General features: G+C 67.4%; 57 protein-coding genes (2 of these 57 cut by a window edge). 18 read left to right on the top strand and 39 right to left on the bottom strand.

The window, feature by feature from the left end; translation table 11 throughout:
* The 4 genes in view from R2601_RS08435 to R2601_RS08450 are tightly spaced (at most 6 nt apart) and all read right to left on the bottom strand, a layout consistent with a single transcriptional unit that may run on beyond the window.
* Window positions 1-236, bottom strand: partial view of an iron ABC transporter ATP-binding protein gene (locus tag R2601_RS08435; protein WP_007796553.1) — the beginning only. Its footprint begins 520 nt before the window's first position; the window shows 236 of its 756 coding nt (coding positions 1-236); its start codon is at window positions 234-236; its stop codon lies off the left edge, out of view.
* Window positions 233-1177, bottom strand: a complete 945-nt coding sequence (locus R2601_RS08440) for an iron chelate uptake ABC transporter family permease subunit (protein WP_007796556.1) — start codon at window positions 1175-1177, stop codon at window positions 233-235. The genes R2601_RS08435 and R2601_RS08440 overlap by 4 nt, the downstream gene beginning before the upstream one ends.
* Window positions 1170-2105, bottom strand: a complete 936-nt coding sequence (locus tag R2601_RS08445) for an iron chelate uptake ABC transporter family permease subunit (protein ID WP_007796559.1) — start codon at window positions 2103-2105, stop codon at window positions 1170-1172. The genes R2601_RS08440 and R2601_RS08445 overlap by 8 nt, the downstream gene beginning before the upstream one ends.
* 6 nt (window positions 2106-2111) lie before the next feature.
* A complete protein-coding gene (locus R2601_RS08450; protein WP_007796562.1) occupies window positions 2112-3020 on the bottom strand; it encodes a siderophore ABC transporter substrate-binding protein in 909 nt (302 codons plus the stop codon).
* 136 nt (window positions 3021-3156) lie between these two features.
* On the opposite strand from R2601_RS08450, the gene R2601_RS08455 reads away from it, so the two are divergent.
* The gene (locus R2601_RS08455) at window positions 3157-3441 is read left to right on the top strand and encodes a DUF2218 domain-containing protein (RefSeq protein ID WP_007796564.1); all 285 of its coding nucleotides are present in this window, start codon (window positions 3157-3159) and stop codon (window positions 3439-3441) included.
* A gap of 79 nt (window positions 3442-3520) precedes the next feature.
* On the opposite strand, the gene R2601_RS08460 is transcribed toward R2601_RS08455, so the two are convergent.
* The 3 genes from R2601_RS08460 to R2601_RS08470 all read right to left on the bottom strand — a co-directional run bounded on the left by R2601_RS08460 (window position 3521) and on the right by R2601_RS08470 (window position 7502).
* Entirely contained in the window at window positions 3521-5446 is a 1926-nt protein-coding gene (locus R2601_RS08460) for a TonB-dependent receptor domain-containing protein (protein WP_007796568.1), read from the bottom strand.
* Between the two features lie 175 nt (window positions 5447-5621).
* Window positions 5622-7064, bottom strand: a complete 1443-nt coding sequence (locus R2601_RS08465; RefSeq protein ID WP_007796571.1) for a cobyric acid synthase — start codon at window positions 7062-7064, stop codon at window positions 5622-5624.
* A gap of 15 nt (window positions 7065-7079) precedes the next feature.
* Window positions 7080-7502, bottom strand: a complete 423-nt coding sequence (locus R2601_RS08470) for a Fur family transcriptional regulator (protein ID WP_007796574.1) — start codon at window positions 7500-7502, stop codon at window positions 7080-7082.
* Between the two features lie 408 nt (window positions 7503-7910).
* On the opposite strand from R2601_RS08470, the gene R2601_RS08475 reads away from it, so the two are divergent.
* The 3 genes from R2601_RS08475 to R2601_RS08485 all read left to right on the top strand — a co-directional run bounded on the left by R2601_RS08475 (window position 7911) and on the right by R2601_RS08485 (window position 11659).
* Window positions 7911-9065, top strand: coding sequence for a phosphoserine transaminase (locus R2601_RS08475; RefSeq protein ID WP_040544512.1), 1155 nt, complete (start codon window positions 7911-7913; stop codon window positions 9063-9065).
* A 114-nt stretch (window positions 9066-9179) separates the two neighbouring features.
* Window positions 9180-10775, top strand: coding sequence for a phosphoglycerate dehydrogenase (gene serA, locus R2601_RS08480; RefSeq protein ID WP_007796584.1), 1596 nt, complete (start codon window positions 9180-9182; stop codon window positions 10773-10775).
* Window positions 10776-10939: 164 nt separating this feature from the next.
* Complete coding sequence (locus R2601_RS08485; RefSeq protein ID WP_007796586.1) at window positions 10940-11659, top strand: metallophosphoesterase family protein; 720 nt, start codon at window positions 10940-10942, stop codon at window positions 11657-11659.
* On the opposite strand, the gene R2601_RS08490 is transcribed toward R2601_RS08485, so the two are convergent.
* The 16 genes from R2601_RS08490 to ffh form a co-directional block, all read right to left on the bottom strand.
* Window positions 11606-13378, bottom strand: a complete 1773-nt coding sequence (locus R2601_RS08490) for a SulP family inorganic anion transporter (RefSeq protein ID WP_007796589.1) — start codon at window positions 13376-13378, stop codon at window positions 11606-11608. The genes R2601_RS08485 and R2601_RS08490 overlap by 54 nt on opposite strands.
* Before the next feature lie 194 nt (window positions 13379-13572).
* Window positions 13573-15246, bottom strand: coding sequence for a bifunctional protein tyrosine phosphatase family protein/NAD(P)/FAD-dependent oxidoreductase (locus tag R2601_RS08495; protein ID WP_007796593.1), 1674 nt, complete (start codon window positions 15244-15246; stop codon window positions 13573-13575).
* Window positions 15247-15448: 202 nt separating this feature from the next.
* Window positions 15449-15670, bottom strand: a complete 222-nt coding sequence (gene rpmE, locus R2601_RS08500) for a 50S ribosomal protein L31 (protein WP_007796595.1) — start codon at window positions 15668-15670, stop codon at window positions 15449-15451.
* A gap of 11 nt (window positions 15671-15681) precedes the next feature.
* A complete protein-coding gene (gene rplS / locus R2601_RS08505; protein WP_007796597.1) occupies window positions 15682-16065 on the bottom strand; it encodes a 50S ribosomal protein L19 in 384 nt (127 codons plus the stop codon).
* 230 nt (window positions 16066-16295) lie between these two features.
* A complete protein-coding gene (gene trmD, locus R2601_RS08510; RefSeq protein ID WP_007796599.1) occupies window positions 16296-17111 on the bottom strand; it encodes a tRNA (guanosine(37)-N1)-methyltransferase TrmD in 816 nt (271 codons plus the stop codon).
* Between the two features lie 31 nt (window positions 17112-17142).
* Window positions 17143-18303 carry a hypothetical protein gene (locus R2601_RS08515; protein WP_007796602.1) on the bottom strand — a complete coding sequence of 387 codons (1161 nt, stop codon included), beginning with the start codon at window positions 18301-18303 and terminating at the stop codon, window positions 17143-17145.
* A 115-nt stretch (window positions 18304-18418) separates the two neighbouring features.
* The gene (locus tag R2601_RS08520; protein WP_007796606.1) at window positions 18419-19216 is read right to left on the bottom strand and encodes a hypothetical protein; all 798 of its coding nucleotides are present in this window, start codon (window positions 19214-19216) and stop codon (window positions 18419-18421) included.
* On the bottom strand, window positions 19213-19734 hold the full coding sequence (rimM, locus tag R2601_RS08525) for a ribosome maturation factor RimM (RefSeq protein WP_007796608.1): 522 nt from the start codon (window positions 19732-19734) through the stop codon (window positions 19213-19215). Before rimM ends, R2601_RS08520 begins: the two co-directional genes overlap by 4 nt.
* Window positions 19735-19794: 60 nt before the next feature.
* Window positions 19795-20637 (bottom strand): MipA/OmpV family protein, encoded by an 843-nt coding sequence (locus R2601_RS08530; RefSeq protein WP_007796610.1) that lies wholly within the window; start codon window positions 20635-20637, stop codon window positions 19795-19797.
* A 129-nt stretch (window positions 20638-20766) separates the two neighbouring features.
* Complete coding sequence (gene rpsP, locus R2601_RS08535) at window positions 20767-21141, bottom strand: 30S ribosomal protein S16 (RefSeq protein WP_007796615.1); 375 nt, start codon at window positions 21139-21141, stop codon at window positions 20767-20769.
* A gap of 50 nt (window positions 21142-21191) precedes the next feature.
* The gene (locus R2601_RS08540) at window positions 21192-21497 is read right to left on the bottom strand and encodes a chorismate mutase (RefSeq protein WP_007796617.1); all 306 of its coding nucleotides are present in this window, start codon (window positions 21495-21497) and stop codon (window positions 21192-21194) included.
* Window positions 21490-22095, bottom strand: coding sequence for a GNAT family N-acetyltransferase (locus R2601_RS08545; RefSeq protein WP_007796620.1), 606 nt, complete (start codon window positions 22093-22095; stop codon window positions 21490-21492). The genes R2601_RS08540 and R2601_RS08545 overlap by 8 nt, the downstream gene beginning before the upstream one ends.
* Window positions 22095-22613, bottom strand: a complete 519-nt coding sequence (locus R2601_RS08550) for a GNAT family N-acetyltransferase (RefSeq protein ID WP_007796623.1) — start codon at window positions 22611-22613, stop codon at window positions 22095-22097. The genes R2601_RS08545 and R2601_RS08550 overlap by 1 nt, the downstream gene beginning before the upstream one ends.
* Window positions 22610-23140 carry a GNAT family N-acetyltransferase gene (locus R2601_RS08555; RefSeq protein WP_007796625.1) on the bottom strand — a complete coding sequence of 177 codons (531 nt, stop codon included), beginning with the start codon at window positions 23138-23140 and terminating at the stop codon, window positions 22610-22612. The genes R2601_RS08550 and R2601_RS08555 overlap by 4 nt, the downstream gene beginning before the upstream one ends.
* Entirely contained in the window at window positions 23137-23670 is a 534-nt protein-coding gene (locus R2601_RS08560; RefSeq protein ID WP_007796628.1) for a GNAT family N-acetyltransferase, read from the bottom strand. The genes R2601_RS08555 and R2601_RS08560 overlap by 4 nt, the downstream gene beginning before the upstream one ends.
* A gap of 4 nt (window positions 23671-23674) precedes the next feature.
* Window positions 23675-25183, bottom strand: coding sequence for a signal recognition particle protein (gene ffh / locus R2601_RS08565; RefSeq protein ID WP_007796631.1), 1509 nt, complete (start codon window positions 25181-25183; stop codon window positions 23675-23677).
* A gap of 464 nt (window positions 25184-25647) precedes the next feature.
* Here ffh and R2601_RS08570 point away from each other — a divergent pair, with 464 nt between their 5' ends.
* The 3 genes from R2601_RS08570 to R2601_RS08580 all read left to right on the top strand — a co-directional run bounded on the left by R2601_RS08570 (window position 25648) and on the right by R2601_RS08580 (window position 27885).
* Window positions 25648-25896, top strand: a complete 249-nt coding sequence (locus R2601_RS08570) for a hypothetical protein (protein ID WP_110740005.1) — start codon at window positions 25648-25650, stop codon at window positions 25894-25896.
* 232 nt (window positions 25897-26128) lie between these two features.
* Complete coding sequence (locus tag R2601_RS08575) at window positions 26129-27010, top strand: LysR family transcriptional regulator (protein WP_007796637.1); 882 nt, start codon at window positions 26129-26131, stop codon at window positions 27008-27010.
* A 26-nt stretch (window positions 27011-27036) separates the two neighbouring features.
* Entirely contained in the window at window positions 27037-27885 is an 849-nt protein-coding gene (locus R2601_RS08580) for a DMT family transporter (protein ID WP_007796640.1), read from the top strand.
* Between the two features lie 3 nt (window positions 27886-27888).
* Here the strand turns inward: R2601_RS08580 and R2601_RS08585 are convergent, their stop codons facing one another.
* Window positions 27889-28242: an ArsR/SmtB family transcription factor gene (locus R2601_RS08585; protein WP_007796643.1), complete on the bottom strand. Its 354-nt coding sequence runs from the start codon at window positions 28240-28242 to the stop codon at window positions 27889-27891.
* A 249-nt stretch (window positions 28243-28491) separates the two neighbouring features.
* Here R2601_RS08585 and R2601_RS08590 point away from each other — a divergent pair, with 249 nt between their 5' ends.
* From R2601_RS08590 to R2601_RS08615, 6 genes are all read left to right on the top strand, one after another.
* Window positions 28492-28839, top strand: coding sequence for an AtpZ/AtpI family protein (locus tag R2601_RS08590; protein ID WP_007796646.1), 348 nt, complete (start codon window positions 28492-28494; stop codon window positions 28837-28839).
* The gene (locus R2601_RS08595) at window positions 28829-29623 is read left to right on the top strand and encodes a F0F1 ATP synthase subunit A (protein WP_195903843.1); all 795 of its coding nucleotides are present in this window, start codon (window positions 28829-28831) and stop codon (window positions 29621-29623) included. Before R2601_RS08590 ends, R2601_RS08595 begins: the two co-directional genes overlap by 11 nt.
* A gap of 79 nt (window positions 29624-29702) precedes the next feature.
* Window positions 29703-29927, top strand: a complete 225-nt coding sequence (locus R2601_RS08600; RefSeq protein ID WP_007796655.1) for a F0F1 ATP synthase subunit C — start codon at window positions 29703-29705, stop codon at window positions 29925-29927.
* An 86-nt stretch (window positions 29928-30013) separates the two neighbouring features.
* Window positions 30014-30565 carry a F0F1 ATP synthase subunit B' gene (locus tag R2601_RS08605; RefSeq protein WP_007796658.1) on the top strand — a complete coding sequence of 184 codons (552 nt, stop codon included), beginning with the start codon at window positions 30014-30016 and terminating at the stop codon, window positions 30563-30565.
* A gap of 4 nt (window positions 30566-30569) precedes the next feature.
* Complete coding sequence (locus R2601_RS08610; protein WP_007796661.1) at window positions 30570-31133, top strand: F0F1 ATP synthase subunit B; 564 nt, start codon at window positions 30570-30572, stop codon at window positions 31131-31133.
* A gap of 207 nt (window positions 31134-31340) precedes the next feature.
* A complete protein-coding gene (locus R2601_RS08615; protein ID WP_007796664.1) occupies window positions 31341-32150 on the top strand; it encodes a division plane positioning ATPase MipZ in 810 nt (269 codons plus the stop codon).
* 7 nt (window positions 32151-32157) lie between these two features.
* On the opposite strand, the gene R2601_RS08620 is transcribed toward R2601_RS08615, so the two are convergent.
* Window positions 32158-32715 carry an HdeD family acid-resistance protein gene (locus R2601_RS08620; protein ID WP_007796666.1) on the bottom strand — a complete coding sequence of 186 codons (558 nt, stop codon included), beginning with the start codon at window positions 32713-32715 and terminating at the stop codon, window positions 32158-32160.
* Between the two features lie 172 nt (window positions 32716-32887).
* Window positions 32888-34099: a TsoY family (seleno)protein gene (locus R2601_RS08625; RefSeq protein ID WP_007796669.1), complete on the bottom strand. Its 1212-nt coding sequence runs from the start codon at window positions 34097-34099 to the stop codon at window positions 32888-32890.
* 150 nt (window positions 34100-34249) lie between these two features.
* On the opposite strand from R2601_RS08625, the gene R2601_RS08630 reads away from it, so the two are divergent.
* Window positions 34250-34648 carry a hypothetical protein gene (locus R2601_RS08630; protein WP_040544517.1) on the top strand — a complete coding sequence of 133 codons (399 nt, stop codon included), beginning with the start codon at window positions 34250-34252 and terminating at the stop codon, window positions 34646-34648.
* Between the two features lie 37 nt (window positions 34649-34685).
* Here R2601_RS08630 and R2601_RS08635 read toward each other — a convergent pair whose 3' ends face one another.
* Window positions 34686-35162, bottom strand: coding sequence for a GNAT family N-acetyltransferase (locus tag R2601_RS08635; RefSeq protein WP_007796673.1), 477 nt, complete (start codon window positions 35160-35162; stop codon window positions 34686-34688).
* A 190-nt stretch (window positions 35163-35352) separates the two neighbouring features.
* On the opposite strand from R2601_RS08635, the gene smc reads away from it, so the two are divergent.
* A complete protein-coding gene (gene smc / locus R2601_RS08640; RefSeq protein WP_007796676.1) occupies window positions 35353-38808 on the top strand; it encodes a chromosome segregation protein SMC in 3456 nt (1151 codons plus the stop codon).
* A gap of 230 nt (window positions 38809-39038) precedes the next feature.
* On the opposite strand, the gene R2601_RS08645 is transcribed toward smc, so the two are convergent.
* From R2601_RS08645 to deoC, 6 genes are all read right to left on the bottom strand, one after another.
* The gene (locus R2601_RS08645; protein ID WP_007796678.1) at window positions 39039-40328 is read right to left on the bottom strand and encodes an amidohydrolase family protein; all 1290 of its coding nucleotides are present in this window, start codon (window positions 40326-40328) and stop codon (window positions 39039-39041) included.
* A 1-nt stretch (window position 40329) separates the two neighbouring features.
* The gene (locus tag R2601_RS08650) at window positions 40330-41277 is read right to left on the bottom strand and encodes an ABC transporter permease (protein ID WP_007796680.1); all 948 of its coding nucleotides are present in this window, start codon (window positions 41275-41277) and stop codon (window positions 40330-40332) included.
* Window positions 41274-42320, bottom strand: coding sequence for an ABC transporter permease (locus tag R2601_RS08655; protein WP_007796683.1), 1047 nt, complete (start codon window positions 42318-42320; stop codon window positions 41274-41276). Before R2601_RS08655 ends, R2601_RS08650 begins: the two co-directional genes overlap by 4 nt.
* A 105-nt stretch (window positions 42321-42425) precedes the next feature.
* Complete coding sequence (locus R2601_RS08660; RefSeq protein WP_007796684.1) at window positions 42426-43967, bottom strand: ABC transporter ATP-binding protein; 1542 nt, start codon at window positions 43965-43967, stop codon at window positions 42426-42428.
* Window positions 43967-44998 carry a BMP family protein gene (locus R2601_RS08665; protein WP_007796687.1) on the bottom strand — a complete coding sequence of 344 codons (1032 nt, stop codon included), beginning with the start codon at window positions 44996-44998 and terminating at the stop codon, window positions 43967-43969. The genes R2601_RS08660 and R2601_RS08665 overlap by 1 nt, the downstream gene beginning before the upstream one ends.
* Window positions 44999-45152: 154 nt before the next feature.
* Window positions 45153-46148 carry a deoxyribose-phosphate aldolase gene (deoC, locus tag R2601_RS08670; RefSeq protein WP_007796690.1) on the bottom strand — a complete coding sequence of 332 codons (996 nt, stop codon included), beginning with the start codon at window positions 46146-46148 and terminating at the stop codon, window positions 45153-45155.
* Between the two features lie 197 nt (window positions 46149-46345).
* Between deoC and R2601_RS08675 the strand changes: the two genes are divergently transcribed.
* Window positions 46346-46690: an antibiotic biosynthesis monooxygenase family protein gene (locus tag R2601_RS08675; protein ID WP_007796693.1), complete on the top strand. Its 345-nt coding sequence runs from the start codon at window positions 46346-46348 to the stop codon at window positions 46688-46690.
* A 126-nt stretch (window positions 46691-46816) separates the two neighbouring features.
* Here the strand turns inward: R2601_RS08675 and R2601_RS08680 are convergent, their stop codons facing one another.
* The 6 genes from R2601_RS08680 to uraH all read right to left on the bottom strand — a co-directional run bounded on the left by R2601_RS08680 (window position 46817) and on the right by uraH (window position 52275).
* Entirely contained in the window at window positions 46817-48001 is a 1185-nt protein-coding gene (locus R2601_RS08680) for an amino acid aminotransferase (RefSeq protein WP_007796694.1), read from the bottom strand.
* On the bottom strand, window positions 48001-48858 hold the full coding sequence (gene sseA, locus R2601_RS08685) for a 3-mercaptopyruvate sulfurtransferase (RefSeq protein WP_007796697.1): 858 nt from the start codon (window positions 48856-48858) through the stop codon (window positions 48001-48003). Before sseA ends, R2601_RS08680 begins: the two co-directional genes overlap by 1 nt.
* 419 nt (window positions 48859-49277) lie before the next feature.
* Window positions 49278-49748 carry an SsrA-binding protein SmpB gene (gene smpB / locus R2601_RS08690; RefSeq protein ID WP_007796699.1) on the bottom strand — a complete coding sequence of 157 codons (471 nt, stop codon included), beginning with the start codon at window positions 49746-49748 and terminating at the stop codon, window positions 49278-49280.
* A 49-nt stretch (window positions 49749-49797) separates the two neighbouring features.
* A complete protein-coding gene (locus R2601_RS08695; protein WP_007796701.1) occupies window positions 49798-51144 on the bottom strand; it encodes an ATP-binding protein in 1347 nt (448 codons plus the stop codon).
* Window positions 51141-51809 carry a response regulator gene (locus tag R2601_RS08700; RefSeq protein ID WP_007796703.1) on the bottom strand — a complete coding sequence of 223 codons (669 nt, stop codon included), beginning with the start codon at window positions 51807-51809 and terminating at the stop codon, window positions 51141-51143. Before R2601_RS08700 ends, R2601_RS08695 begins: the two co-directional genes overlap by 4 nt.
* Window positions 51810-51915: 106 nt before the next feature.
* On the bottom strand, window positions 51916-52275 hold the full coding sequence (gene uraH, locus R2601_RS08705; RefSeq protein ID WP_007796707.1) for a hydroxyisourate hydrolase: 360 nt from the start codon (window positions 52273-52275) through the stop codon (window positions 51916-51918).
* 136 nt (window positions 52276-52411) lie between these two features.
* Between uraH and puuE the strand changes: the two genes are divergently transcribed.
* A complete protein-coding gene (gene puuE / locus R2601_RS08710; protein WP_007796710.1) occupies window positions 52412-53827 on the top strand; it encodes an allantoinase PuuE in 1416 nt (471 codons plus the stop codon).
* Window positions 53824-54191 carry the 5' portion of an ureidoglycolate lyase gene (locus R2601_RS08715; protein WP_007796714.1) on the top strand. Its footprint extends 130 nt past the window's final position, so only the first 368 of its 498 coding nucleotides appear in the window; the start codon lies at window positions 53824-53826; its stop codon lies beyond the right edge, outside the window. The genes puuE and R2601_RS08715 overlap by 4 nt, the downstream gene beginning before the upstream one ends.

Here is a 54191-nt window from a genome sequence, read left to right on the forward strand (position 1 = left end):
AGTGCCACCGTCCGGGCCCGCTGCCGGTGCGGCACGGAGAATGGGTCGATGCCGTTGATGCGCACGCTGCCCGAAGAAGGCTTTTCCAGCCCCGAGATACAGTGCAGCAGCGTCGACTTGCCGGCGCCGTTGGGGCCGATCAGCGCGGTGATGCCGCCGCTCTCGATCCGGGTCGAGACGTCGTGCAGGATCGGGGTCGGGCCGGCATGGTAGCTCAGCGAGGAAATCTCGATCATCGACGTCTCCGTTTCAGCACGAGGAAGAGGAACACCAGCCCGCCGAAGAACTCGACGATCACCGCCAGCGCCGACTGGCTGCCGAGCAGGCGTTCGAACAGGAACTGGCCGGCGACGAGGATCAGCGCACCGAGGATTGCCGCCGCTGGCAGCAGGACGGCGTGACGGTGGCTGCCGGTCACCTGCCGCGCAAGGCTGGCGGTGAGCAGGCCGAGGAAGGTGATCGGCCCGACCAACGCGGTCGAGACCGAGACCATCGCGGCCATCAGCAGCAGCGCCGTCATCACCACGCGGTCGTGGTTGAGCCCGAGCCCGCGCGCGGTGTCGCGCCCGAGCCCGGCGACGTCGAGCGCCGGGGCCATGCGCAGCGCCACCGCCATCGCGGCGAGCAGCACCACGGCGGAGAAGGTCAGCTGCTGCGGATCGACCCGGCCGAAGCTGGCGAACATCGCCTGTTGCACGACGGCGAAATCCGACGGGTCCATCAACCGCTGCACCATGCTCGACAGTCCACGCAGCAGAACGCCGAGGATGATGCCCGTGAGGATCATCCGGGTGATGTCTCGCGCATCGCGGCGCAGCAGCAGGCCGAAGAGCGCCACCGAGGCGACGCCGAGGGCGGCGACCTCCATCAGGAAGCGCGGCCCGGCGGGGATCGCGGCGGCACCGACGCCGCCCAGCAGCAGCACCAGCAACGTCTGCATCAGCACGAAAAGGGCGTCGAAGCCCACGAGCCCCGGGGTCAGCAGCCGGTTGCCGGCGACGGTCTGGAACAGCACTGTCGCGGCTCCGGTGGCGGCGCCGACGCAGACCAGCGCCCCGAGCTTGGCGGCGCGCAGCCCGAGGATGAAGCCCACCGGCTGGCGCAGTTGCCACGCCAGGAAGGCGCCGCAGAGCACCAGCAGCGCGAGACCGAGCCAGAGGACGCGACGCTCAGCCATGACGGCGCGCCGGGGCCGCGTGCAGCAGCCAGAGGAAGACGCCGGCGCCGAACACCGCAACGACGGTGGCGGCGGGGATCTCGAACGGGTAGCGGATGGCGCGGCCGATGATGTCGGCTGTCAGCAGCAGGATGCCGCCGCCCACGGCAATCAGCGGCAGGTTGGCGCGCAGGTTGTCGCCGCGCCAGCGCGCGATCAGGTTCGGCGCCACGAGCCCGACGAAGGGAAACCCGCCCACGGTGACCAGCACCAGCGCGGTGATCACCGACACCACCACCAGTCCCAGCGCCCGGGTCTGCGCATAGTCGAGGCCGAGGCTGCGGGCCTGCGCCTCGCCGAGCCCGAGAATGGTGATGCGGTCGGCGATGACATAGAGCAGCACCGCCAGCGCCGCGATCGCCCAGAGCCATTCGTAGCGCCCGATCATCACGCCCGAGAACTCGCCGAGCTGCCAGGCGCCGAGGAACTGCATCAGGTCGGTGGCCCAGGCGATGTAGACGCAGATCGCGCCGATGATGCCGCCATAGACGATGCCCACGATGGGCAGCAGCATCGGATCCTCGCGGGGCAGCCGTGCCGCCAGCGCGAGGTAGCCCGCCATGCCGGCCAGAGCCGAGGCCGCGGCGATCAGCATCTTGCCGGCCACCGCCAGTCCGGGGGCGATCAGCGTCACGGCAAGCAGACCCAGCATCGAGGCCTCGGGCGCGCCGGTCAGCGACGGCTCGACCAGCCGGTTCTGCACCACCTGCTGGACCACCACCCCCGCCAGCGCGAGGCCGGCGCCGGCAAGCAGCGCCGCGGCGGTGCGCGGGATGCGGCTCACCATCAGCAGCCAGCCGGCGTCATCGCCGAACGAGGCCGCCCCGAGCGACAGGCTGACCACGACGAGCGCGGCCAGCAGGGCGAAGGTGAGGGTCCAGAGGCGCAACTTGGTTCAGCTCTCGCTTGCGCCGCCGAAGGCCGAGATGATCTCGTCGAGCGTGTGCATCATCGAGCTGGCACCGCCGCCCGAGACATACATCGGCGCGGCGTCGAGATAGACGATCTGGCCTTCCTGCGCGGCGGTGCTGCGCGCCACGAGCGGGTTGTCGAGGGTCGAGGCGGCGGCCTCGCCATCGGCGCCGATGGCGGCGGCGCGGTCGATCACCAGCAGCCAGTCCGGGTCGGTCTCGGCGATGAACTCGAACGAGATCGCCTGCCCGTGGGTGTCGTCCGAGAGGCCTGGATGCGCTTCGGGCAGGTCGAGCGCGCCGTGCAGCCAGCCGAAACGGCTGTTGGCGCCATAGGCCGAGATCTTGCCGCCATTGGTCAGGATGATGAGACCGTCGCCCTTGCCCTCGACGGCGGCACGCGCCTCCTCGATCTTGGCGTCGAGGGCCTCGGTCAGCGTTGTGGCCTCGTCCTGCTTGTCGAACAGCGTGCCGAAGGCGGCGATCCGGTCGCGCGCCTGCGCCACCATGTCCTCGCCCCAGATCGTCATGTCGATGGTGGGGGCGATCTGGCTCAGCGGCTCGCGTTGCGCCGAAGAGCGCCCGCCGACCACGATCAGGTCGGGCTGCATCACCGCGAGCGCCTCGAAGTCGGGCTCGAACAGCGTGCCGACCACCTCGGCCGAGGTCTTCACCTTATCGATGCCGTCGAGGTAGAGCGGGCTGGGCAGGCCGGCAATCGGCTGGCCGAGGGATGCGATGGTGTCGATCGCGGCCGGATCGAAGACGACGACGCTTTCGGGCGCATGGGGCACTTCGGTCGCGCCCGCAGCGGTCTCGACGGTCACATCATGGGCGAGGGCGGAGGCGGCAGAGGTGCAGGCAAACAGCCCTGCAAGCAGCAGAGGACGCATGGGGAGGCTCCCGGTCGTTGATGGGCGCGTGGCGTGGCGTCAGCCGGCTTCGCAAGGATGTTGGTCTGATAACGGATTGTTCTTCCGGCCTGCAATGCGTTAACTGACATAAACAATCAACTTTTGGAGTGCAGCCATGGCTCTGCAGCAATCCGGCACGTTCCAGACGCCCAATGCCTCGAAGTACCTTCAGCAGCTCTGCAAACATTTCGAGCACAAGGTCGCGGTCGTTTTCGACGAGTCCGAAGGCCGCGCCGCGCTCCCGCCGGGGCCGGCGCTTCTGAGCGCCAGCGCCGAGGCGCTTCTGGTCGAGATCAGCGCCCGGACCGAGGCCGATCTCGCACGCGCGCGCTTCATCATCGACGACCACCTCAAGCGCTTCGCCTTCCGCGAGGGCTGCGAGGGGATGACCTGGGCCTGACCGCTGACCGGTTCGTGACAGGCAGAAAGGGGCGGGCCTTGCGGTCCGCCCCTTTTGCGTCTGGTCTCGCCTCCGAGGATCAGAAGCGCATCTTGGCGGTCACGAGGAACGTGCGGCCCGGCTCGGTGAGCGGGACAACGGCACCGGTCGCGTCGAGGCCATCCGAGCTGCGGCTTGCATAGGTCGCATCGAACACGTTGCGCACATCGAGGCGCAGTTCGAGCTGGTCGAAGGCAGCGGGCGTGTAGCTGGTGTAGAGGTTGAGCACCTCGTAGCCGGGCAGGTCCGGATCGGTGGCGTCGTTCTCGAACGCCACTTCGGCGGTGCCGCCGACGCGCCAGTTGTCCTGGATGTCGTAGCCGCCTTCGAGCGTCAGGATGCTGCCGACCGGGCGCCCGAGATAGTAGGACGTGGTGCCGACGGTATCGTCATCCAGTTCGACATTGGCATGGGTGTAGTTCAGCTTGGCGAAGGCGCTTTCGCCGGTATAGCTGACCGAGCCGTCGAAGCCGCGCGAGGTCAGGTCCGCCTGCGCGCCACGGTCGCCGCCCGAGGGGAGCACAGCGGTGATGTCGTTGATCTCGGTGTGGAACACCGCGCCACTGACCGCCCAGGGGCCATTTTCGTAGCGCAGGCCGATGCGGGCCGAGTTGGAGCGCGACGGGGTGAAGTCGTCATAGGTCCAGTCGTTGCGGAAGTTGACCAGCGCCGCCTCGCCAAGCGCAAAGCCGCCCCAGGTGGAGGCGATGCCGGCGTTGAGCGAGAGCGTGTCGGTCAGCACGTAGTCGAGCGCGGCATTGCCGCTGAAGCCGCCTTCCTCGAACTTCCGGCCATCGGCGCCTTCGAACCACTGGTAATCGTAGCGCGCGCCGTAGCTCACCGAGAGCCGGTCGGTCAGGTCCTGGCGGGCCTGCGCGAAAATGCCGAAATTGGTGTTGGTCTCTTCGCCGGACGCACCTTCGGTGGCCTCGGCGCTTTCGTCGAAGAAGTCGAACCCCGCGGTCAGCGTGCCGTTGTCCAGCAGGAACTCGTTCTTGGCGGTGCCGGACAGGCTGGTGTTGATGCCCGAGTTGTTGCCCACGTCGACTTCCTGCTCGTTGTAGGTAAGCTGAAGGTCGGGCGCGAGCCAGCCCTGCGGCTGCTCGTCGGTGTAGGACAGCGTGTAGGAGCTGCGGCGGGCATACCCGTCGATGATCTCGGTGGGGCGGGCGGCGCTGGTAAGCCCGGCGAAGTCGGCCCGGATGAAGCCCCCCTGCGAGGCACGCGGACCGGTGTCTTCGGTCTGCGAGGCCGAGAAGGCCAGCCGCTTGCCGGTCTCGGTGGTGTAGGCGAGCTTGAGCATGTAGTCGGACAGCTCCGCCGCGGTGCCGTCGATGGTGTCGCCGTCGCCGTCCTTGTACTCGTCGCCCTCCTGATGCGTGGTGCTCAGCAGCCACTCGAAGCCGCCCTGCGCGCCGAACAGCGTCGCGGTGCCGCGCAGGCCGGAACCGTTGCTGCCGCCGGTCACGGTGGCGAGGCCGCCGAAGTTGTCACCGGGCTCGAGCAGGTCGCGGGCATCCTTGGTGGTGTAGGCGAGCACGCCGCCAAGACCGCCGGGGCCGGCATCCGCCGGGGCGAGGCCTTCGCTGACCTCGACCGACTTGAGCAGCGACGGGTCGAGCAGCACGTTGCCGGTGTGGTGGAACGCGCCCTTGTTCTGGCGCGCGCCGTCGATGGTGACCGAGAGCAGCGACTCCTCGATGCCGTTCACCATGACCTTCTGGGCCATCGCGGCGCCGCCGCTGACGGTGACCGAGGATTCGCCGGCGAAGACGTCTTTCACCGTGGCCGGGTTGCGGCTCTCGATCTCTTCCTCGGTGATCTGGGTGTTGCCGAGCAGGCTCTGCGCCGCGGCGCCTTCGATCCGAAGCGTGCCGAGAAACAGCGAGTCGGCGTCCTGAGCCGAGGCGGTTCCGGCGCAGAATGCCGTGGTCAGGAGCAGCAGCCCCTTGCTTTTGCTAAACATTGTTGGGTCCCTCACGTGACAGGCGCAGCCGTCGCTGGATTGCACGGGCGAGGGACCCCCCGCGCTGTCTGGCTGGCCATATTGCTGAGCGGAAGTAACTGACCGTTTTTGTCGGATCAATCTCCGGGGCGCGCGCACTGCGTGTCGGGCACGACGTTGTGCTCTTTTTGTCTCGCTAGCGCGCCAGCGCGAGCAGGCCCGTCACGTCGAGATGGGCTTCCATGTGATCGGCCAGCCCGTCGAGCACCGCCTCGACCGTGCTGTCGTAGCGGCCGGCGCTCTGCACCCCGAAACTGTTGAGCCACGCGGCGCGGAAGGCATCGTCGCGGAACATGCCGTGCAGGTAGCTGCCCGCGATGCGGCCATTGGGGGTCGCCGCGCCCTCCGGCTCTCCCGCGACATGGGCGAAGGGGCGGGCGCGGTCTGGGCCGTCGCTGCGGCCGATATGGATCTCGTAGCCGAGGAACGCCCGGCCTGTCGCTGCATGGGTGGCGCGGGTCTCGGTAAGGCGCTTGTCGCTGGTCATCACCGTGTCGATCTCGAGCAGGCCGAGGCCCGGCGTGGTGCCGGGCGGCCCCTCGATGCCGTCGGGATCGGCGACGCTGCGGCCCAGCATCTGGTAGCCGCCGCAGATCCCGAGCACATGACCGCCGCGTCGCACATGCGCGGCAAGGTCCACGTCCCAGCCCTGAGCGCGCAGAAAGGCGAGGTCGCCGCGGGTCGACTTGCTGCCGGGCAGGATCACCAGATCCGCGTCGCCGGGGATGGCGCGTCCGGGTCCCAGAATGGTGAGCCGCACGCCGGGCTCCTGCGCCAGCGGGTCGAGATCGTCGAAATTGGCGATCCGTGACAGCGCGAGGCAGACCACGTGCAACCCCTCGGTGCGGCGCGGGGTGTGGATGTCGACCGCGTCTTCGGCGGGCAGTTTCCACGCCTCCGGAAACCATGGCAGGGTGCCGAAACCGGGCCAGCCGGTGCGGGCCTCGATCATTCGGTAGCCATCGTCGAAGAGCCGGAGGTCGCCGCGGAAGCGGTTGATCAGGAAGCCTTTTACCATCGCCGCGTCGCCCGGGTCGAGCACCGCCTGCGTGCCGACGATCTGCGCGATGACGCCGCCCCGATCAATGTCGCCAGCGAGCACCACCGGCACTTGCGCGGCGCAGGCAAAGCCCATGTTGGCGATGTCGCGCGGGCGGAGATTGATCTCGGCCGGGCTGCCCGCGCCCTCGACGATCACCAGATCGTGCCGGGCGCTCAGCCGGGCGAAACTGTCGAGAACCGCGTCGAGAAGGCGGGGCTTCAGCGTGCCATAGTCGCGCGCCTCGCTGGTCGCGACCCGCTTGCCCTGCACCACCACCTGCGCGCCGGTGTCGGTCTGGGGCTTCAGCAAAACCGGATTCATGTCGCTGTGCGGCGCCAGCCCGCAGGCCAGCGCCTGCAGCGCCTGGGCGCGGCCAATCTCGCCGCCATCGGCGGTCACGGCGGCGTTGTTCGACATGTTCTGCGGCTTGAACGGCGCCACGTCGATGCCGCGCTTTCGGGCGGCGCGGCAGAGCCCCGCGACCAGCAGCGACTTGCCCACGTTGGAGCCGGTTCCCTGGATCATCAGCGCGGTCATCGGCGGGGACCCGGCTCAGGCGTCGGGCTTGCGGCGGGCGCGGATCAGCGTGTGCTGGCTGACGATCTCGTAGCCCAGCCGCGCCACCAGCTCGGCGCGCAGGCGGTTGATCTCGTCGCTGGTGATCTCGATCACCTCGCCGGTGTCGATGTCGACGAGGTGGTCATGATCGGCAGAGGGCATGACCTCGAAGCGCGCCGGCTCGTTCTCGAAGCTCAGGCGCTGGATCAGGCCGGCCTCCTCGAGCGCCGAGAGCGTGCGGTAGACAGTGGCGAAGGAGACCGAGCCGTCGATCTCGCGGGCGCGGGTAAAGACCTCGTCGGCATTGGGATGGTCCTGCGCCTGCATCAGGATCGACAGCACGCGCAGACGCTGCTGCGTCACGCGCAGCCCCGCGGCGCGCAGCGCCTCGGCGAAGTCGGTTGTTTCCGCAGTCATGCGACCTGTCCGTTGCCCTGAATGGCCCTCTTGGTATCGCCGCCGCGCGGGGCTTGCAAGAAAAGGCCGGACGCCGTGCGGTGATTCGCAGCCTCAGCCCGTGGCCGGGGCCGCCCCGGACGGGCAGGGCGTGCGGCGTTGGCACAAAATCGCATGTCGCAAAGCTGCGCCGATGCGCCGGTTTCGAGCCCGTATCGCGACCCGCGATTTCCTTCAGGAAACGCCTGTTTCGCATGGGAGGCGGCGGTTTCCCGGGCGGCGCATTCGGCGCTGGAGCCGGGGCCGCCGCCACGAAATCTCACGCAATCGGCAGAAAGATTCGCTTGCTTTGTCGGGTCGGGGGGCGTAGCTCCAGCGGCGGGACACCCCTCCCCAACGAGGGGCATCTATCTGGAAGGTTAGGCAGATATGGCTACCAAGCACCCGTCCACGCGGCCGGCAAACCCGCGTTTTTCTTCTGGCCCCTGTGCCAAGATCCCCCAGTATTCCCTGGATATGCTCGCCGACGCTCCGCTCGGCCGCTCGCACCGTGCCAAGGTCGGCAAGGACAAGCTGAAAGCGGCCATCGAGGGCACCCGCGAGATCCTGGGCATCCCCGCAGACTACAAGATCGGCATCGTGCCGGCCTCCGACACCGGCGCCGTTGAAATGGCGATGTGGTCGATGCTCGGCGCCCGCAAGGCGACCATGGTGGCGTGGGAAAGCTTCGGCTCGGGCTGGGTCACCGACGTGGTCAAGCAACTCAAGATCGACGCCGACGTGAAGACCGCCGAGTATGGCGAGATCGTCGACTTCGCCGAGATCGACTTCGACACCGACGTCGTCTTCACCTGGAACGGCACCACCTCCGGCGTGCGCGTGCCGAACGGCGACGCGATCCCCGCCGACCGCGAGGGCCTGACGATCTGCGACGCCACCTCGGCGGCCTTCGCGCAGGACCTGCCGTGGGACAAGCTCGACGTGACCACCTTCTCCTGGCAGAAGGTGATGGGCGGCGAAGCGGCTCATGGCATGCTGATCCTCAGCCCGCGCGCCGTCGAGCGTCTGGAAAGCTACACCCCCGCCTGGCCGCTGCCGAAGATCTTCCGCCTGACCAAGGGCGGCAAGCTGATCGACGGCATCTTCACCGGCGCGACGATCAACACGCCCTCCATGCTGGCGGTCGAGGATTACCTCGTGGCGCTCGAGTGGGCCCGCAAGGTTGGTGGCCTGCCGGAGCTGATGAAGCGCGCCGACACCAACGCCAAGGTGCTTTGGGATTTCTGCGACCGCAACGACTGGATTGCCAACCTGGCAGTGGATCCGGCGACGCGCTCGAACACCAGCGTGTGCCTCAAGTTCACCGATGACCGCATCCAGGACGGCGCGGCCTTCGCCAAGGCGGTGGCCAAGAAGCTCGAGGATTACAACGCCGCCTATGATGTCGGCGCGTATCGCGATGCGCCTGCCGGCCTGCGCGTGTGGTGCGGTGCCACCGTCGAGGCGTCGGATGTCGAGGCGCTGACCCTCTGGCTCAAGTGGGCTTTCGAGGACGTGCTCGAAGCGCAGACCGCGACCGCGTGATCCGCAAGGGTGGGCGATGCGCCCACCCGACCCCCAAAAGAATACCTGAATGACAGTGCGGAGCGGGCCCGAGCGTCCACCGCTTTCTCTCATCATATCCAAAGGACAAGCCCAATGGCCCCCAAGGTTCTCGTTTCCGACAAGCTTTCCGAAACCGCCGTCCAGATCTTCCGCGACCGCGGCATCGACGTCGATTTCATGCCGGATCTCGGCAAGGACAAGGACAAGCTCGCCGAGGTGATCGGCCAGTATGACGGCCTCGCCATTCGCTCGGCCACCAAGGTGACCCCGACCATCCTCGAGCACGCCACCAACCTCAAGGTCGTCGGCCGCGCCGGCATCGGCACCGACAATGTCGACAAGGAAGCCGCGTCCAAGAAGGGCGTGATCGTGATGAACACGCCGTTCGGCAACATGATCACCACCGCCGAGCACGCCATTGCGATGATGTTCGCCGTGGCCCGCCAGATCCCCGCCGCCGACGCCTCGACCCAGGCCGGCAAGTGGGAGAAATCCAAGTTCATGGGCACCGAGCTTACCGCCAAGACCCTCGGCGTGATCGGCGCCGGCAATATCGGCGGCATCGTCTGCGACCGCGCCCGCGGCCTGAAGATGAAGGTCGTGGCCTACGATCCGTTCCTGTCGGAAGAGAAGGCCGCCCAGATGCAGGTCGAGAAGGTCGAGCTCGATGAGCTGCTGCGCCGCGCCGACTTCATCACCCTGCACGTGCCGCTGACCGATGGCACCCGCAACATCCTCTCGAAGGAGAACCTCGAGAAGACCAAGAAGGGCGTGCGCATCATCAACTGTGCCCGCGGCGGTCTCGTCGACGAAGCCGCTCTGGCCGAGCTGATCAAGTCGGGCCACGTGGCCGGCGCCGCCTTCGACGTGTTCGCCGAGGAACCGGCCAAGGAGAACCCGCTCTTCGGTCTGCCGAACGTGGTCTGCACGCCGCACCTCGGCGCCTCGACCACCGAGGCGCAGGAAAACGTCGCCCTGCAGGTGGCCGAGCAGATGTCGGACTACCTGCTCACCGGCGCCGTCAGCAACGCCCTCAACATGCCGTCGGTGACCGCCGAGGAAGCCAAGGTCATGGGCCCGTGGATCAAGGTGGCCGAGCATCTCGGCGGCTTCATCGGCCAGATGACCGAAGAGGCGGTGAAGGCGATCAACATCACCTATGACGGCGAGGCCGCCACGATGAACCTCGAGGCGCTGAACTGCGCGCTGATCGCGGGCATCATGAAGGCCAGCAGCCCCGAGGTGAACATGGTCTCCGCGCCGGTCATCGCCAAGGAGCGCGGCATTCAGATCGCCACCACCCGTCAGGAACAGTCCGGCGTGTTCGAGGGCTACATCAAGGTCGCCGTGACCACCGAGAAGCGCGAGCGCTCGATTGCCGGCACCGTGTTCTCGGATGGCAAGCCGCGCTTCATCCAGATCAAGGGCATCAACATCGATGCCGAGGTCGGCGAGCACATGCTCTACACCACCAACGAGGACGTGCCGGGCATCATCGGCAAGCTCGGCACCATGCTGGGCGAGCACAAGGTCAACCTCGCCAACTTCACCCTCGGCCGGTCGGCGCAGGGCGGCGAGGCGATCGCCATCGCCTATCTTGACGAGGCCATGGACGCGTCGGTGGTCGATGCGCTCAAGGCGACCGGCCTGTTCCGCCAGGTGAAGCCGCTCGAGTTCGACGTGGTCTGATCCCCGGATTGCCAGGGCAACCATCGCGACGCCGCCCCTCGGGGCGGCGTTTTGCGTGATGGGGCAGAGGGGGAGGGCGCGAACAGCGCTAACATTTTCCGGAGGCCCGGTTGCGCTGCGCTGCGGCAGACGGCATCTAGATGGGGACGAAAAGGACTGACATCATGCAACCCATCTTCGCGATCGGCGACATTCACGGCCAGATCGACGAGCTTATCAAGGCGCTGGAACTGACCCTCAAGGACGAGGCTGCCGGCGCGCCCATCGTGTTTCTCGGAGATTTCGTTGATCGTGGCCCGGACAGCCGGGGCGTGATCGACTTCCTCATGGAGGGGCAGGCCGAGGGCCAGCCCTGGACCTGCATCATGGGCAACCATGACCGTTTCCTGCTGCGCTATCTCGAGAACCCCGTCTATCAGGATCCGCAGGTCAGCCGGCCGCTGCTCTATACCGATCCGCCGATCGGTGGCGACAAGACGCTGGCTTCCTACGGGGTCGACATGGACGAGCGCCGCAAGGCCGAGGAGATACATGCCGACGCGCTCGAGGCGGTTCCGCAGGCGCATCGCGACTGGATCGCCGCGCTGCCGCGGATGCACGAGACCGAGGAGCAGATCTTTGTCCATGCCGGCCTGCGCCCGGGCGTGGCGCTCGACGAGCAGGTCGAGGACGACCTGCTCTGGATCCGCAAGCCGTTCCTCGAGCACACGGGCGATTTCGGTCGGCTCGTGGTGCACGGCCATACCGCGCTCGACCTGCCGCAGCTCTATCCGAACCGGCTCAACATGGATGGCGGTGCGGGCTATGGTCGCCCGCTCTACCCGGCGGCGCTACTGGGCCGCGACGCCTTCCTTCTCGGTCCCTTCGGGCGCGTCCGGCTTTAGGGCGCACCACGCGTCATACTGCGACAGGAACACCCGGCCCGAGAGATCGTGCAGGAAGTGCGAGCGTTGCAGCCGGTCCATCACCGGACCCTTCACCTCGGTGAGGTGCAGGGTGATGTTCTGCTCGGCGAGGCGGCGGTTCAGCTCCTCCAGCGTCTCGAGCGCGCTGTGGTCGACCTCGTTCACGGCGGGGAACATCAGCACCACGTGGTCGAGCTTTTCGCATTCCGCCACCCGCTCGAGCACGTAGTCTTCGAGGAAACGGGCGTTGACGAAGTAGAGGCTCTCGTCCACGCGCAGGGTCAGCACGCCGGGCAGGGTCTCGACCTTGTGGCGCAACACGTTGCGGAAGTGCTGCGTGCCCGGCACCAGCCCGACCTCGGCCACGTGCGGCTTCGAGGTCTTGTAGAGGTGCAGGAAGATCGACAGCAGCACCCCCGCCGAGACGCCGACCTCGACGCCGACCAGCAGGGTCAGCACGATGGTGGCGGTGACGGCGGTGAAGTCGACCTTGGAATAGCCCCAGGTCTTCTTCAGGATCGAGAAGTCGACAAGGCTCAGCACGGCGACGATGATGGTGGCGGCTAGTGTCGCCTTGGGCAGGAAGAACAGCAGCGGCGTGAGCACCAGAGTCGCGATGCCGATGCCGACGGCGGTATAGGCACCCGCGGCGGGGGTCTCGGCGCCGGCGTCGAAATTCACCACCGAGCGCGAGAAGCCTCCGGTGACCGGGAAGCCGCCCGAGATCGCAGAGGCGATATTCGAGGTGCCGAGGCCGATCAGCTCCTGGTCCGGGTCGATGCGCTGGCGCCGCTTGGCGGCCAGCGTCTGGGCGACCGAGACCGACTCGACGAAGCCGATGATCGAGATCAGCACCGCGGGCAGCAGCAGCGTCTGCCACATCGAAAGGTCGAAGGACGGGGCCGAGAGCGGCGGCAAGCCGGTGGGCACCTCGCCCACCAGCCGCACACCGTGATCACCGAGGCCGAAGGCCCAGGCGACAAGCGTGGTCACAACCACCGCCGCGACCGGGCCGGCCTTGGCGAAGATGTCGGCCATGCGCGGTCCGAGGCCCGCCTTGCGCAGCAGCGGCTTCAGGCCCTTGCGGACCCAGAACAGGAACGCGGTGGCCGAGACGCCGATCACCAGCGTGATCAGGTTGGTCTCGCCGATATGCTCGAAGATCGAGATCACCAGCTCGACCAGCGTGTGGCCGCCCGCGTCGATGCCGAAGATATGCTTGAGCTGCGAGGCGGCGATCAGCACGCCCGAGGCGGTGATGAAGCCCGCGATCACCGGGTGCGACAGGAAATTGGCAAGAAAGCCCAGCTTCAGCATGCCGAGCAGTGTCAGGAACACGCCCGAGATGAAGGCGAGCGTGATCGCGGCAAGCGCGATGTCGCCGGGCGTGGACAGCCCGAGCTGTCCGATGGCCGCCGCGGTCATCAGCGAGACCACCGCCACCGGGCCCACCGCCAGCGCCCGCGAGGTGCCGAAGATGGCATAGGCCACCAGCGGCAGGATCGAGGCGTAGAGCCCCATCTCGGCGGGCAGGCCGGCGAGCAGCGCGTAGGCCAGCGATTGCGGGATCAGCATGATCGTCACGATCACCGCCGCGACGAGATCCGAGGTCGCGGTGTCGCGGTTGTAGACCCGCGCCCAGGTCAGGATCGGGAGATAGCGGAAGAGCGTCTCGCGGGTGGGGCGGGGCATGGTCATGAAAGCTGTCCTGCGGATCGGTGGCAGAGAAGGCGCCCGGGGAGAGTCGCCCTGTTGGCGCTAGATATATTCAATAGATAGAATTTGTGAAGAGGGGAAATGGAATAACCGGGTCACGGTTCCTCGATAGGAGGGAAATCGGCCCCGGATCAAGTCCGGAGCCGGAAAGCTGTTCTTTGGGCGTCCGGCGCGGCTCAGCCAGCGGTGACCTTCTCGGGCCGCGCCATCCATTCCTTGCCGCGCAGCATCGCCTTCCAGTAGACCGGCGGCAGGATCTGTTCCTTGAGGAGCCACGCGGCGCGGGTCGGCTTGGTGCCATCGAGCAGCCATTTGGGGAAGCTCGGCAGCAGCGCGCCGCCATAGCCGAACTCGGCGAGCACGATCTTGCCGCGCTCGACGGTGAGCGGGCACGAGCCGTAGCCGTTGTAGACCGCGTGAGGCGACAGCCCGTCGATATCGGCAGCGACGTTCTCGGCCACGATCGGGGCCTGCATCCGCGCGGCGGCGGCGGTCTTGGCGTTGGGTGCGTTCATCACGTCGCCAAGGCTCCAGACATTGTCGTAGCTCTTGTGGCGCAGGGTGTTCTGGTCGACATCGACCCAGCCGGCGGCATCGGCCAGCGGCGAGACGCGGATGAAGTCCGGCGCGGTCTGCGGCGGGCAGACATGCATCATGTCGAACGCGACATCGATGGTGAACGGCTCGCTGTCGGGCGTGTTGACCGCGAATGTGGCTGTCTTCGCGGGGCCATCCACGGCGATCAGGTTGTGGAAGAAGTTCAGCGAAGCGTCGTATCGCTTCACGTAATCCATCAGCGCGGGAACGTAATCCTTCACCCCGAAGAGCACGCCGCCGGCATTCATGAACTGGATGTCGATGCGCGGCAGGATGCCGGTGCGGTACCAGTGATCGCCCGAGAGATACATCGCCTTCTGCGGCGCGCCGGCGCATTTGATCGGCATCGGCGGCTGGGTGAACAGCGCCGTGCCGCCCTTCAGCCCCTTCACCAACTCCCAGGTATAGGGCGCAAGATCGTAGCGGTAGTTGGAGGTGACGCCGTTCTTGCCCAGCGTCTCGACCAGCCCTTCGACCTTGGCCCAGTCGAGCTTGAGGCCCGGGCACACGATCAGGCGCTGGTACTTCACCACCCGGCAGCCATCGAGGATCACCGCGTTGTTTTGCGGCTCGAAGGCGGCGACGGCGGACTTGATCCAGTGCACCCCCTTGGGGATCAGGCTGCCCATGGTGCGGGCGGTGGTCTCGGGCTCGAAGATGCCGCCGCCGACCATGGTCCAGCCGGGTTGGTAGTAGTGCACGTCGGCCGGGTCGAGCAGGGCGATCTCGAGATCGGGCTTGCGCGCCTTGAGGCTGGCCGAGACGGCAATGCCCGCGGCGCCACCGCCGACCACCACCACGTCGAAACTGGCGTCGCCGGTGTCGGTCGGGGTCTTGCCGCCGTTGACGATGCGCCGCACCACGCCAGCCATGTCGTAGCCGGCCTGCTTGGTGGCCATCAGGATGCGTGCCGGCGCCATCTGACCGGCCTGGCTCAGCGACCACAGCGTTGCCGAGCGTGTGCCTGTGCGGCAATAGGCAAAGACCGGGCCGGGCAGCTCGCGCAGGGCACGGCCAAAGGCCTCGGCGTCGGTGTCCTGAACCTTGCCCGAGATCACCGGCAGGTAGCGTGTCTCGAGGCCCGCCGCCTTGGCTGCCGCCTCGATCTCTTCAAAGCCCGGCTGATCGGCACCTTCGCCGTCGGGGCGGTTGCAGATGATCGAGCGGTAGCCGGCCGCCGCGATCTCGGACAGGTCCGACGCCGCGATCTGAGGCGAAACCGTGAGGTCGTCGTTGATTTTGCGGAATTCCAAGGCGCGTCTCCTCCAGCACGGGAATCAGGGCAGTGGGGTCTTTTACATTCATTGTTGTGAATTTGTAATGCGTTGTCACGTCGCATGGCTTCCCGTGCCGGGGAAGGCGCCGTCCAGGCGGCTGAATAGGCGCGCGTGCGGCCCCTGAAACGAAAAACGCCGCCCCGAGGGGCGGCGTTTCGCGATACCGAAAGGCGTGGGCTCAGAAGCCGAGGCCTTCGTATTTCTTCTTGAACTTCGACACGCGGCCGCCGGTGTCCATGAGGCGCGAGGTGCCGCCGTTCCATGCCGGGTGCACGGTCGGGTCGACGTCGAGCGACAGGGTGTCGCCTTCTTTGCCCCAGGTGGTGCGGGTCTGGTAGATGGTGCCGTCGGTCATCTTGACGTCGATGACGTGGTACTCGGGGTGGATGCCCTTTTTCATGACGTCGCTCCTTATGCGCCGGCGCCGGCGAGCGGCTTGTAGTTGGTGTCTTCCGCGATACGGGCGGATTTGCCGCGACGCGAGCGGAGGTAGTAGAGCTTGGCGCGACGGACACGGCCGCGGCGCACGACGGTGATCGACTCGATGTTGGTCGAGTACAGCGGGAACACACGCTCCACGCCTTCACCGAAGGAAATCTTGCGAACGGTGAACGAACCCGCGATGCCCGAGCCGTTCTTGCGGCTGATGCAGACGCCTTCGTAGTTCTGCACACGGGTACGGGTGCCTTCGGTCACCTTGTAGCCGACGCGCACGGTGTCGCCGGGCTTGAAGTCGGGGATATCTTTCCCCAGGGCGGCAATCTGTTCCGCCTCGAGCTGTGCGATCAGATCCATCTGACCTTCTCCTTATTCTTCACGGTTTTCCCGCGGGTGATGTCCTGAGCAGAGCTGTGCAGGCACAGATGCGTCGGCTGTTCTTTGTTTTGTGGCGGCGCTCTGCGGCAGGTCTGCCGACAGCTCGGTCACCAATATCCAACGGCCCCGAGTCGCCCCGAAGCCGTGAATGCGCCCTGTTAAGCCGCCTTGGCCCGCAAATCAAGGGGTTTCAGTGGGGGCGGGCCGGCTCAGCGCTTGCCTTTCGGGGCCTCGGCGAGCGCCCGTTCATGCGCCTCCCAGAGGTCAGGGCGCCGGGCCCGGGTGATCTCTTCCGATTGCTGGCGGCGCCATTTCTCGATCTCGCCGTGATGGCCCGAAAGCAGCACCGGCGGGATCTCGTGGCCCTGCCACTCGGCGGGGCGGGTATACTGCGGATGCTCGAGCAGCCCGTGCGAGAAGCTCTCCTCCTCGATCGAGTCTGCATTGCCGAGTACGCCGGGCAGCAGGCGCACGGTGGCGTCGAGCATCGCCTGCGCGGCCAGCTCCCCGCCGGTGAGCACGTAGTCTCCGAGCGAGACCTCCATGACGCCGTAATGGTCGAGCACCCGCTGGTCGAGCCCCTCGAACCGGCCGCAGATCAGCGTCACGCCCGGCGCCTGCGCCAGCCGGCGCGCCATCGGCTGGTCGAAGCGGCGTCCCCGCGGGGACAGGTAGATGATCGGCGCGGCGCCCGAGATCTTGCGGCGCGCGGTCTCGAGGGCCCGGCCCATCACGTCGGGGCGCAGCACCATGCCGGCACCGCCGCCGGCTGGGGTGTCGTCGACATTGCGGTGCTTGCCCTCGCCGAAATCGCGCAGGTTCACCGGGTCGAGCTGCCAGATCCCGTCCTGCAGCGCCTTGCCGGTCAGCGACAGGCCGAGCACGCCCGGAAAGGCCTCGGGGAAGAGGGTGATGACCTGTGCGGTCCAGGCGCGGGCGAGCGCCGGGCGGTCGGTCATCAGCTCACGCGGCTTGAGGCTCGGGCGGATGGTCTTGCGACCATGGGATTTGGGTGTCTCGCTCATGCGCCCCCTGTAGCCGCACCGGCGGGACGGCTCAAGCGGCCTGCTGTGGCGCAATCTCGATATAGTGCTCGAGGCGCGGCGGTGCGATCATCCGGCCGGCGCGAAGGTCCCAGTTGTCGCGGGGGCGCGGGGCCTCTCCGTGGGACGTGGCGAAGATATCGGTCGGGTCGGGCCAGCGCGGCTGCCCGGTCTGCTCTGCAAGCGTGTCAAGCTGGGACGAGAGCGCCGATGCCGCCCGGCTCGCTTCATCCGCATCCTTCGGCACAAATCCAAGCGCCTGCCCGGTGTAGCGCCCGGCATTCCAGCCCCGGATCACGCTGCACAGCCCGCCGAGCCACTCGGTCTCCCCGTTGCGCAGGGCGATCGGGATGCGGCCCGCCTCGGCGATGCGGCTGAGATAGAGCGCGACGCTGGCGCGCTCGCATCCCGGTTGTCGCGCACACCAGAGCGCGGCGCGGGCCTGCTCGGGGTCGGCGAGGTCATGTTCGGCAATCACCTTGTGCCATAGGTCGGGGTCGGGGGCAGTCAGTGCGCGCAGCGCGTCGACAAGCGTGTCTCCTTTGCCCGGGGCGGTCTGCTTCCAGGCCATCCTCGTGGCGCGGAAGGCGGCCCTCTGACGTTCGAAACGCTGGCGGCGTGCGTCGATCTCGAGCACCCGGTCGCGGATCGCGAGAACCACGTCGGGCTTGCGAAAGCGCTGCGCCAGCTCGCCTGCACGGCAAGGGTCGGCGGCGATCAGCTCGCGCAATTGCCACAGGGCCTGGAGTTGCCTGTCATCCAGCTGTTCGACGGTCTCTGCCCGCCAGGTGTGCAGGATGCGCCCGAACACCCGGCTACGAACCGCCGCGCGGGTTTCGGGCTCATGCAGTGCCGTGGGATCCCGCCGCCCGTCGGCTGCCCGAAGGAGGACGCCGAGCTCCTTGCGCATCGTGGCAGGGGCCGGGAGGTCGCGCGGCAGGTGCCGATACGCCCGGGCCGTCAGAAGGCTGGGCGCTGCCGCCGCTGCCCCGCGCCTATCGAGGCGCGGCAGCTTTGCTGCGGACAGGCCAAGTGCCGTCACCACACCGATGCTAGAGAGGATCGTGACCTGCATCATCACCGGCAGATCGGCCCGCTGATGCAGGATCAGAAATAGCAGCGCCGACGTTGTCGCGACGCCATACCAAAGCACACGTTGAATCGCCGGGACCATGAGCGCCCCCTTTTTGTCAAAATCCAGTCTCAAATTGATTTTGATTATGGCGAATTATTGCTGTTACGGGGAAGTTTTCTTGATCTGTTTACCAATTCGTAACGATTGGGGGCTCTTAACTCTGTTTGTTTGCGATTCGACGCAGATTTTTCTTCGCGTCGCGCAGGTTTTCCTCGCTGAGCGCGCTGCGGTTGAGCGCCAAGAAGACCTCGTCGAGCCCGGAAACCGGCTGGGCATTCACCGGCGGGAGAATCGCCAGAGCGTCTCGAATCTCAGGAACTAGGGCGAAAAGATCGAGCAGAGGCGCAAGCGGCCCCTCCCGTCGGTCTCGGCTGAGATCGAGCGATTCAGACATCACACGTGCCGGAGCCACCGCTTTGGCCACGGCCTCGACGGTCCCGTTCAGATCCGTGGCCACCTCCGGTCGGGTGGCGTAGAGGTCGAGATCATCGGTCAGCCGTGTGCTGCGCAGGTTCTGCCACCATGTCGAGCGCAGCCAAGTATCGCTGTCCCGGGTCGAGAAGAAAAATATGAGATCGAGATTGTCTCCGAAGCGGTGGCGTGCGTTCTCGGCAATCACCGACATGATCCGCGGCGCCGCGTGATAACCGGGACGGCGGCGGCGGCCGGGCAGATGACCCGACAGATCCTCGGAGGACATCAGAATCGGGCGCGGGTCGTCGCGCTCGATCCGGCGAAAGAAACGCATGGCGTAGCGCCCCACGGCGTTCAGCGCGGCGTCGTCTTCCGGGGCGGCGCAAAACGCCCGCGTGGCCTCGGTCAGGGCGTCGAAATCCGCCTTGAGATAGACGCGCAGATGCGGCTCGAGCAGCGCCCGGTTGGCACGGAGTGTGCTTTGGACGCTGGTGGTCCCTGTCTTGTGAAATCCTGCGTGAATGACCACGCGGGTCATTCGAGCAGGCCCTCCGGCGGATCGGCGACGATGCGCCCCGAGGCCAGATCCACCGTGGGCACCGCCTCGCGGGTGAACGGCAGCAGGACGGTCTTGGACTGGCCCGGCGCCGTCAGTTCGAGCAGGTCGGTGGCGCCATGGTTGAGCACCGCCTTGACGCGGCCAAGCTCGGCGCCGCCGGTATCAAAGACCGCAAGCCCGATCAGGTCGGTGTGATAGAACTCGTCATCGGGCAGGGTGGGCAGCCTGTCGCGCGGGGCATAGAGCCCGGTGCCACGCAGGGCGTCGGCCTCTTCCTTGCTGCGCACCCCGGAGAGCCGCGCCGCGAAGCCGCCCTTCACGGAGCGGGTGATCTGCACCTCGAAGCTGCGGCTGCCATCCTCGGTGGTCAGCGGTGCATACTCGGCCAAAGCCTCGGGCTCGGCGGTGAAGCTCTTGAGGCGTACCTCGCCGTTCACCCCGAAGGCGCCCGCAATCGTTCCGACACAGATGGTTTCGCTCACACTGGCCTCGCTCATGCCCGGTTTACCGCGCTACTGGATAGACCAGAGCCACGGCGCTTGGCAATCGACGCCGGCTCAGAAGTTCAGACGGATCACCCGGATGACGCCGAAGCGCACGCTCCACTGGTCTTGGGCGCCATCGTCGACGATCGGGCTGTCGGCGGCATCGTTGAGCAGCGAGCGATAGGTCACGCCCCCCTCGAGGCCCCAGTCGCGGTTGATCTGATAGCGCGCGACGAACTCGGCCCCGGCGCCCAGCAGGCCGCCGTCGGCATCATAAGCCGGGCGGTCCGAGGTGGCCTCAGAGGCGGAGACGCCGAAATAGGTGTCTGCGACCTCGTCATTGCCCCAGTAGAGCCGGGGGCCCATGCTCAGGCGCCAGTCGCTTGTGGGGCGGGTGATGAAATCGAACCCGGCCTCGCCGACCCAGCCTTCGTGGCCACCGAAACCGCGGCGCACATCGGCATAGGTGCGGTAGTTCTCGGCAGTGTAGCCCACGCCGATGCCCAGCTCGACCGCCGCATCGATATCGTCCATTCCGCGCAGGCCGTCATATTCCGAGGAGTCGCGCTCGCCGATGTAATCGAACGAGCCATGCACGTCGAAGCCGCGGAAGTCGTTCCAGGCGTCGCTGTCGCCGAAGTCGAGCCCGTCCGACAGGCGCAGGCTGTGGAAGCGGAAGCCGAGATCGGGCACCACGCTATACTCGTCCGAGCCCAGGTATTCCGGTGCCATGCCGATGCCGCCGCGCAGGCTGAAGACAAAGCCACGCTGCCGCGTGCCCTGGCTCGACAGCGCCGGGGAGGCGGTCGTGTCAGACGCGTTGTCGAGCAGCGATGTCACCTCCTGAGCGCTGACCATGGCGGGCGCGGCAAGCAGGGCAAGCGCAACAGCGGTTGCGGTGCGGAAGGTTGTCATCGGGCGGCTCCTGTCTGGGGCAATGCGATTCGTAGTCTAGCGCCTTTGAATTTGTTTCCTACTGTTGGGGAACAAAAAAAGCGCAGCGGGCCGAACCCGCTGCGCCTGTGTTGCCGAAAGGCAGACGAATTACTCGGCTGCGGCCTCTTCCGATGCCTCTGCGGCTTCGGCGGCCTTGGCGGCGCGAGCTTCGGCACGCTCCTGAGCGGCCTTGCCCGGCTTCGCCTTGTTCGGGTTGTTGCGGGTTTTCTTCTCGGCGACGCCGGCGGACTCGAGGAAGCGCGCGACGCGGTCGGTGGGCTGGGCGCCCTGGCCGAGCCAGTACTGCACGCGCTCGAGGTCCATCACCACGCGGCGCTCGTCATCCTTGGCGAGCAGCGGGTTGTAGGTGCCGAGCTTCTCAACGAAGCGGCCGTCGCGCGGCATGCGCGAGTCGGATGCGACGATGGCGTAGTGGGGGCGCTTCTTGGAACCGCCGCGGGCGAGACGAATCTTGATGGCCATTTCAGTTTCTCCTTATCGAATGGCGTTGGGTCGTGCCGGTTGAGCCGGCCTTACGATTGGTGTTGTTCGTGGTGCTTGATGACTTCCTGAATGACGAAATTCAGGAACTTCTTGGCGAAGTCGGGGTCGAGGTCGGCCTTCTCCGCCAGATCCTGCAGCCGCGCGATCTGCTTTTCCTCTCGCGCGGGGTCGGAAGGGGGCAGGTCGTGATGCGCCTTGAGGACGCCCACGGCCTGGGTGTGCTTGAACCGCTCGGCCAGCGTGAAGACGAGGATCGCATCCAGCCGGTCGATGCTTTCGCGGTGTTCCTTGAGCAGCGCCGCGGCGCGTGCCACCGGATCATGGGTCTCAGTCAATGGCCCAGCCTTTCGGTTTGAACAGGGGATCCTGGAAATTCGCGATTTCCATGTCGATGCCGTGGGCGAGCTGCGTGCCGCGCAGCGCCGCCGGGGCGGGATGGCGATAGACCGCGTCGGAGCCGTCGATCGAAGGGGCCTCGGCGTCCTTCGTTGCGCCGAGCCGTTCCGCGAGGCGGATCGAGTCGAGGTTCTTCGGGTCGATATAGCTGACCGCGGTGTCCCAGCCCTTCTCGTCGTAGAAGTGCCTGCGCACGCGATGGGTGGCCTCGAGCGCAAAGCCCTTGCCGCCCTTGTCGGGCCAGATGATCCAGGCGATCTCGCGCTCGGGCCATTTCGCCGGGCACCAGCCGCCGGCCATGCCGACGGTCTCGCCGGTGTCGCGCAGGTGGACCATCCACATGCCGAAACCGCGGATCTCCCAGTGGCCGATCTCGGCGGCGTAGAGCATCCATGCCTCGTACGCGTTGAGCGGCCCGCCCATGAAGCGCGAGCGATACGAGGCGAAGGTGGCCTTGAAATCCGGGTAGTCCTGCGGTTCGGGCGCGCGCAGCACCAGGCGGGCAGTCTCGAGCATGGGAATGTCGTAATGCGCCATCACACGCCCTCCCGCTGCTCGGGGTGTCGGTAGACGTGGCAAGTCTGACCGAAGAGCGTGTCTTCGCCCTCGTAATGCGCGCCAAGCCGCAGCGCCAGCGCCCGCGACCGGTCGTTGGTCGGGTCGATCATGCTGATCAGCCGGGTCAGGCCGAAATGGCGGGCGGCGGCAGAGCGCGCCGCCTCGACAGCCTCGTGGGCATAGCCCTTGCCCTCGTAGGCGGCGAAGATGCCATACGCCAGTTCCGGCTCGGGCCATTCGATATGGTGCAGCACGCCGGCATGGCCGATCATCTCGCCGCTGTCGCGCACGGTGATGTGCCAAAGGCCATAGCCACGCAGCTGCCATTGCCCGGCGCTGCGCAGGAGCATGCGCCAGACCTCGCCGCGCTCGGACGGGCCCCCGACATATTTCGAGCGCTCGTCGGCGAAGAAGCCGCAGAGCGGGTCGAGATCCTCGAAGCGCGGGGCACGCAGCACGAGGCGGTCGGTTTCGATCACGGGCACCTCGACGCTCATCCCAGAACCTCCTCGGGTCCGGGATGGCGATAGAGCATGTCTTCGCCCATGCTGTAATTCATGTAGGTGCGCTCGTACGTGGCACCCATGCGCTCGGCCAGCGCCACCGAACGGGTGTTGCCCGGCACGATGTTCGAGGTCAGCGTGGTCAGCCCGAGATCCTCGTAGGCGTAGCGACGCACGCGCTCGGCGGCCTCGCGGGCGATGCCGCGGCCCTCGAAACCCTCGAAGACCACCCAGCCGATTTCCGGCTCGGGCCAACCCTCGGGATTCCAGATGCCGGAGATGCCGGCGGGCTGGCCGGTCTCTTTCATCTCGATGGTGAAGTAGCCGTAGCCGCGCAGCTGCCAGTGGCCGATATTGAGCGCGAACCAGCGCCAAGCGTCGCCGCGATGGTCGTAGCCGCCGAAGCCATCGGCGCGTTCGCGGTCGAGCAGGAAGGCGATCATCGGCTCGGCATCGGTTGCTTCCGGGCCGCGCAGGATCAGGCGCTCGGTCTCGAGGCGGGGGGCGTTGGGCACGATCATGCGTAGGCCTCCGGGCTGCCATCCGCATCGGCGCGGTGACGGTAGACCACGGTCTCCGCCGGGGTCTCGCCCGCGGGCAGCGGCGCGTCCTCGTCATGCTTGGCGCCAAGCCGCTCGGCCAGCGCGATGGAACGGTCGTTGCCGGGGGTGATGTAAGAGACCAGCGACTCGAAGCCGTTTTCCCACGCCCAGTGCAACGCCGCCTGCGCCGCCTCGGCGGCATAGCCCTTGCCTTCGGCGCCCTCGAGCAGGGTCCAGCCGATCTCGGCCTCGGGGAAATGCGGCGGCTGCGACAGGCCGACCTGCCCGACGAAGCTGCCGTCCCTGGTTTCGATGCCCCAGTAGCCGAAGCCCCGCAGGTCCCACATGCCCACCTCGGACGCAATCCAGCGCCACGCTTCCTTGCGCGGAAGCGGGCCACCCATGAAGCGCGCGCGGTCGGTCTCGAACAGGTCGCAAAGCGCCTCGAGATCGGCCAGAACGTGGCCTCGCAGGGTCAGCCGGGGGGTATGGAGGACGGGGGCGGGCACGGGCTTACTTCTTCTTCCCCATGCCGCTCAGGCCGGGCGGCAGGCCACCGCCGCCACCCATGCCGGGCAGGCCGCCGGGCATCCGGCCGCCCATCGCCTTGGCCGCCTGTTCCAGCGCCTTGGGGTCCATCTGGTTCGGGTCCATGCCCTCGGGCATGCCGCCTTTGCCGAACATGCCCTTCATGGCCTGTTTCAGCATGCCGCCTTTGCCCATCTTGCCCATCTTCTTCATCATGTCGGACATCTGGCGCTGCATCTTCAGCAGCTTGTTGAGATCCGACACTTCCATGCCAGCACCCTTGGCGATGCGCTTCTTGCGCGACGCCTGCAGGAGCTGCGGGTTGGCGCGCTCCTTCTTGGTCATGGAGTTGATCAGGGCGATCTGCTGCTTGAGGATCTTGTCGTCGATCCCCGCGCCGTCCATCTGCTTGGCCATCTTGGCGGCGCCGGGCAGCATCTGCATCATGCCTTCCATGCCGCCCATCTTGATCATCTGCTCGAGCTGCATCTTCAGGTCGTTCATGTTGAACTGACCCTTGGAGAAGCGCTTCATCATGCGCTCGGCCTGCTCGGCCTCGAGCGTCTGCTGCGCCTTCTCGACCAGCGCGACGATGTCGCCCATGCCGAGGATGCGGCCCGCGACACGGTCCGGCTCGAAGGTCTCGAGCGCGTCCATCTTCTCGCCGAGACCGACGAACTTGATCGGCTTGCCGGTGACCGCGCGCATCGACAGCGCCGCACCGCCGCGGCCGTCGCCGTCCATCCGGGTCAGAACCACGCCGGTGATGCCGATGCGGGTGTCGAAGTTCTCGGCGGTGTGCACCGCGTCCTGGCCGGTAAGGCCGTCGACCACCAGCAGCGTTTCGCGCGGGTTGGCGACGTCGCGCACTGCCTCGACCTGCGCCATCAGCTCTTCGTCGATCGACAGGCGACCGGCGGTGTCGAGCATGTAGACATCGTAGCCGCCGAGGCCCGCCTGGGTCTTGGCGCGCTTGGCGATCGCGACCGGGTCCTCGCCCTTGACGATCGGCAGCGTGTCGACGCCGATCTGGGTGCCGAGGATGGCGAGCTGTTCCATGGCGGCGGGGCGGTTGACGTCAAGCGAGGCCATCAGGACCTTCTTGCCGTCGCGCTCCTTGAGCCGCCGGGCGAGCTTGGCGGTGGTGGTGGTCTTGCCGCCGCCTTGCAGGCCGACCATCAGGATCGGCGCCGGCGGGCTGTCGACGCGCAGCGAGCCGGGCTCGCCTTCGCCGGCGAGCACGGCGATGAGCTCGTCATGGACGATCTTGACGACCTGCTGGCCCGGCGTGACCGACTTGGTGACCGCAGCGCCGGTCGCCTTTTTCTCGACCGCCTTGATGAACTGGCGCGCCACCGGCAGCGAGACGTCGGCCTCGAGCAGGGCGACACGCACCTCGCGCAGCGCGGTGCGGACGTCGTCCTCGGACAGCGCGCCCTGTTTCGTCAGCCGGTCGAAGACGCCGCCAAGGCGCTCTGATAGATTCTCGAACATGGGGCCGCTGGCCTCCCGTCTGTTGTCCTTGTGCCCTCCCGAGATAGGGACGGCGGCGCGATGAGTCATCGGGGCAATGCAGAATGGCCCCCGTGGGCGCAACGCGCTGACGGAGGGCGATCCCGGGCAAACCCCAAGGGACCGGAGGCGCAATAAGGCTTCCGGAGTCGCCCCGCGGATACGGCGCGCGGGCCTGCGAGTCAAGCTTTACGGGCTTTGCAGGTGCAGCAATCGTTGGTCCCACATGTTGCCGCGGCACACGTGATGCGCTAGCTGGACTCCGCAGCGGCATCGGCTGGCGGGAGACTGCTCCGAGGTTGGGCTTTGGCTGCGGCAGACTGCGCAAAAATAGCACAGGTGGTTATTTTGCGCGCGGAATGCTGCCGGTGCGAGAATTCAGGCTGGTCGATTCGGCCTTTTGCCGCTAAGGAAAGTACGAGAAACGCTCATTTTTGAGGTGAAGAATGAAACTGAAGTCTCTTATGACCTCCGCAGCCATCCTCGGCATGGTTGCTTCCTCCGCAGCATACGCAGCTGGCCCGACCGAAGTCGTGGTGGAAGACGATCCCTACGCGCTGGCCGCTCCGGCAAGCTCGTCGTCGGACGCAGGGACCATCGCGGCCATCGTCGGTGGCGCCGCGCTGATCGCTCTGATCGCGTCGTCGTCGGACGGCTCGTCCAGCAGCAGCAGCAGCAGCTCGACCAGCGACTGAGCTCATTGCTGAGCACGTCGGGGTCGTACCGCCCCGTCGCAGAGAATTTGAGATGCGCCCCCGCTTGCGAGGGCGCATTTTTCTTGGGCATCGACGATCTTTCCGGTGTCGCGGCCTTCCGCCCGGCCCGCCGGCATGCTGCCCGGAGAATCTCTTTTCCCGTCGCGTGCTTGCAACGCGGTGATGGTTCGTACCATACCGGGTTGAGTGTGATCCGAAGCGTGGACCTAGAATGACCAACTGGGATGAGATCCGCACCGCCTACCAGGTGGCGCGACTGGGAACCGTCAGCGGCGCGGCCGAGGTTCTCGGAGTTCACCACGCCACGGTGATCCGGCATATCGACGCGCTCGAGGCGCGCATGGGCGTGAAACTCTTCCAGCGCCACGCCCGCGGATATACCCCCACCGAGGCCGGGCAGGATCTGGCCCGGGTGGCGCAGGCCACAGATGACCAGTTCCAGCAACTCGCCGGTCGCATCAAGGGGCAGGGCGAGGGGGTCTCGGGCGAACTTCTCGTCACGTCGCTGATCAATTTCTCGCCGTTGATGGTCGGGGCGCTGGAGTCCTTCCGCGAGGCTCATCCCGAAATCGTGGTGCGCTACCTGACCGGCACGCGTCTTTTCCGGCTTGAATACGGCGAGGCCCACGTGGCGCTCCGGGCGGGCTCTGCCCCGCAGGAGCCGGACAACGTGGTGCAGCCCTTCGCGCGGCAGGCGGTGGCGCTTTTCGGGGCGCGCAGCTACATTGAGCGGCGCGGCAAGCCCGACAGTGTCGAGGCCCTGCAGAGCCATGATTTCGTCGGCTATGACGATCCCGATTCCCGCGCGCCCTACGCTATCTGGATGAAGAAGCACGTCCCGTTCGAGCGCGTGGTGTTCCGCGCCGAGGACGGTCGCGTGCAGCAGGAGGCGGTGCGTGCCGGCGCCGGGCTCGGCTTCATGGCCGAGCAGGAGGGCCGCGCCGACCCCGATCTGGTCCAGATCCTGCCCGCGCAGGAAGACTGGTCCTCGCCGCTGTGGCTGGTGACCCATGTCGACCTGCACCGGACTCCCAAGGTTCAGGCCTTCCTGAAACATCTCAAGGATTACGCGACGGAGCGCGACAAGGCGTGAGCCCGGCAAGTCAGGGCCACCTCGCGATGCTGAGCTTCTCGGCGCTGGTCGCGGGCTCTTTCGCCATGGGATCGCTCGCGGCGCCGCATATCGCGCCGACGGCTTTGAACGCGGTGCGCTTCGTGCTTGCAGGGCTGATCCTGTCGGGCGTGGCGGCTGCCAGCGGGAAGGTGACACGCGCCTCGCTTGAGGCGCCGTGGCGCTACCTCGTGCTTGGCGGGCTGATGATCGCGTATTTCGTGCTGATGTTCGAAGGCCTCAAGACCGCGGCCCCGGTGAGCATGTCGGCGGTCTTCACCCTGACGCCGCTGATGGCGGCGGGTTTCGGCTGGCTGCTGATGCGTCAGCGCATGACCGGGCGGATGGCGCTGGCCCTCGCGGTGGGCGCCGTCGGCGCGCTGTGGGTCATCTTCGACGGCAGCCTTCAGGCGGCGCTGCGGTTCGGCGTCGGGCGCGGCGAGGCGGTCTACTTCGTCGGCTGTGCCGCCCACGCCGTCTATGCGCCGCTCGTGCGCAAGCTGAACCGTGGTGAGCCGGCGCTGGTCTTCACGCTCTGGACCAACCTTGCGGGTACGGCAATGCTGCTGATCTGGGGGTGGCCCGCGCTGATGGCGACGGACTGGACAGCGCTGCCGCCGATCGTCTGGATCACCATCGCCTACACTGCCATCGCCGCCACCGCGGCCACTTTCGTGCTCCTGCAGTTCGCGGCGCTGCGCCTGCCCTCGGCCAAGGTCATGGCTTATACCTACCTCACCCCGTCCTGGGTCATCCTCTGGACGCTGGTGCTGGGGCAGGGGGTGCCGCCGGCGGTGATCCTCGTTGGTGTGGCGCTGACCGTGGTGGCGCTGCTGCTGCTGCTCAAGAACGAGTGACGGTCAGACCCGGTCCTGGTCCTGGATCGCAGGCCCGGTTCCGAGCTCCTCGGCGAGGAAACGCTCGAAGGCGTCGAGATTGACCGGCTCGACAAGCCCGAACCCCACCATCCAGACCGAGGCCTCGCGCAGCGCATCCGGCTCGAGCTTGCACCATTTCACGCGGCCACGCTTTTCCTGGCTGATCAGTCCGGCCGCAGCGAGGATGGCGAGGTGCTTGGAGACCGCCGCAAGCGACATCTCGAAGGGGTCTGCCACGTCGGTCACCGCCATGTCGTCCTCGAGCAGCATCGCGAGGATGCGGCGGCGGGTCGGGTCTGCGAGGGCGGCAAAAACGGCGGAGAGCGTGTCGGTCATGTCGCCATAAGCCGTGCCGCCGATGGCATCGTCAAGCCGGTCTCGGCCATGCTCAACCGCGCAGTTGAATAAGGAATGGCGCCTCCGTTGGCGCTAACCTGGCGCCGGGGGCTTTGATGTGAGAGAGGGTGTGAATTTAAAAACATTAGATATCAGAGCCTTAAGGTGTCTTGATCGTCTGTTCACCGGTTCTTGACTCGGGGCGCTCCGCCGCATAGCAACATCGCGAAACTCCTTTTGGACTGAACAGTGAGCGACCCCGATCCGAAGCAGCAACTCGATGCGCTGGAGGCGAAGATCGCGGCGGCCAAGGCCGCCCGGGAAAGCGACAAGGTCCATCAGGAGGAACATTATTCCCAGGCACAGCTCGCCTGGCGGATGGTCACGGAGATGGTTGCCGGTCTCGGGATCGGTTTTGGCATCGGATACGGGCTTGATGTGCTGTTTGGCACCACCCCGTTCCTCATGGTGCTGTTCACATTGCTGGGGGTCGTGGCGGGTATCCGGGTGATGCTGCGCAGCGCCGCCGAAATCCAGCAGGCGCAACTGGCCAAGCAGGCCGGAGAAGACGAGAAGAGGGATCGCAATGGCGACTGAAGCAACGCACGGTGCTGAGATGGCCGGACACGGCGCAGAGAACGCCGCCGAAACGGGTGGTCTCGTCTTCCACCCGATGGACCAGTTCATCGTCAAGCCGCTGTTCGGCGACGGTGCGGTTGGCATGTTCACCATCACCAACGTCACCCTGTGGATGCTGATCGCGATCCTCGTGATCGTCGCGCTGATGGTGTTCGGCACCTCGCGCCGCGCTGTCGTTCCCTCGCGCAGCCAGTCGGTGGCCGAGCTTGCCTACGGCTTCATTCACAAGATGGTCGAGGACGTGGCCGGCAAGGACGGGCTCGTCTACTTCCCCTACATCATGACGCTGTTCATGTTCATCGTGATCGCCAACTTCCTCGGCCTGATCCCGATGAGCTTCACCACCACCTCGCACTTCGCGGTGACCGTGGTTCTGGCGCTCTGCGTGTTCCTCGGCGTGACCATCCTCGGCTTCGTCAAGAACGGTGCCTCCTTCCTGAGCCTGTTCTGGGTGTCGTCGGCGCCGATGGCGCTGCGCCCGGTCCTGGCGATCATCGAGATCATCTCGTACTTCGTGCGCCCGGTCAGCCACTCCATTCGTCTTGCCGGCAACGTCATGGCGGGCCACGCGGTTCTCAAGGTGTTCGCAGGCTTCGCTGCCGTCGCCGCGATCTCGCCGCTGACCATCGTCGCGATCACCGCGATCTACGGTCTCGAGGTTCTGGTGGCCTTCATTCAGGCCTACGTCTTCACGATCCTCACCTGCGTCTACCTCAAGGACGCACTGCATCCGCACCATTGACGTAGCGGCGGGGCCCGCGCCCCGCTCTACCCCGCAGAACACCCCTATCGATCACTTCCACACGTAAGGAGATACCACCATGGAAGGTCAACTCGCACACATCGGCGCAGGTCTCGCAGGTCTCGGCACCGGTCTCGCCGCACTTGGTGTGGGCAACGTCGCCGCGAACTTCCTCGCCGGCGCGCTGCGCAACCCCTCGGCTGCTGCTTCGCAGACCGCGACCCTGTTCATCGGCATCGCATTCGCCGAAGCACTGGGCATCTTCTCCTTCCTCGTTGCTCTGCTGCTGATGTTCGCCGTCTAATCGACGGAACGAAAATCCTTACGCGCGGGCGGTCCCGTCCCTGACGGGCCGCCCGATGTAGAGACAACGTTCCGACGGAGGACGACATGGCGACAGAACCCATCGCCGGAGAATTCGCGAGCGCCTGCGTGGACAGCCATGGCTCTGCCATCGGCATGCCCCAGCTGTGCGCTGAGTGGATCCCGAACCAGGTCTTCTGGCTTGTCATCACGCTTGTGGTGATTTTCTTCGTGCTGTCGCGCATCGCTCTGCCGCGGATCGCATCCGTCCTGGCCGAGCGCCAGGGCACGATCACGAATGACATCGCCGCCGCAGAGGAGCTGAAGCGCCAATCCGCCGACGCCGAAGCGGCGTACGACAAGGCGCTCGCGGATGCCCGTGCCGAGGCCCAGGCCATCGGTCAGCAGACCCGCGACGAGATCAAGGCGCAACTCGACGAGGCGACCCGCGAAGCGGACGCCCAGATCGCGGAAAAGACCGCCGAGTCGGAAGCGGCCATCGCCGAAATCCGTGCCTCGGCCCTCGCGAATGTCGAGATCGTCGCAAAGGACACCGCGGCAGCCATCGTGGCAGCCCTTGGTGGCAAGGCGGATCAGGCAGCCATCTCTTCGGCTGTCGACAACCGGATGAAAGGGTGAGCCGATGCGTAAGCTGATCATCACCAGCGCCCTTGGCGCAAGCCTTGCCAGCCCCGCGCTGGCGGCGTCCGGCCCGTTCTTCTCGCTGCGCAACACCGACTTCGTGGTGCTGCTCGGTTTCCTGCTCTTCCTTGCTGTCCTGGCCTACTTCAAGGTCCCGGGCATGCTGGGAAAGCTGCTGGACAAGCGCGCCGACGACATCCGCAACGAGCTCGACGAAGCGCGCGCGCTGCGTGAAGAGGCCCAGACGCTTCTTGCCTCCTACGAGCGCCAGCAGCATGAGGTCTCTGCACAGGCGGACCGCATCGTTGCAAACGCCAAGGAAGAGGCCGAGATCGCCGCCGAACAGGCCCGCAAGGACCTCAAGGATGCCATCGCACGCCGTCTCGCTGCCGCCGACGACCACATCGCTTCGGCTCAGGCATCGGCCGTGAAGGAAGTGCGCGACCGTGCCGCAATCGTGGCCGTGGCGGCTGCCCGCGATGTCATCGCGCAGCAGACCAGCGCTGCAGACAAGGACCGGATGATCGACGAGTCGATCGCCGAAGTCGGTGCCAAGCTGCACTGACCCGCAAGGTCCCCGAGAATTCCAAGAAGCCCGGCCACTGGTCGGGCTTTTTTCTGTCCCGCGGTCGGATTTGCGGCACGTGGAACACGGTCGGGGCTTGCCTTGCCGTTGCGCCATCGGCAAGACTTTGCTTGTTGGCTCCCACCAGATACGGTAGCTCGACCAGGTCCACAGCGGTACATGTGGTCATCAGGACAAGAGGGTAGCGTGGCACATATCATCGTCGTCGGGAACGAGAAGGGCGGGGCGGGCAAATCCACCGTCTCGATGCATGTGGCCACCGCGCTTGCCCGGCTGGGCTACAGGGTCGGGGCGCTCGACCTCGACCTGCGTCAGCAGACCACCGGCCGCTACTGCGACAACCGCCGCCGCTTCCTCGAGAGCGAGGGGCTCGAGCTGCCCAGCCCGCATTACATGGAGCTGCCGCAGGTCGATCCCTCCGAGCTGGCGCCCGGCGAGAACGCCTATGATCATCGGCTGAGCAAGGCGGTCTCGATGCTCGAGGCTGACAGCGATTTCATCCTGATCGACTGCCCCGGCTCGCACACCCGCCTGAGCCAGGTGGCGCACACGCTCGCCGACACGCTGATCACCCCGCTCAACGACAGCTTCATCGATTTTGACCTGCTGGCCCGCATCGACGGCGACGGCGAGAAGATCCTCGGCCCGTCGGTCTATTCCGAGATGGTCTGGAATGCCCGGCAGCTGCGCGCACAGGCCGGGCTCAAGCCGATCGACTGGATCGTGCTGCGCAACCGCCTCGGCGCCCAGCAGATGATCAACAAGATGAAGATGGAGAAAGCGCTCGAGCGTCTTTCCAAGCGCATCGGTTTCCGCATCGCGCCGGGGTTCTCCGAGCGGGTGATCTTCCGCGAACTGTTCCCGCGTGGCCTGACGCTGCTCGATCTCAAGGATATCGGCGTCAAGCAGCTGAATATTTCGAACGTGGCGGCGCGTCAGGAACTGCGCGACCTGATGAGCACGCTCGATCTGCCCGAGGTCGAGATCCGCTTCTGAGGCGGCGCTAGCGCAGCCGCCAGGCCAGCGCCGCAACGCCGATGCCGGAGGTCAGCAGCTCGATACCGAGAAAGATCCCGAGGATGCCGCCACCGGCTTCCGGGATGGCGAAGATGATCCAGAGGCCGAGGGCCACGGAGATCGCCCCGGCCAACGCCAGCCAGCCCCAGCCGCGCCGCTCGCGCAGGTGAAAGGCGAGCAGGACGCGCAGCAGCCCGACGGCGATGAAGAACCCGGCGATGATCAGCGTGAGCGAGACGATTCCGGCGAGGGGGTTGGCCAGCAGCGCGACGCCGAAGGCGAGCACAATGAAGCCCAGCAGCCCCGAGACAAGCCGCGCAGAGCCGGGCCCGTCATCCTGAAACGCGATCCACAGCTGAAGGACTCCACCAAGTAAGAGGATGCTGCCCGCGATGGCCACTGCGGTCAGCGATGCGGCAAAGGGGTTCAGGAAGGCGACGATCCCGCCGACGATGAGCAGCGCGCCGAGGACCAGCAGCCAGCGCCAGTCGGGCCCGAGCGGGCGGCGGGGTCGGGTCTCGCGTTGGGGCATGGGATCGGACATGGGGCACTCCTCTGGGCTGCAGGGAGAACCACGCTGGAGCGTCCCCGTTCCATCACCATGCCGCGACACGGGATTTCGCGAAAGGCAGGACTCGGGGTTTCTCGTGTGTCACGACAGGGGGCCGAAGGTGTGCCTTCGGCCCTTCCTGTTGTGGCCTCGGTGACTGGCCAGGTCACTCCGCCGCCACTGCGATCTCCTCGCGGCGCCCGAAGTGCTGGCGGTTGAGCCGCAGCACCAGCCAGACGGCGAGCGCCTGCGCGATCAGCGCCACGGCGGTCAGCGCCCAGAAGGCGAGGCTGAACTTGTCGACCATGCCGGCGGCCACCAGCCCCTTGTTGATGAAGAACTGCAGCATCACTGACAGCGCCACCGCAGGGCAGACCAGCGCGTAGGAGCCGGGCGAGGTCTTGGGACCGAGCACGAAGTCGCGGAAATAGCCCTGGGCTCGCAGCACCGTCATCCCCAGCAGCAGGAACACCACCTGCACCGAGAGCATTCGGGCCAGGAAGACCAGCGTCTCGCCGGCATTGCCATGTGCGTCGAAGGTGGTGTGCAGCCCGTGCGCCTGGCGCAGGAACATGATGCCGAGCACGGTCATGATCGGCACGATGATCAGCAGGGTCGGGCCGGCCTCGCGCGCGGTGCCGTAATGCAGCATCGAGCTCAGAGCGGTGATCGCGGCCATCACGGTGTAGATCATCGCGGTCACGCCGAGGAAGGTCGACAGCACCAGTGCGGTGCCGACGGTCACAGGGTTGCCGCTCATGGCGGCGGGGGCGGCGAAGCCCACGGCGACCATGGCGATGGCAAAGGCGGGCAGCAGCTGGGCAAAGGAGTTATGCGCGGTGACATCGAAGATGCCCCCCTTCGACAGCACCCGGCCGAGAAAGCCGCCAAGCTGTCGGAAGGCCAGCACGCCGATCAGCGCGAAGGCCACCATGGCGAAGGGGAAGAGATACTCGACCACGGACCACAGGCCGGGCACGAAGACCAGCCCGAGGATGAAGCCCACATTCACCGTCATGGCAAGCGCCAGCGGCATCGCGAGCACCGAGCTCTCGGTGTTGGACTGCTTCATCTCTTGCCATGCGGCGGTCTGTTTGAAGGCGCTGAAGCTGCGCAGGTTCCAGATCAGCGACTTGATGTTGAGCACCGCGAAGACGGCGATTCCCAGCATCGCGACCACGATCGCCACCTGTTGCGGCAGCAGCCCCCCGGCCCAGGCGGCGGCGATGTCCTCGAAGATCGGGACGGCCTGCCCGGGGTGGGGCACCCAGAACATCAGGTACATGAAGAACGAGACCGCCGTACCGCCCGCGCCCAGCGACGCGAGGAAATAGGTCGGCGAGTAGGTGTCTGCGGGGCGTGCAAGCGTGCGTGCCATGACGGCCTCCCATAAATTCGCTGTACGGAATGTATTATACATTCATAAATGGGAATGTTAAGGCGGTCAGACCCGCGACAAGTGCGCACACCGATTGCCGGGCTCATCGTGGTTAGGGGCTGGTTAACCAATCCCTGCTTATGCTGCGGGATGAGAAGGGTGCTGCTCACGGTTTTCTTGCTGACCTCCGCCTGCAACACGGGCGGGCCGGGGTTTCGCGGCGTTCCGGCGCAGCGGGTGGAGGTCGAGGGCTCGCGCTTTCTCCTGCGGGTAAACGGAGCAATGGCCGAGGCGACCCGCATCAGCCCGGAATTCCCGGCCCGGTTCGAACCGATTGCCGAGCGCGCGCAGAAGGCCGCCTTCCTTCAGACCGGCTGCGAACCGGACTGGGTCATCGGCGATCCCGCAGTGCTGGTGATGGGCCTGTCCTGCGATGGCGCGCCCGCCCCGAAGAAGCCCCGCCGGGGCCGCATCTCCTGCGCGATCTTCAGCGGCTATGCCAGCGCCGGGCTCGGCGGCAGCGCAGAGCTTGAGTGTCGGGGGTACTGAGGCGCGGTGCAGGGGCGCAGAGGGCGAGAGGGCCGGATCAGCCGCGCGCGGGCTCGGCCACGGACTTCTCGTAGAAAATGCTCGAAGGGCTGTCCTCGTAGGCCCCGAAGGGCGGGCGCCGGGTAAAGCCCGAGTCCTCGTAGAGCGACACCGCGGCGGCCAGCTTGTCGCCGGTTTCGAGCCGCAGCATCGGCAGCCCCTCGGCCAGTGCCGCGTGCTCGATATGGCACAGCAGCCGCCGTGCCACGCCGATCCCGCGCGCCACCGGCGCCACGAACATCGACTTCACCTCGCCATAGCCGTCGCGCCGGGCCAGCGCCGCACAGCCGAGCAATTCCCCGCCCTCTTCCTCTTCGGCGCCATAGAAGGTAATGCCCTCGGCACAAAGCGCGTCGATGTCGAGATAGTGGTTCTCTTCCGGCGGAAACAACGCGTTCATCAGGGCGTGGCTTTCGCTCAGCAGGGCCCGCGCGCGCGGGTCGCGGGGCGAGATCGGTCGAATGGCTAGAGGCATGGGGCAGCTCCTCGCAGGCTCAGCGATGAAAAGCGCTAACACGCGTTTCGTCAAGAACTCGTTTTCACGGTGTGTGCGCAATATCTTGTGGATAATAAGCGGCCTTCCGCGATATGCAGCGCAAAGCGTTTGACTCGCCCCCGAGCGGACAGCGAAAATACTCGACAATCAGGAATCAGGGCAGCCAGACTTGCGATTTTCCCGCCTCAGACTCACGGGCTTCAAGAGCTTCGTCGACCCCACTGATCTCGTCATTTCCGAGGGGCTAACCGGCGTTGTCGGGCCGAATGGCTGTGGCAAGTCCAACCTGCTCGAGGCGCTACGCTGGGTGATGGGCGAAACCCGGGCCAAGGCGATGCGTGGCTCCGGCATGGAAGACGTGATCTTCGCCGGCGCCTCGTCACGCCCGGCGCGGAATTTCGCCGAGGTCTGCCTGACGATGGACAATTCCGACCGTCTGGCGCCCGCCGGTTTCAACGACAGCGACCAGCTCGAAATCGTGCGCCGCATCACCCGCGACGTGGGCTCGGCCTACAAGACCAACGGCAAGGACGTACGTGCCCGCGACGTGCAGATGCTGTTCGCCGACGCCTCCACCGGCGCCCATTCGCCGGCGCTGGTCCGGCAGGGGCAGATCTCGGAGCTGATCAACGCCAAGCCGAAAAACCGCCGCCGCATCCTCGAGGAAGCCGCCGGCATCTCGGGCCTCTACCAGCGTCGCCACGAGGCCGAGCTGAAGCTCAACGGCACGGAGGCCAACCTGCTGCGCGTCGATGACGTGATCGAGCAGCTGGCCGCGCAGCTGTCGCAGCTCGAGCGGCAGGCCAAGCAGGCAGCGCGCTATCGCGCCATCGGCACCGACCTGCGCCGCGCAGAAGGGTTGCTGCTCTACCGCCGCTGGAAGGAAGCCGACGAGGCCCGGCTCAAGGCCGAGGCCGAGCATCGTGAGCGCGTCACCGCCGCGGCGCAGGCCGAGGGCACCGCCCGCGCCGCCGCCAAGCTGCGGGCCGAGCGCGAAGAAGCGCTGCCCTCCCTGCGCGAGGAAGAGGCCATCGCGGTGGCGATCCTGCAGCGCCTTGGCGTGCAGCGCGACGCGCTGGCGGATCAGGAAAAGCAGGCCGCCGAGACCATCGCCGCGCTGACCCGCCGCATCGACCAGATGGCGCGCGACATGGAGCGCGAGGCCGGGCTCAACCGTGACGCGGGCGAGACCATCGAGCGGCTCGAGCGGGAGGCGCAGGAGCTCGAGACCGCCGGTGCCGGCCATGATGCGCGGGTTTCTGAGGCCGCGGAAGCGGCCAGCGAGGCCTCCGCCATGCTGCAGGAGCGCGAGGCCGACCTGACGCAATACACCGAGGATGTCGCCCGGCTTGCCGCCCGCCACCAGTCGGCGCAACGTTTCCTGTCCGATGCCCGTCGCATGCTCGATCGTCACGAGGGCGAGGCCGCCCGCGCCCGCGAGGCCGTGGCCGCCGCCAAGGAGACGCTGGAAGAATCGACCGATCGCGTCAGCGAGGCTCGCGCCCGTGCCGAGGAGGCGCAGGACATGGCCGAGCGCTGCGAGACCCTGCTGGCCGATGCCGACGAGGCGCGCTCTGACGCGCAGTCGCGCGAGGCCGAGGCGCGGGCCGAGCGTTCGGAGGCGGAGGGCGAGTTCAATGCGCTGCGCGCCGAGGTCACCGCGCTGGCCCGTCTGCTGGAGCGCGACACCGCCGAGGGCGGCCAGATCCTTGATCGCCTGCAGGTGCAGCAGGGCTTCGAGAAGGCGCTCGGCGCGGCTCTGGCGGACGACCTGCGGGCGCCCGAGGTCGATGCCGACGGCCCCTCCGGCTGGACCGTGCTGCCGCCCTACGATGGCGACCAGCCGTTGCCGCCCGGCATCACCGCGCTGACCAACCACGTCTCGGTGCCCGAGGTGCTCGAGCGTCGCATGGGCCAGATCGGCCTCGTGGAGGCCGATGACGGGCCGCGCCTGCAACCGCTTCTGAAACCTGGCCAGCGCCTCGTCAGCCCCGAGGGTGATCTTTGGCGCTGGGACGGCTACCGCGCCTGGGCCGAGGATGCGCCCTCGGCGGCTGCGCTGCGGCTCGAGCAGCTCAACCGGCTCGAGGAGCTCAAGCAGGAGATGGCGGCCGCCGAGGCCCGCGTCGAGGGTATGCGCACTGCCCACGAGGCGCTGGTGATGCGGCTGGCCGAGCTGACCCGCGCCGACAAGGCGGCGCGCGAGGCGCGGCGCGAGGCCGACCAGCAGCTCAACGAAAGCACCCGCGCGATGAACCGCGCCGAGGCCGACCGCAACCTCGCCGAGGGCAAGCTCGAGAGCCTCGCGATGACCGTGACCCGTCACGAGGACGAGGCCACCGGCGCGCGCAAGCAGCTGCTCGAGGCCGAACGCGCGCTTGAGGAGCTCGACGATCTCGAAACCGCCCGCGCCGAGGCCGAGGACATCAAGATGACCGTCGAGGCGGCGCGCATGACCATGATGACCAGGCGCTCGGCCCATGACGAATTGCGCCGCGAAGGCGATGCCCGCAAGGCGCGCAGCCAGCAGGTCACCAAGGACCTCTCGGGCTGGCGCCACCGGCTCGAGACCGCGCGCACCCGCTCCGACGAGCTCGAGGAGCGCAAGGCGGCGGCGGAGACGGAACTTGAGCGGGCCTCTGCGGCCCCGGCGGAGCTTGCCACAAAGCGCGAAGAGATGAGCCAGTCGATCACCGAGGCGGAGGAGCGCAAGGCGGTGGCGGGCGACGCGCTGGCCCAGGCCGAAACGCAGCTGCGTGAGGCCATCGGCGCCGAGCGTGACGCCGAGCGCAGCGCCTCCGAGGCGCGCGAGGCCCGTGCCCGGGCCGAGGCCCGGGTCGAGGCGGCGCGCGAGACGGTGGATGCCGCCGCCGAGCGCATCGAGGATGAGCAGGAGACCACGCCGTCGAAGCTGCTCGACCGGCTCGAGGCCAACCCGGACGAGATGCCGCCGTCGGACCAGATCGAGGCCGAGGTCAACCGGCTCAAGCGTCAGCGCGACAGCCTTGGCGCGGTGAACCTGCGCGCCGAGGAAGACGCTCGGGAGGTGCGCGAGGAGCACGACCAGCTGGTCTCCGAGAAGCAGGATCTCGAGGAGGCGATCAAGACGCTGCGCGCCGGTATCGCCTCGCTGAACCGCGAGGGGCGCGAGCGCCTGCTCACCGCCTTCGAGCAGGTGAACAGCAACTTCTCGATGCTGTTCAGACACCTGTTCAACGGTGGCGAGGCCAATCTCGTGATGGTCGAGAGCGACGACCCGCTCGAGGCCGGGCTCGAGATCATGTGCCAGCCGCCGGGCAAGAAGCTCTCGACCCTGTCGCTGCTTTCGGGCGGCGAGCAGACGCTGACCGCGCTGGCGCTGATCTTCGCGGTGTTCCTTGCCAATCCGGCGCCGATCTGCGTGCTCGACGAGGTCGACGCGCCGCTCGACGACGCTAACGTGACCCGTTTCTGCGACCTGCTCGACGAGATGTGCCGCCGCACGGACACGCGCTTCCTGATCATCACCCACCACGCGGTGACGATGGCGCGCATGGACCGGCTGTTCGGCGTCACCATGCAGGAACAGGGCGTCTCTCAGCTGGTCTCGGTCGATCTCAAGAAGGCGGAGCGCATGGTCGCCTGACCGCGCCCTTGCCAATGATCACCGCTGCCCCACGGGACGGCCGGCCTCCGGCGGGAGTATTTTTGACGAAGAGAAGCCAGGGGCGCAGCGCTGCTGGCTTCTTTGGTTCAAAAATACCTCGGGGGTGAATTGGCCGCAGGCCAAGAGGGGGCTGGCCCCCTCTCTTCTTTTGAAGGCGCGCCGCCGGTGAGACAGGGGGCAGCGCCCCCGTCCGCCCCTGTCACCAGGCGCTAGCCGTCGGAGATCTTGTGCCGGCGCCGTACGCTGTCCGGCCGGCCCGGAAGCGCGAGGCGGGCATCGTTGCGGGCCTGGCGCGACACCACCTTGCCCTTCGAGATCACGCAGAGCCGGTCAGGCCTGAGCCGCAGGGCCTCGATGCTGCTGCCTGCGTCGAGCACAACCAGCGAGGCGGTGTCGCCCGGTGCCAGCCCGTAGCCGTCGAGATGCATGATCTTCGCGTTCTCTTCCGTCACCATGGTGAAGCAGCGCGCCATCTCCTGCGGTGAGGTCATCTGCGCCACGTGCAGGCCCATGAAGGCCACGTCGAGCATGTCGGCGGTGCCGAGCGAATACCACGGATCGCGCACGCAATCCTGCCCCCAGCCGACGGTGATGCCTTGTGCCTGCATCTCCTTCACCCGGGTCAGGCCGCGGCGCTTGGGGAAGGTGTCGTGCCGCCCCTGCAGGGTGATGTTGATCAGCGGGTTGGGGATCGCCGCGATCTCGGCCTCGGCGATCAGCGGCAGCAGCTTCGAGACATAGTAGTTGTCCATCGAGTGCATCGAGGTCAGGTGCGAGCCCGCCACCCGCCCCTGCAGCCCGAGCCGCTGGGTCTCATAGGCCAGCGCCTCGATGTGGCGCGACATCGGGTCGTCGGTCTCGTCGCAATGCAGGTCGACCAGAAGCCCGCGCTCGGCGGCGATCTCGCAGAGCTCGCGGACCGAGGCGGCGCCATCGGCCATGGTGCGCTCGAAATGCGGGATGCCGCCCACCACGTCGACCCCCATGTCAAGCGCGCGCAGCGTGTTGGCGCGCGCCGTCGGGTCGCGGTAGAAGCCGTCCTGCGGGAAGGCCACGAGCTGCAGGTCGAGATAGGGCTTGACCACATCGCGCACATGCAGCAGCGCCTCGACCCCCTTGAGGTCGTCGTCGCAGGTGTCGACATGGCTGCGCACTGCCAGGAGCCCCATGCTCACCGCCCAGTCGCAATAGGCCAGCGCCCGCTCGACCATCTCGTCGACGCTGGCGATCTGCTTGAGCTCGCCCCAGAGCGAGATGCCCTCGAGCAGCGTGCCGGAGGCGTTGATCCGCGGCGTGCCGTAGCTCAGCGTCGCATCCATGTGGAAATGCGGGTCGACGAAGGGGGGCGACACCAGATCGCCGGACGCGTCGATCACCTCGCCGGCCTGGGCGCCGGTCAGGTCGCCGATGGCGGCGATGCGGTCGCCGGTGATGCCGATGTCCTTGACGGTGCCGTCGGGCAGGGTGCCGCCGGTCACGAGAATGTCGAAGCTGGCCATTTCAGCGTTCTCCGCGGTTGAAGGGGGTCATCAGGGCGGCGGGCACATGGGCGCGCCGCGACATCAGGATCAGGGCGAGGATCGACAGAAGGTAGGGGATCATCAGGAAGACCTGGTAGGGCACCACCTGCCCCATGCCGGTTTGCTGGAGCCGCACCTGCAGCGCGTCGAACCCGGCAAAGAGCAGCGCGCCCAGCAGCGCCTTGCCGGGCTTCCACGCGCCGAACACCACCAGCGCGATGCAGATCCAGCCGCGCCCGTTGACCATCTCGAAGAAGAAGGACGAGAAGGCCGACATGGTCAGGAAGGCGCCGCCCACCGCCATCAGCCCAGAGCCCACGATCACCGCGCCCATGCGGATCGCACCGACCGACAGGCCCTGCGCCTCGACCGCGTGCGGGTTCTCTCCGGCGGCGCGCAGCGCGAGGCCGAGCGGGGTGCGATAGAGCACCAGCGAGACGACGGCCACGCAGGCGAAGGCGGCCCAGGTGAGCGCGGTCTGGGAGAACAGCGCCTCGCCGAGCCAGGGCAGGTCCGACAGGCCCGGGATGTGCAGGGGCTGGAACGGCTCGATCCGCGGTGGGTTGGTGACCTCGGGCAGGGCAAGCCGGTAGGCGTAGTAGGCCGAGGCTGTGGCCAGGAGCGTGATGCCAAGGCCCACCACGTGTTGCGACAGGCCGAAGGGTACGGTCAGCACCCCGTGCAGGGCGCCGAAGGCCATGCCGGCGAGCATCGCCACGGCGACGCCGGTCCAGAGCCCGAGGCCTGCATAGACCGTCATCCAGCCGGCGAAGGCGCCGATCACCATGATGCCCTCGATGCCGAGGTTGAGCACGCCGGCGCGCTCGCAGATCAGCTCGCCCATGGTGGCGAAGATCAGCGGCGAGGCGATGCGCAGCACTGCCGCCCAGAAGCTGGCAGAGATCAGGATATCGACGATCTCGGTCATCCGCGCACCACCCGGTAGCGTGTGAGAAGGATTGCCAGCACCATGAAAAGCAGCGCCGCGGCGAGCAGGATGTCGGCGATGTAGGTTGGCACATCGGCGGCGCGCGACATGCTGTCGGCGCCGACGAAGATGCCCGCGACGAAGAGCGCCGAGACCACCACGCCAAGCGGGTGCAGCAGCGCCAGCATGGCGACGATGATGCCGGTATAACCGAAATCAGGGCTGAGGTCGGAGGTCAGGTTGCCCTTGAGCCCCGCGACCTCGGAGAAGCCCGCCAGTGCCGCGAGCCCGCCGGAGATCAGCGCGGTCTTGATCAGCACCCGGCCCACCGGGATGCCGGCGAAGCGCGCCGCCTGCTGGTTCTGGCCCACGGCGCGGATCTCGTAGCCCAGAGTGGTGCGGGTCTGCATCACCCAGACGCCGGCGGCGCAGATCAGTGCCAGCGCGAAGCCCCAGTGCAGCCGAAGCCCCTCGACGATGCGCGGCAGGCGGGCATCGCGGGGCAGGGCGGGGGATTTCGGCCAACCCATGCCCATCGGGTCCTTGAGCGGGCCCTCGAGCAGGTAGGAGATGAACAGCGCCATGATGAAATTGAGCAGCAGAGTGGTGACCACCTCGTCGACCCCGAGCCGGGTCTTGAGAAGCACCGGGCCAAGCAGCACCAGCGCGCCCGCGACGATGGCGCCGAGCGCCATCAGCGGGATCGCCAGCGGGCCGGGAAGACCCAGCTGGGTGCCGATCACAACGGTCATCAGCGCGCCGGCATAGAGCTGCGCCTCGGCGCCGATATTCCACAGCCGGGCGCGGAAGGCCACGGCTACGGCAAGCCCGGTGAAGATCAGCGGCGTGGCGCGGTTGAGCGTCTCGAGCGTGGCGAATTTCGAGCCCACGGCGCCTTTGACGATCAGTCCGAAGGTCTCGAGCGGGTTGGCGCCAGCGATCGCGGCGAGTGCTGCCGCGAGCGCGATGGTGGCGAGAATGGCGAGCGCCGGAAGGCCCAGCGCGCGGGCTGGGGACGGGGCGGCGATGGGGTCTAGTCGCATCAGTTTTGCACCTGGCGGAGGGGGCGGAACGGGGGCGCTGCCCCCGGACCCCCGGGATATTTCTGGCCAGAAGAAGACAGGGGCGTCGGTCTGGGATGGGAGAGATCAGGCGGCATGGTCGAAGCCCTGTCCGGCCATCCATTGGCCGAGCTCGGCCGGGGTCTTTTCGCCGCGGGCGAACTCAGGCGACAGGCGGCCGTCTGAGATCACCCGGATCACGTCGGAGAGCGTCAGGATCTCGTCTAGATCCTCGGAGATCAGCAGCACCGCGGCGCCGGCGTCGCGGGCGGCGATGAGCTGTTCCTGCACATAGGTCACGGCGCCGATGTCGAGCCCGCGCACCGGCTGGTTGGCGAGGATGATGCGCGGCGCGGCCTCGAGCACGCGGCCGAGGATCAGCTTTTGCATGTTGCCGCCCGAAAGCAGGCGGATACGCGCCTCGGGGCCGGGGCAGCGCACGTCGTACTTGGCGATGATGGCTTCGGTCTTGCTGCGGGCGGCGGACCAGTCCATCCAGCCGGCGCGGGCGTTGGGCGCGTCGCGGTAGCTTTCCAGAACAGCGTTCTCGGTCAGGGTGAAATCGGCCACCGTGCCAGTGCGGTGGCGGTCCTCGGGGATGCGGCCGATGCCCGAGTGGAGGGCGCTGCGCGGGTTCCAGCCGGAGACCGGGTGACCGGCGATCTCGAGTGTGCCGGAGGCGGGCGCGTCCAGTCCGGAGATCAGGTCGGCGAGCGCGCCCTGGCCGTTGCCGGAGACCCCGGCAAGGCCGAGGATCTGGCCGGCCTTGATATCGAGATCGACCGCGTCGAGCCCGGGGCGGTTGCCCCGCGGCTGCGTGCTCACGCGATCGAGCCGCATCAGCACCGCGCCGGGGCGGGCCTCGGCGGGGGCAGGGGCGGTGATCTCGGCACCGACCATCAGCGTGGCCAGCTGGTGGCGGTCGGTGTCACGTGTCGCCACCTCTCCCACGAGCTTGCCGTGGCGCAGCACCAGTACCCGCGAGGAGATCGCCATGACCTCGTGCAGCTTGTGCGAGATGAAGATCACCGACAGCCCCTGCGCCACCATCTTGCGCAGGGTGAGAAACAGCGCGTCGGCCTCCTGCGGCGTCAGTACCGCCGTGGGCTCGTCGAGGATCAGGATGCGGGCGTCACGGTAAAGCGCCTTGAGGATCTCGACCCGCTGACGCTCGCCCACGGAAAGCTCGGCCACGCGGGCGTCGGGATCGACCACGAGGCCGAAATCCTCGGCCAGTGCCTGCAGCCTGCGCCGCGCGGCGGGCTTGCCGAGCCCGGGGGACCACAGCGATCCAGTGCCGAGCAGCACGTTCTCGAGCACGGTCATGTTGTCGGCGAGGGTGAAATGCTGGTGCACCATGCCGACGCCCGCGGCCAGCGCCGCGCCGGGCTGGCCCGGCGGCAGGGCCTGGCCGAACACCTCGACGCTGCCCTCGTCGGCGGTGTAATGGCCGAAGAGGATGTTCATCAGCGTGGTCTTGCCGGCGCCGTTCTCCCCCAAGAGCGCCACGACCTCGCCCTTCGCCAGCGAAAAGCTGATCGCGTCGTTGGCGGTGAGCGCGCCGAAGCGCTTTGTGATGCCGGAGAGGCGCAGGACGGTCTCGCCCTGCGCCGTGTCTTGTGCTGTCATCAGGAGGAGGTGGGCTCGCTGTCGTCAATCTCGACGGTGAACGTGCCGGCCTTGATGGCAGCCTCCCGTTCGGCCACGAGGTCGAGCGCCGCCTGTGGGACCTTGCCCTCGAAGGTGCCGAGCGGCGCCAGCGAGCAGCCGCCTTCCTTCATGAAGCTGTAGACGCCGTAATTCTCGGCTTCGAAGCTGCCATCTGCGACCCTGGCGAGCGCCGCCTGCAGGGTCGGCTCGAAATGCCAGAGCGCCGAGGCGGCGACGGTGTCGGGATAGTCGGCCTGCGTGTCGATGACGTTGCCGATGGCGAGGATGCCCTGTTCCTGCGCCGCGTCCGAGACCCCGAAGCGCTCGGCGTAGAGCATGTCGGCGCCGTTCTCGATCATCGCGAAGGCGGTTTCCTTGGCCTTGGGCGGATCGAACCACGAGCCGATGAAGCTGACCTGGAACTCGGCCCCGGGGGCGGTCTCGCGGACACCGGCCATGAAGGCGTGCATCAGGCGGTTCACTTCCGGGATCGGGAAGCCGCCGACCATGCCGATATTGCCGGTCTCGGTCAGCGCGCCGGCGATGATGCCCGAGAGATACGAGGCGTCCTGGATATAATTGTCGAACACCGCGAGGTTCGGGTAGGCCGGATCGGGCATGAAGGACGAGCCCATCAGGAAGGCGGTGTCGGGATAGTCGAGCACCACCTCGCGGGCCTCCTGCTCGACGCCGAAGATCTCGCCGACGATGAGCTTGGCGCCGGCCTCGGCATATTCGCGCATGACGCGCGGATAATCGGTATTGGCGGTGTTTTCCGAGAAGCTGTAGCTGATCTGGCCGGCAGCCTTTGCGGCCTCGGCGGCGATGTGGATGCGGCTCACCCATTGCTGCTCCACCGGCACGGTGTAGATCCCCGCGACCGAGATCGGCTCCTGCGCCAGCAGGCGCGAGGGCAGGACACCGGCGCCCGCGGCCGCGGCGAAACCTGCCGTGCCCATGAGCATGCGGCGGCGGCTGAACTGGGTGAGAAGCGTGCGTCTGTCGGTCATAAGGCCCCCTGGCTTTTGTTTAAAATTTGACCGGACGGTAGGCGTTTCGGTGGCGGGTGGCAAAGGGAGAAGCGTTGGATGCCGCTCAAACTGCATGCCGGATAATCATTCGTGTCGGATGGTGCCCGCCAAACGGGCAATCGCCCATGCCGCCTCAGCCGATGGCGTGACGCCAGCTGGCGGAATAGGCACCGGTGACGTGGTGCTCGAGCTGGCGCTCGATATCGCCGAGCAGGCTCGAGGCCCCGAAGCGGAACAGGTCCGGGCGCAACCAGCGGTCGCCGAGCTCTTCCTTGACCAGCGCCAGGTAGGTGATCGCGTCCTTGGCCTTGGAGATGCCGCCGGCGGGCTTGTATCCGACGCGGTAGCCGGTCTCCTCGTGATATTCGCGGATCGCCCGCATCATCACCAGGCTGACGGGCAGGGTGGCGTTGACGCTTTCCTTGCCGGTGGAGGTCTTGATGAAATCGGCGCCGGCCATCATGCACACCATCGAGGCGCGGGCGACGTTCTGCAGCGTGCCAAGCTCGCCTGTGGCGAGGATCGCCTTCACATGCGCCTCGCCGCAGGCCTCGCGGAACTGCCGCATCTCGTCATAGAGCCCCTCCCAGTCGCCGGTCAGCACACGCCGGCGCGAGATCACGATGTCGATCTCGCGGGCGCCGGCCTTGACGCTCTCGCCGATCTCGGCCAGCCGCAGCGGGAAGGGCGAGAGCCCGGCGGGAAAGCCGGTCGAGACCGCCGCCACCGGGATGCCGCTGCCTTGAAGCGCGCGCACCGCGGGGCCGATCATGTCGTGGTAGACGCAGACCGCGCCGGTGGTCAGGCCCTCGAGCCCCAGCGCCTCGAGCAGATCCTCGCGCACCGGCTGTTTCGCCTTGGCGCACAGCCGTGCCACCCGGCCCGGGGTGTCGTCGCCGGCCAGCGTGGTCAGGTCGATGCAGGAGATGGCGCGGGCGAGCCAGGCCGCCTGGAAATCCTTCTTGAGGCTGCGCCGGCCGGGCAGGCTCGAGGCGCGGCGCTCGATGGCCGAGCGGTTGGCACGGCTGCGCATCACCCGTTCCATGTCGAGCGGCATGCCGGGATTGCGCGGCTCGGTTGTCTGCGGCAGGTGGGTCACGGTCATCGGGGCCTCGGTGGTCTCAAGCATGTCTCGGTCCTCCATCGCTGACCGTCGCACGCCCCCATGGCACAGGCAAGAGAGGCCGTGGCGTTACCGCAAGCGCCGCGTCTCCCATGGGCGCAAGGTCCTGTCTTCTCTACGTTCCAAATACTCGACCTCCCACGTCGCCATCCCCTTGGCCCGCCGCATGGATCGCGTCAGACTGGGCCAAACGGAGGACAGCCATGATCGCCATCATCTTCGAAGTCACCCCCGCCGAGGGGCAGCGCGACGCCTATCTCGATATTGCCGCCGCGATGCGGCCGCTGGTCGCGCGGGTCGAGGGATTCATCTCGGTCGAGCGCTTCGAGAGCCTGACCAACCCTGGCAAGCTGCTCTCGATCAGCTTCTTCGAAGACGAGGCGGCGGTGCAGCGCTGGCGGCAGTTGACGGCGCATCGCGGGGCGCAGCGCAAGGGGCGGGAGGAGATCTTCGAGGGCTACCGCCTGCGGGTCTGCCATGTGCTGCGCGATTACGGCATGGAGGACCGGGCCGAGGCACCGCGGGACAGCCTGGCCGAGCATGGCTGACACGCGACCCTCGCAGGGACATGGGTGTCAGGCCAGCCAAGGGGCGCCGAGACGACGGGCAAAGTCCCGGCGGCGAGACGACATGGGCGGGGCCCGCAGGCCCCGCTCCGCTTTGTAAGAGAGGGATCAGATCCCGGACTTGACGATGGCTTCCGCGAGGATCGGCACCGAGGTCTTGTTGAGACCGGCGATGTTGAGCCGCGAGTCGCCCACCATGTAGATGCCGTGATCGCGGCGCAGCGTCTCGACCTGCTCCGGCGTGGCGCCGAGACGCGAGAACATGCCGCGGTGCTGGGCTAGGAAGCCGAACCGGTCCGAGCCCGACAGGCGCTGCAGTTCCGAGGCCAGCTGCTCGCGCAGGCCCAGCATCGAGTTGCGCACCTCTTCCAGTTCCGCCGCCCAGTCGGCGCGCAGCTCTTCGTCGGTCAGCACCATGGTGACCAGGCGCGCGCCGTGATCCGGCGGGAAGGAGAAGTTCTGCCGGTTCAGGTAGTTCAGGCTGTCCTGGTTGAGCTTGCGCTGGCCGGCATCCTTGCTCACCGCCATCAGCAGGCCGGTGCGCTCGCGGTAGATGCCGAAATTCTTCGAGCAGCTCGCGGCGATCAGCACTTCCGGCATCTTCTCCGCCACCATGCGCACGCCTTCGGCATCGGCGTCGAGCCCGTCGCCGAAGCCCTGGTAGGCGATGTCGATCATCGGCACCGCCTCGCGCTCGAGCAGCAGCTCGATCACGGCCTTCCATTGCGGGATGTTGAGGTTGGCGCCGGTCGGGTTGTGGCAGCAGCCGTGCAGCAGCACCACGTCGCCCGGCATCACCTGGTGCAGGTCGGCGATCATGCCGGCGAAATCGACCGAGCGGGTCTCGTTGTCGAAATAGCGGTAGGAGATGAACTCGATGCCCATGTGCTTGAGGATCGAGAGGTGGTTCGGCCATGTCGGGTCCGAGACGAAGACGCGGGCCTTGGGGTTGGCCATGCGGATCAGGTCGAACGCCTGCCGCACCGCGCCGGTGCCGCCCGGGGTCGCGGCGGCCGCGACGGTCTCGCGAGGGACGGCATCGCCCAGCACCAGCTTGACCATGGCGTCGGCGAAGCCCGGATCGCCGGCAAGACCGGTATAGGCCTTGGTGGTCTCGGCTTCCCAGAGCTGTTTTTCGGCGGCCTTGATGGCGCGCATGATCGGGGTGTTGCCGCTGGCATCCTTGTAGACGCCGACGCCGAGGTCGATCTTCTGCTCGCGGTCATCCTCGCGATAGGCCTGCATCAGGGCGAGGATCTTGTCTGCGGGTTGCTCTTTGAGGTTCTCGAACATCAGTGCTCTCCGGTGGCGACGGGCAGGGTGGGGAATTGCCCCCACTCGCTCCACGACCCGTCATAGAGGGAATGGTCGTCCTTGCCGATGACAGTGAGGGCAAGGTTGAGGATGGCGGCGGTGACGCCGGACCCGCAGGAGGTAATCGCGGGCTTGCCGAGATCCACCCCGGCGGCCTCGAACACCGCGCGCAGCTCGTCGGGCGCCTTCATCGTGCCGTCGTCGTTCAGCAGCGTGGTGTAGGGGACGTTCTTCGAGCCCGGGATGTGGCCGGCGCGCAGGCCCGGGCGCGGCTCGGGCGCCTCGCCGCGGAAGCGGATGGCGGCGCGGGCGTCGAGGATCTCGGTGTCCTGCAGCTTGGCGGCGGCCGAGACCTGCGTCACGTCCTTCACCAGCTGGTTCTGGCGCCGCACGGTCATGTGGCGGTCGCGGATCACCGGCGGCATGTCCTCGGTCTCGCGGCCCTCGGCCTGCCATTTCGGCAGACCGCCGTCGAGCACGGCGATGTCGGTCTGGCCCATCAGCTTGAACAGCCACCAGACCCGCGCCGCCGAGAACAGCCCCTGGCTGTCATAGACCACGACCTGGTGGCCGTCGCCCACGCCCATGGCACGCAGCCGCGACATGAACTTCTCCACGGGCGGCACCATGTGCGGCAGCTCGGAGCGATTGTCGCTGACATCGTCGATGTCGAAATAGCGCGCGCCGGGAATGTGGGCGGCGGCATATTCCGCCTTCGGATCGCGGTCGGACCCGGGCAGGAACCAGCTGGCATCGAGGATGCGCAGGTCGGGATCCTTGAGATGGGCCGCCAGCCAGTCGGTCGAGACAAGCGTCTTGGGATCGTCTTGCGTCATGTATTGCTTCCCGGGCAGTCAGGGTCGATGCCGTTCCTAAGCCGCGGGGGCCTGCAATACAAGGGCTTGGGCCGGTGGCGCAGGCCGAGACCGCCGCGTCGCGAAGGGTGGGACGCGGCTCGAGGCTGTTTGGAGCGCCCCGCCGGTTGGGTGATAGGCTTCAATCAGGGGTGTGACATGGATCGACGTTCGAGCGTCGCGCCCGCGCGGACCAAAGGCCGCAGGCCGCAGCGCATCGCGAATACGCCGCGGTGCCAGCCGTCTCGGCTTCTGTCACAGCGTCGCGAACGCGTCGTTCTGAAATGGTCAGCGGCCACGATGGCCGCCTCTGCAGGCGAGACGTCGCATCCTGCTCCGAACACTCCGCTCGTAGCAAACGGCGCGCGCACCGTGCTGGCAAGGCTCCAGCCCGGCGTCGATCAGCCCTGCTTCAGCAGCCGCTGCTTCTGGCGGTTCCAGTCGCGCTTGGCCTCGGTCTCGCGCTTGTCGTGGTTCTTCTTGCCCTTGGCGATGCCGACCTTCATCTTGGCGATGCCCTTGTGGTTGAAGTAGAGCACCAGCGGCACGATGGTCATGCCCTTGCGCTGGGTCTCGTTCCACAGCCGGGCCAGCTCTTTCTTCGAGACCAGCAGCTTGCGACGGCGCCGCTCCTCGTGGCCGAACATGGCGCGCTCGTAGGGGGCGATGTAGCTGTTGACCAGCCACAGTTCGCCATCCTCCACCGCCGCATAGCTCTCGGCGATGTTCGAGGTGTTCTCGCGCAGGGACTTCACCTCGGACCCGGTCAGCACGATGCCGACCTCGAGATCGTCCTCGATCGCGTAGTCGAAACGTGCGCGCCGGTTCTCGGCGATCACCTTGTAGTTCGGATCTGTCTTCGGTTTGGCCATTGCGTGCATGTAGTCCCTGCCGCCCCGCCTGTCCATAAGCGCGATGCGCTCAGCGTGGCAGGATCAGTCGCGCGCACTCGCCGCCGCCCTCGCGCGGAGAGAGGTGGAGCGACCCGCCCATGCGCGCGGCCGCGGTGGCCACGATGGCAAGACCCAGCCCGCTGCCGCTGGTGGTGGCGCCCGCCCCGCGAAAGAACCGCTCGGTCACATGCGGGCGCTCGGCGTCGGAAATGCCGGGACCGCGGTCGCGGATCTCGAACACCGCGCCCGCGCCCTCGAGCGAAAGCGCCGCGGAGACGGTCTCGCCGCGGGGCGAGGCCTGCAGTGCGTTCTCGACGAGATTTCGCAGCGCGGTCTGCAGCAGCGTGGTCTCGGCGGTGGACCAGAGCCCGGGCGGGGCAGAGACCTGCAGGCTCACCCCCAGCCGCCCGGCCAGCGGCGCGAGGTCGTCGGCCACCGCCTGCAGCAGCGCGGCCCCGTCCTGTGGCGCGCCAGAGGCCGCGCCCGGCGGGTGCTCGACCGCGGTCATCGCGAGGAGCTGTTTCACCATCCGGTCGGTGCGCTTCACGCCCTGCTCGATCTGCACCAGGGCGCGGGTGCGGGTGGCGGTGTCGGGCGCCATGCGGGCGATCTCGGCCTGCGTCTGCAGCCCGGCGAGCGGGGTCTTCAGCTCGTGCGCGGCAAAGGCGGTGAAGCTGCGCTCGCGGTCGCGCGCCGCGTCGACCCGGCGCAGCAGGCCGTTGAGGGCCGCGATCATCGGGCGCAGCTCGCGCGGGGCGGGGGCCTCGTCGAGCGGGCCGAGATCGCTGGCGGGCCGGTTCGAGAGCGCCGCACCCAGCCGGTCGAGCGAGCGCAGGCCGCGCCCCACCGTGAGCCAGATCAGCGCCGCCAGCAGCGGCAGCATCAGGGCGGTCGGGGCGAGCTGGCCCAGCGTCACGTTGCGCACCAGCTGGTCGCGCATCGCCTGCGCGTCGCCGACCATGACGCGAAAGTCGAGCTCGGGGTCGGCCAGCGTGAAGACCCGCCAAAGCTCGCCATCGACCTCGTTTTCGCTGAACCCGTTGCCGGCCTCGCTGAGACGGCCCTCTGGTGCGCCGGCGCTTTCGCTGATCAAGGTGCCGTCGAGGCCCCAGATCTGGCAGGACAGCTGGTGCAGGAGGTGAAACCCGTCGGCATCCGCGCGCTCCATGCGGGCCGCCTGCGCCGCCTGATCCACGCTCAGCCCGCCCTCGCGGATCAGCGAGGCGACCATGCGGGCGGATTCCTCGAGCCGCCGGTCGAGCACCTGGATGACCTGCGCGCGGGTCGAAACCTGCGTCCAGAGCGCCGCCGAGAGCCAGATCACCCCGGTCGCCAGCAGCAGGATCGCCAGAAGCCGGCCGCGGATCGAGCTCATGTCGCGGCCTCCGGGGCCAGCCGGTAGCCGGCCCCGCGCACGGTCTGGATGAAGCCGCTGCCGAGCTTGGCGCGCAGGTGATGGACATGCACCTCGACGGTGTTGCTCTCGATATCCTCCTGCCAGCCATAGAGCCGCTCCTCGAGCGTCGCCTTCGACAGGATGCTGCCCGGGCGCTCCATCAGTGCGGCCAGCACGGTGTATTCCCGGCGTGAGAAGGCGATCTCTTCCGGTCCGCGCCTCCCGCTCATCCTTGCGGTGTCGAGCGCGAGGCCGTTCCAGTGCAGCAGGTTCTCGGCGCGGCCCTGTGCGCGGCGGGTCAGCGCCCTCAGGCGGGCCGAAAGCTCGGGCAGCTCGAAGGGCTTGCCGAGATAATCGTCGGCCCCGGCATCAAGCCCGGTGACCCGATCGTCGAGCCCGTCGCGCGCGGTGAGCATCAGCACCGGCATGTCCGAGCCGCTCTGCCGCAACTCGCGCAGCAATTCGAGCCCGGAACCGTCGGGCAGCATCAGGTCGAGCACGACCGCCTCGAATCCCTCCATGGCGATGGCGTGACGGGCGTCGGCGCAGGTCTCCACCAGTTCGGGCGAGAAGCCCGACAGGCGCAGCCCGACGCTCAGCCCGTCGCCGAGCACGGCATCGTCCTCGACAATCAGGATGCGCATCGTGGTGGGTCCTCGGGTCCGGCCTTCAGGGTCGGGAACAGGGGTACGCTCCGGGTGCAGCGCAGGGCAAGCCGCGGCGCTGCACGATCCGGTGAGGCGGGGCGGCTCAGCTGCCGCGATAGGTGGAATAACCGTAGGCAGAGAGCAGCAGCGGCACGTGGTAATGCGCGTCCGGGTCGGCCATGCCGAAGCGCAGCGGGATCTCGTCGAGGAACAGCGGCTCGGCGCCGGACTGGCCGGTGGCCTTGAGATAGGCGCCGGCAAAGAAGACCAGCTCGTAGGTGCCGGTCTTGAACTGGTCTTTCGGCAGGATCGGGCTTTCGGTGCGGCCATCGGCATTGGTCACCGTCTCGGCGATCTTGCGGTGGGAATTGCCCGAAACCTTGTAGAGCGCGATTTTCACGCCTTCGGCGGGAACGCCCCGGGCGGTGTCGAGCACGTGGGTGGTGAGATATCCGTCGGCCATTCCTCTTGCTCCTTTCTTGGGCAGGGCGGATAAGCGGGGCATCGCCGCGCCTGTGTGCCGGTCCTTTGCGGTTCCGTCCCGGTTAGAGCGCGATTACCCGAAGATGACAACACGACCCAAGCCAAGGAGGGGCCAGATGCAGCGTTACCCCCGCAACATGATCGGTTACGGAGCGGACCGCCCCGACGCGAAATGGCCCGGCAATGCCAGGATCGCGGTGCAGTTCGTGCTGAACTTCGAGGAGGGCGGTGAGAACAACGTCCTGCACGGCGATGCCGCCTCCGAGGCCTTCCTGTCGGACATCCCCGGCGCGGCGATGTGGCCGGGCCAGCGGCACTGGAACATGGAGTCGATCTATGAGTACGGCGCGCGGGCCGGGTTCTGGCGGCTGCACCGGCTGTTCACTGGCGCCGGCATCCCGCTGACGATATACGGCGTCGCGACTGCGCTGGCGCGCAACCCCGAGCAGGTCGAGGCGATGAAGGAGGCCGGCTGGGAGATCGCCAGCCATGGCCTCAAGTGGGTCGAGCACAAGGACATGCCCGAGGCGGAGGAGCGCGCCGCCATCGCCGAGGCGATCCGGCTGCACACCGAGGTGGTGGGCGAGCCGCCGCGCGGCTGGTACACCGGGCGCTGCTCGGAGAACACCGTGCGTCTGGCCGCCGAGACCGGCCAGTTCGCCTATATCTCCGACACTTACGACGACGATCTGCCCTACTGGCTCGAGATCGACGGTCGCGACCAACTGATCATCCCCTACACGCTCGAGGCCAACGACATGCGCTTCTCGGTCAGTCCCGGCTGGATCGAGGCGGAGCAGTTCTTCACCTATCTCAAGGACAGCTTCGACACGCTCTATGCCGAGGGCGAGGCGGGCAAGCCGGCGATGTTGTCGATCGGTCTGCACAACCGTCTGATCGGTCGCCCGGGCAAGGTGGCGGGCCTGAAGCGTTTCCTCGACTATATTGCCGGCTTCGACGGGGTTTGGACCCCGCGCCGCATCGAGATCGCCGAGCACTGGGCCGCGACCCACCCGCCGGTGAAGCGTGACCGCCCGAGCCTGATGGATCGCGACACCTTCGTGGCGCGGTTCGGTGGCATCGTCGAGCATTCGGACTGGGTTGGCGAGCGCGCTTTCGAGCTCGAGCTCGGCCCGGCGCATGACACGCCGGCGGGTCTTGCCAACGCGCTGGCGCGGGTGCTGCGCAGCGCCAGCGATGACGAGCGGATGGGCGTGCTGCGCGCGCACCCCGACCTTGCCGGCAAGCTCGCCGCCGCCAAGCGGCTGACCGAGGACAGCAGCTCGGAACAGGCCAGCGCCGGGCTCGATGCGCTGACCGACGCCGAGCGCCGGCGGTTCACCGAGCTCAACACCGCCTACATGGAGAAGCACGGCTTCCCCTTCATCATCGCGGTGCGCGATCACGACAAGGCCGGCATTCTTGCGGCCTTCGAGCGCCGTCTCGAAAACGACACCGGAACCGAATTCAGGGAAGCCTGCCGGCAGGTCGAGCGCATCGCCCGGCTGCGGCTGGAAAGCGTGCTGTCATGAAGACCATCGTTGCACAGCCGCTGACCGCCGGCGCCTTCGCGCCGTTCGGAGACGTGCTCGAGATCTCCGGCGATCCGGACAAGATCATCAATCAAGGCCTTTGCGGCCGCTACCACGACCGTGCCTCGATGGATTTCGGCCCCGAAGGCCGTGCCGGGATCAGCCTGTTCGACGCGGTGCCGCGCGATCTGCCCTACCTGCTCGAGATGGTCGAGCGGCACCCCGAGGGCAGCCAGGCTTTCCTTCCGATGCACCGCAACCCGTGGCTGGTGATCGTTGCCGAAGCCGGGGCGGAGCCGGGAGAGATCTCGGCCTTCCTCGCAGCGCCGGGGCAGGGGATCAACCTCTATCGCGGCACATGGCA

The sequence above is a fragment of the Salipiger bermudensis HTCC2601 genome, assembly GCF_000153725.1.
Classification (GTDB): domain Bacteria; phylum Pseudomonadota; class Alphaproteobacteria; order Rhodobacterales; family Rhodobacteraceae; genus Salipiger; species Salipiger bermudensis.

Excerpts from the sequence above, each read along its gene's own strand:
- R2601_RS08555 (WP_007796625.1), bottom strand. The coding sequence starts at position 23,140 with ATGATCGTGCCCAACGCCCCCCGCCTCGAGACCGAGCGCCTGATCCTG.
- deoC (WP_007796690.1), bottom strand. The coding sequence starts at position 46,148 with ATGCTTGAGACCACCGAGGCCCCGATGACCGTGACCCACCTGCCGCAG.
- R2601_RS08650 (WP_007796680.1), bottom strand. The coding sequence starts at position 41,277 with ATGACCGAGATCGTCGATATCCTGATCTCTGCCAGCTTCTGGGCGGCA.
- R2601_RS08630 (WP_040544517.1), top strand. The coding sequence starts at position 34,250 with ATGAGAAGGGTGCTGCTCACGGTTTTCTTGCTGACCTCCGCCTGCAAC.
- R2601_RS08515 (WP_007796602.1), bottom strand. The coding sequence starts at position 18,303 with ATGGTCCCGGCGATTCAACGTGTGCTTTGGTATGGCGTCGCGACAACG.
- rpmE (WP_007796595.1), bottom strand. The coding sequence starts at position 15,670 with ATGAAAAAGGGCATCCACCCCGAGTACCACGTCATCGACGTCAAGATG.
- serA (WP_007796584.1), top strand. The coding sequence starts at position 9,180 with ATGGCCCCCAAGGTTCTCGTTTCCGACAAGCTTTCCGAAACCGCCGTC.
- R2601_RS08570 (WP_110740005.1), top strand. The coding sequence starts at position 25,648 with ATGAAACTGAAGTCTCTTATGACCTCCGCAGCCATCCTCGGCATGGTT.
- sseA (WP_007796697.1), bottom strand. The coding sequence starts at position 48,858 with ATGACGCAAGACGATCCCAAGACGCTTGTCTCGACCGACTGGCTGGCG.
- R2601_RS08545 (WP_007796620.1), bottom strand. The coding sequence starts at position 22,095 with ATGGCGCATTACGACATTCCCATGCTCGAGACTGCCCGCCTGGTGCTG.
- R2601_RS08490 (WP_007796589.1), bottom strand. The coding sequence starts at position 13,378 with ATGACCATGCCCCGCCCCACCCGCGAGACGCTCTTCCGCTATCTCCCG.
- R2601_RS08450 (WP_007796562.1), bottom strand. The coding sequence starts at position 3,020 with ATGCGTCCTCTGCTGCTTGCAGGGCTGTTTGCCTGCACCTCTGCCGCC.
- R2601_RS08485 (WP_007796586.1), top strand. The coding sequence starts at position 10,940 with ATGCAACCCATCTTCGCGATCGGCGACATTCACGGCCAGATCGACGAG.
- R2601_RS08550 (WP_007796623.1), bottom strand. The coding sequence starts at position 22,613 with ATGAGCGTCGAGGTGCCCGTGATCGAAACCGACCGCCTCGTGCTGCGT.
- smpB (WP_007796699.1), bottom strand. The coding sequence starts at position 49,748 with ATGGCCAAACCGAAGACAGATCCGAACTACAAGGTGATCGCCGAGAAC.
- R2601_RS08625 (WP_007796669.1), bottom strand. The coding sequence starts at position 34,099 with ATGGCACGCACGCTTGCACGCCCCGCAGACACCTACTCGCCGACCTAT.
- R2601_RS08605 (WP_007796658.1), top strand. The coding sequence starts at position 30,014 with ATGGCGACAGAACCCATCGCCGGAGAATTCGCGAGCGCCTGCGTGGAC.
- R2601_RS08695 (WP_007796701.1), bottom strand. The coding sequence starts at position 51,144 with ATGAGCTCGATCCGCGGCCGGCTTCTGGCGATCCTGCTGCTGGCGACC.
- trmD (WP_007796599.1), bottom strand. The coding sequence starts at position 17,111 with ATGAGCGAGACACCCAAATCCCATGGTCGCAAGACCATCCGCCCGAGC.
- R2601_RS08675 (WP_007796693.1), top strand. The coding sequence starts at position 46,346 with ATGATCGCCATCATCTTCGAAGTCACCCCCGCCGAGGGGCAGCGCGAC.
- R2601_RS08600 (WP_007796655.1), top strand. The coding sequence starts at position 29,703 with ATGGAAGGTCAACTCGCACACATCGGCGCAGGTCTCGCAGGTCTCGGC.
- R2601_RS08460 (WP_007796568.1), bottom strand. The coding sequence starts at position 5,446 with ATGTTTAGCAAAAGCAAGGGGCTGCTGCTCCTGACCACGGCATTCTGC.
- rplS (WP_007796597.1), bottom strand. The coding sequence starts at position 16,065 with ATGGATCTGATCGCACAGCTCGAGGCGGAACAGATTGCCGCCCTGGGG.
- R2601_RS08440 (WP_007796556.1), bottom strand. The coding sequence starts at position 1,177 with ATGGCTGAGCGTCGCGTCCTCTGGCTCGGTCTCGCGCTGCTGGTGCTC.
- R2601_RS08475 (WP_040544512.1), top strand. The coding sequence starts at position 7,911 with ATGGCTACCAAGCACCCGTCCACGCGGCCGGCAAACCCGCGTTTTTCT.
- puuE (WP_007796710.1), top strand. The coding sequence starts at position 52,412 with ATGCAGCGTTACCCCCGCAACATGATCGGTTACGGAGCGGACCGCCCC.
- rpsP (WP_007796615.1), bottom strand. The coding sequence starts at position 21,141 with ATGGCCATCAAGATTCGTCTCGCCCGCGGCGGTTCCAAGAAGCGCCCC.
- uraH (WP_007796707.1), bottom strand. The coding sequence starts at position 52,275 with ATGGCCGACGGATATCTCACCACCCACGTGCTCGACACCGCCCGGGGC.
- R2601_RS08530 (WP_007796610.1), bottom strand. The coding sequence starts at position 20,637 with ATGACAACCTTCCGCACCGCAACCGCTGTTGCGCTTGCCCTGCTTGCC.
- R2601_RS08575 (WP_007796637.1), top strand. The coding sequence starts at position 26,129 with ATGACCAACTGGGATGAGATCCGCACCGCCTACCAGGTGGCGCGACTG.
- R2601_RS08610 (WP_007796661.1), top strand. The coding sequence starts at position 30,570 with ATGCGTAAGCTGATCATCACCAGCGCCCTTGGCGCAAGCCTTGCCAGC.
- R2601_RS08470 (WP_007796574.1), bottom strand. The coding sequence starts at position 7,502 with ATGACTGCGGAAACAACCGACTTCGCCGAGGCGCTGCGCGCCGCGGGG.
- R2601_RS08620 (WP_007796666.1), bottom strand. The coding sequence starts at position 32,715 with ATGTCCGATCCCATGCCCCAACGCGAGACCCGACCCCGCCGCCCGCTC.
- R2601_RS08595 (WP_195903843.1), top strand. The coding sequence starts at position 28,829 with ATGGCGACTGAAGCAACGCACGGTGCTGAGATGGCCGGACACGGCGCA.
- R2601_RS08645 (WP_007796678.1), bottom strand. The coding sequence starts at position 40,328 with ATGGCCAGCTTCGACATTCTCGTGACCGGCGGCACCCTGCCCGACGGC.
- R2601_RS08580 (WP_007796640.1), top strand. The coding sequence starts at position 27,037 with ATGCTGAGCTTCTCGGCGCTGGTCGCGGGCTCTTTCGCCATGGGATCG.
- R2601_RS08585 (WP_007796643.1), bottom strand. The coding sequence starts at position 28,242 with ATGACCGACACGCTCTCCGCCGTTTTTGCCGCCCTCGCAGACCCGACC.
- R2601_RS08665 (WP_007796687.1), bottom strand. The coding sequence starts at position 44,998 with ATGACCGACAGACGCACGCTTCTCACCCAGTTCAGCCGCCGCCGCATG.
- rimM (WP_007796608.1), bottom strand. The coding sequence starts at position 19,734 with ATGAGCGAGGCCAGTGTGAGCGAAACCATCTGTGTCGGAACGATTGCG.
- R2601_RS08465 (WP_007796571.1), bottom strand. The coding sequence starts at position 7,064 with ATGACCGCGCTGATGATCCAGGGAACCGGCTCCAACGTGGGCAAGTCG.
- R2601_RS08655 (WP_007796683.1), bottom strand. The coding sequence starts at position 42,320 with ATGCGACTAGACCCCATCGCCGCCCCGTCCCCAGCCCGCGCGCTGGGC.
- ffh (WP_007796631.1), bottom strand. The coding sequence starts at position 25,183 with ATGTTCGAGAATCTATCAGAGCGCCTTGGCGGCGTCTTCGACCGGCTG.
- R2601_RS08520 (WP_007796606.1), bottom strand. The coding sequence starts at position 19,216 with ATGACCCGCGTGGTCATTCACGCAGGATTTCACAAGACAGGGACCACC.
- R2601_RS08635 (WP_007796673.1), bottom strand. The coding sequence starts at position 35,162 with ATGCCTCTAGCCATTCGACCGATCTCGCCCCGCGACCCGCGCGCGCGG.
- R2601_RS08700 (WP_007796703.1), bottom strand. The coding sequence starts at position 51,809 with ATGCGCATCCTGATTGTCGAGGACGATGCCGTGCTCGGCGACGGGCTG.
- R2601_RS08680 (WP_007796694.1), bottom strand. The coding sequence starts at position 48,001 with ATGTTCGAGAACCTCAAAGAGCAACCCGCAGACAAGATCCTCGCCCTG.
- R2601_RS08455 (WP_007796564.1), top strand. The coding sequence starts at position 3,157 with ATGGCTCTGCAGCAATCCGGCACGTTCCAGACGCCCAATGCCTCGAAG.
- R2601_RS08660 (WP_007796684.1), bottom strand. The coding sequence starts at position 43,967 with ATGACAGCACAAGACACGGCGCAGGGCGAGACCGTCCTGCGCCTCTCC.